Annotated in this window: 52 protein-coding genes and 1 pseudogene (2 of these 53 running past the window's edge); 34 read left to right on the plus strand and 19 right to left on the minus strand. The window is 64.0% G+C overall.

All coding sequences use genetic code 11. From position 1 onward, the window contains the following. A protein-coding gene (locus tag J6525_RS10960) for a hypothetical protein (RefSeq protein WP_092083423.1) crosses the window boundary here: on the minus strand, window positions 1-27 show its 5' portion. 255 nt of this gene lie to the left of the window's left edge; the window shows 27 of its 282 coding nt (coding positions 1-27); its start codon is at window positions 25-27; its stop codon lies beyond the left edge, outside the window. Between the two features lie 366 nt (window positions 28-393). On the opposite strand from J6525_RS10960, the gene J6525_RS10965 reads away from it, so the two are divergent. Next, complete coding sequence (locus tag J6525_RS10965) at window positions 394-2,211, plus strand: carbamoyltransferase family protein (RefSeq protein WP_225644321.1); 1,818 nt, start codon at window positions 394-396, stop codon at window positions 2,209-2,211. A gap of 185 nt (window positions 2,212-2,396) precedes the next feature. On the opposite strand, the gene J6525_RS10970 is transcribed toward J6525_RS10965, so the two are convergent. Continuing rightward, on the minus strand, window positions 2,397-3,560 hold the full coding sequence (locus J6525_RS10970) for an OpgC domain-containing protein (protein ID WP_050384313.1): 1,164 nt from the start codon (window positions 3,558-3,560) through the stop codon (window positions 2,397-2,399). A 243-nt stretch (window positions 3,561-3,803) separates the two neighbouring features. Between J6525_RS10970 and J6525_RS10975 the strand changes: the two genes are divergently transcribed. Next, on the plus strand, window positions 3,804-4,109 hold the full coding sequence (locus J6525_RS10975; RefSeq protein ID WP_016846428.1) for an ETC complex I subunit: 306 nt from the start codon (window positions 3,804-3,806) through the stop codon (window positions 4,107-4,109). Between the two features lie 45 nt (window positions 4,110-4,154). On the opposite strand, the gene J6525_RS10980 is transcribed toward J6525_RS10975, so the two are convergent. Both J6525_RS10980 and J6525_RS10985 read right to left on the minus strand, forming a co-directional pair. Next, window positions 4,155-4,649: an Lrp/AsnC family transcriptional regulator gene (locus J6525_RS10980; RefSeq protein ID WP_028332152.1), complete on the minus strand. Its 495-nt coding sequence runs from the start codon at window positions 4,647-4,649 to the stop codon at window positions 4,155-4,157. A gap of 2 nt (window positions 4,650-4,651) precedes the next feature. Then, window positions 4,652-5,305 (minus strand): TetR/AcrR family transcriptional regulator, encoded by a 654-nt coding sequence (locus tag J6525_RS10985; protein WP_092083420.1) that lies wholly within the window; start codon window positions 5,303-5,305, stop codon window positions 4,652-4,654. A gap of 204 nt (window positions 5,306-5,509) precedes the next feature. On the opposite strand from J6525_RS10985, the gene J6525_RS10990 reads away from it, so the two are divergent. The 4 genes from J6525_RS10990 (at window position 5,510) to J6525_RS11005 (ending at window position 11,363) form a co-directional block, all read left to right on the plus strand. Next, on the plus strand, window positions 5,510-6,682 hold the full coding sequence (locus J6525_RS10990; protein ID WP_092083419.1) for an isovaleryl-CoA dehydrogenase: 1,173 nt from the start codon (window positions 5,510-5,512) through the stop codon (window positions 6,680-6,682). A 141-nt stretch (window positions 6,683-6,823) separates the two neighbouring features. Then, window positions 6,824-8,428, plus strand: a complete 1,605-nt coding sequence (locus J6525_RS10995; protein WP_225644323.1) for a carboxyl transferase domain-containing protein — start codon at window positions 6,824-6,826, stop codon at window positions 8,426-8,428. A gap of 14 nt (window positions 8,429-8,442) precedes the next feature. Further along, a complete protein-coding gene (locus J6525_RS11000) occupies window positions 8,443-10,452 on the plus strand; it encodes an acetyl/propionyl/methylcrotonyl-CoA carboxylase subunit alpha (RefSeq protein ID WP_225644325.1) in 2,010 nt (669 codons plus the stop codon). Next, window positions 10,449-11,363 (plus strand): hydroxymethylglutaryl-CoA lyase, encoded by a 915-nt coding sequence (locus J6525_RS11005; protein ID WP_225644327.1) that lies wholly within the window; start codon window positions 10,449-10,451, stop codon window positions 11,361-11,363. Before J6525_RS11000 ends, J6525_RS11005 begins: the two co-directional genes overlap by 4 nt. Before the next feature lie 322 nt (window positions 11,364-11,685). Here the strand turns inward: J6525_RS11005 and J6525_RS11010 are convergent, their stop codons facing one another. Next, window positions 11,686-11,868 carry a hypothetical protein gene (locus J6525_RS11010; RefSeq protein ID WP_092083416.1) on the minus strand — a complete coding sequence of 61 codons (183 nt, stop codon included), beginning with the start codon at window positions 11,866-11,868 and terminating at the stop codon, window positions 11,686-11,688. A gap of 489 nt (window positions 11,869-12,357) precedes the next feature. On the opposite strand from J6525_RS11010, the gene J6525_RS11015 reads away from it, so the two are divergent. Further along, window positions 12,358-13,974: a sensor domain-containing diguanylate cyclase gene (locus J6525_RS11015; RefSeq protein ID WP_225644329.1), complete on the plus strand. Its 1,617-nt coding sequence runs from the start codon at window positions 12,358-12,360 to the stop codon at window positions 13,972-13,974. A gap of 243 nt (window positions 13,975-14,217) precedes the next feature. On the opposite strand, the gene J6525_RS11020 is transcribed toward J6525_RS11015, so the two are convergent. After that, window positions 14,218-16,197 carry an adenylate/guanylate cyclase domain-containing protein gene (locus J6525_RS11020; protein ID WP_225644331.1) on the minus strand — a complete coding sequence of 660 codons (1,980 nt, stop codon included), beginning with the start codon at window positions 16,195-16,197 and terminating at the stop codon, window positions 14,218-14,220. Between the two features lie 1,270 nt (window positions 16,198-17,467). Between J6525_RS11020 and ilvD the strand changes: the two genes are divergently transcribed. Both ilvD and J6525_RS11030 read left to right on the plus strand, forming a co-directional pair. Continuing rightward, window positions 17,468-19,192, plus strand: a complete 1,725-nt coding sequence (ilvD, locus tag J6525_RS11025; protein ID WP_018271516.1) for a dihydroxy-acid dehydratase — start codon at window positions 17,468-17,470, stop codon at window positions 19,190-19,192. Beyond that, window positions 19,179-20,015 (plus strand): tetratricopeptide repeat protein, encoded by an 837-nt coding sequence (locus J6525_RS11030; protein ID WP_026192730.1) that lies wholly within the window; start codon window positions 19,179-19,181, stop codon window positions 20,013-20,015. Before ilvD ends, J6525_RS11030 begins: the two co-directional genes overlap by 14 nt. Before the next feature lie 20 nt (window positions 20,016-20,035). Here the strand turns inward: J6525_RS11030 and xth are convergent, their stop codons facing one another. Then, window positions 20,036-20,833 (minus strand): exodeoxyribonuclease III, encoded by a 798-nt coding sequence (gene xth / locus J6525_RS11035; protein WP_225644333.1) that lies wholly within the window; start codon window positions 20,831-20,833, stop codon window positions 20,036-20,038. Window positions 20,834-20,878: 45 nt separating this feature from the next. Beyond that, window positions 20,879-21,304, minus strand: a complete 426-nt coding sequence (locus tag J6525_RS11040) for a GNAT family N-acetyltransferase (protein WP_057018546.1) — start codon at window positions 21,302-21,304, stop codon at window positions 20,879-20,881. Window positions 21,305-21,540: 236 nt separating this feature from the next. Here J6525_RS11040 and J6525_RS11045 point away from each other — a divergent pair, with 236 nt between their 5' ends. Further along, entirely contained in the window at window positions 21,541-22,674 is a 1,134-nt protein-coding gene (locus tag J6525_RS11045) for an efflux RND transporter periplasmic adaptor subunit (protein ID WP_172648029.1), read from the plus strand. Between the two features lie 3 nt (window positions 22,675-22,677). Further along, a complete protein-coding gene (locus J6525_RS11050; protein ID WP_225644335.1) occupies window positions 22,678-25,806 on the plus strand; it encodes an efflux RND transporter permease subunit in 3,129 nt (1,042 codons plus the stop codon). 63 nt (window positions 25,807-25,869) lie between these two features. On the opposite strand, the gene erpA is transcribed toward J6525_RS11050, so the two are convergent. Then, window positions 25,870-26,199 carry an iron-sulfur cluster insertion protein ErpA gene (gene erpA / locus J6525_RS11055; RefSeq protein WP_016846874.1) on the minus strand — a complete coding sequence of 110 codons (330 nt, stop codon included), beginning with the start codon at window positions 26,197-26,199 and terminating at the stop codon, window positions 25,870-25,872. A 138-nt stretch (window positions 26,200-26,337) separates the two neighbouring features. On the opposite strand from erpA, the gene J6525_RS11060 reads away from it, so the two are divergent. The 12 genes and pseudogenes from J6525_RS11060 to surE all read left to right on the plus strand — a co-directional run bounded on the left by J6525_RS11060 (window position 26,338) and on the right by surE (window position 38,977). Then, the gene (locus tag J6525_RS11060; RefSeq protein ID WP_225644337.1) at window positions 26,338-27,546 is read left to right on the plus strand and encodes a deoxyguanosinetriphosphate triphosphohydrolase; all 1,209 of its coding nucleotides are present in this window, start codon (window positions 26,338-26,340) and stop codon (window positions 27,544-27,546) included. A 9-nt stretch (window positions 27,547-27,555) separates the two neighbouring features. Then, the gene (gene argS / locus J6525_RS11065) at window positions 27,556-29,352 is read left to right on the plus strand and encodes an arginine--tRNA ligase (RefSeq protein WP_225644339.1); all 1,797 of its coding nucleotides are present in this window, start codon (window positions 27,556-27,558) and stop codon (window positions 29,350-29,352) included. 118 nt (window positions 29,353-29,470) lie between these two features. Further along, window positions 29,471-30,937 (plus strand): SPOR domain-containing protein, encoded by a 1,467-nt coding sequence (locus tag J6525_RS11070; RefSeq protein ID WP_225644342.1) that lies wholly within the window; start codon window positions 29,471-29,473, stop codon window positions 30,935-30,937. Between the two features lie 46 nt (window positions 30,938-30,983). After that, entirely contained in the window at window positions 30,984-32,006 is a 1,023-nt protein-coding gene (gene nagZ, locus J6525_RS11075) for a beta-N-acetylhexosaminidase (protein ID WP_225644344.1), read from the plus strand. After that, window positions 32,003-32,824 carry a segregation and condensation protein A gene (locus J6525_RS11080; protein WP_225644346.1) on the plus strand — a complete coding sequence of 274 codons (822 nt, stop codon included), beginning with the start codon at window positions 32,003-32,005 and terminating at the stop codon, window positions 32,822-32,824. The genes nagZ and J6525_RS11080 overlap by 4 nt, the downstream gene beginning before the upstream one ends. A 22-nt stretch (window positions 32,825-32,846) precedes the next feature. Continuing rightward, a pseudogene (gene scpB, locus J6525_RS11085) lies at window positions 32,847-33,701 on the plus strand (SMC-Scp complex subunit ScpB); the annotation flags it as partial. Between the two features lie 192 nt (window positions 33,702-33,893). After that, complete coding sequence (locus J6525_RS11090) at window positions 33,894-34,127, plus strand: twin-arginine translocase TatA/TatE family subunit (RefSeq protein WP_028332136.1); 234 nt, start codon at window positions 33,894-33,896, stop codon at window positions 34,125-34,127. Between the two features lie 161 nt (window positions 34,128-34,288). Continuing rightward, window positions 34,289-34,810, plus strand: coding sequence for a Sec-independent protein translocase protein TatB (tatB, locus tag J6525_RS11095; protein WP_225644350.1), 522 nt, complete (start codon window positions 34,289-34,291; stop codon window positions 34,808-34,810). Next, window positions 34,807-35,604, plus strand: a complete 798-nt coding sequence (tatC, locus tag J6525_RS11100) for a twin-arginine translocase subunit TatC (protein WP_225644352.1) — start codon at window positions 34,807-34,809, stop codon at window positions 35,602-35,604. Before tatB ends, tatC begins: the two co-directional genes overlap by 4 nt. Window positions 35,605-35,714: 110 nt before the next feature. Then, entirely contained in the window at window positions 35,715-37,151 is a 1,437-nt protein-coding gene (serS, locus tag J6525_RS11105; RefSeq protein ID WP_225644354.1) for a serine--tRNA ligase, read from the plus strand. Between the two features lie 16 nt (window positions 37,152-37,167). Next, entirely contained in the window at window positions 37,168-38,130 is a 963-nt protein-coding gene (locus tag J6525_RS11110) for a hypothetical protein (RefSeq protein WP_225644356.1), read from the plus strand. A 79-nt stretch (window positions 38,131-38,209) separates the two neighbouring features. Beyond that, window positions 38,210-38,977 carry a 5'/3'-nucleotidase SurE gene (surE, locus tag J6525_RS11115; RefSeq protein WP_028332131.1) on the plus strand — a complete coding sequence of 256 codons (768 nt, stop codon included), beginning with the start codon at window positions 38,210-38,212 and terminating at the stop codon, window positions 38,975-38,977. Between the two features lie 109 nt (window positions 38,978-39,086). Here the strand turns inward: surE and J6525_RS11120 are convergent, their stop codons facing one another. Then, window positions 39,087-39,464 carry a response regulator gene (locus J6525_RS11120; RefSeq protein ID WP_026192734.1) on the minus strand — a complete coding sequence of 126 codons (378 nt, stop codon included), beginning with the start codon at window positions 39,462-39,464 and terminating at the stop codon, window positions 39,087-39,089. A 537-nt stretch (window positions 39,465-40,001) separates the two neighbouring features. Here J6525_RS11120 and J6525_RS11125 point away from each other — a divergent pair. Together J6525_RS11125 and J6525_RS11130 are read left to right on the plus strand one after the other, a co-directional pair. Next, complete coding sequence (locus J6525_RS11125; protein WP_176936930.1) at window positions 40,002-40,658, plus strand: protein-L-isoaspartate(D-aspartate) O-methyltransferase; 657 nt, start codon at window positions 40,002-40,004, stop codon at window positions 40,656-40,658. Window positions 40,659-40,768: 110 nt separating this feature from the next. Further along, window positions 40,769-42,160, plus strand: coding sequence for a LysM peptidoglycan-binding domain-containing M23 family metallopeptidase (locus tag J6525_RS11130; protein WP_076828627.1), 1,392 nt, complete (start codon window positions 40,769-40,771; stop codon window positions 42,158-42,160). A 241-nt stretch (window positions 42,161-42,401) separates the two neighbouring features. Here J6525_RS11130 and J6525_RS11135 read toward each other — a convergent pair whose 3' ends face one another. Further along, window positions 42,402-43,385 (minus strand): ATP-binding protein, encoded by a 984-nt coding sequence (locus tag J6525_RS11135; RefSeq protein ID WP_028342068.1) that lies wholly within the window; start codon window positions 43,383-43,385, stop codon window positions 42,402-42,404. Window positions 43,386-43,575: 190 nt separating this feature from the next. On the opposite strand from J6525_RS11135, the gene yajC reads away from it, so the two are divergent. From yajC to J6525_RS11160, 5 genes are read left to right on the plus strand one after another with little or no spacing between them, the layout of a single operon-like run. After that, on the plus strand, window positions 43,576-43,932 hold the full coding sequence (yajC, locus tag J6525_RS11140; protein WP_026192737.1) for a preprotein translocase subunit YajC: 357 nt from the start codon (window positions 43,576-43,578) through the stop codon (window positions 43,930-43,932). A 39-nt stretch (window positions 43,933-43,971) separates the two neighbouring features. After that, a complete protein-coding gene (secD, locus tag J6525_RS11145) occupies window positions 43,972-45,573 on the plus strand; it encodes a protein translocase subunit SecD (RefSeq protein ID WP_016846892.1) in 1,602 nt (533 codons plus the stop codon). Window positions 45,574-45,583: 10 nt separating this feature from the next. After that, the gene (gene secF / locus J6525_RS11150; protein WP_028342066.1) at window positions 45,584-46,618 is read left to right on the plus strand and encodes a protein translocase subunit SecF; all 1,035 of its coding nucleotides are present in this window, start codon (window positions 45,584-45,586) and stop codon (window positions 46,616-46,618) included. Between the two features lie 6 nt (window positions 46,619-46,624). Continuing rightward, window positions 46,625-47,008: an Mth938-like domain-containing protein gene (locus tag J6525_RS11155; RefSeq protein WP_018271534.1), complete on the plus strand. Its 384-nt coding sequence runs from the start codon at window positions 46,625-46,627 to the stop codon at window positions 47,006-47,008. Then, on the plus strand, window positions 47,005-47,868 hold the full coding sequence (locus tag J6525_RS11160; RefSeq protein WP_225644358.1) for a phytoene/squalene synthase family protein: 864 nt from the start codon (window positions 47,005-47,007) through the stop codon (window positions 47,866-47,868). Before J6525_RS11155 ends, J6525_RS11160 begins: the two co-directional genes overlap by 4 nt. Here the strand turns inward: J6525_RS11160 and J6525_RS11165 are convergent. The 4 genes from J6525_RS11165 to J6525_RS11180 all read right to left on the minus strand — a co-directional run bounded on the left by J6525_RS11165 (window position 47,865) and on the right by J6525_RS11180 (window position 51,042). Beyond that, a complete protein-coding gene (locus J6525_RS11165; RefSeq protein WP_225644360.1) occupies window positions 47,865-48,149 on the minus strand; it encodes a DUF1488 family protein in 285 nt (94 codons plus the stop codon). The genes J6525_RS11160 and J6525_RS11165 overlap by 4 nt on opposite strands. 87 nt (window positions 48,150-48,236) lie before the next feature. Further along, window positions 48,237-49,340 (minus strand): serine/threonine protein kinase, encoded by a 1,104-nt coding sequence (locus J6525_RS11170; protein ID WP_225644362.1) that lies wholly within the window; start codon window positions 49,338-49,340, stop codon window positions 48,237-48,239. Window positions 49,341-49,345: 5 nt separating this feature from the next. Next, complete coding sequence (gene trmFO, locus J6525_RS11175) at window positions 49,346-50,779, minus strand: methylenetetrahydrofolate--tRNA-(uracil(54)-C(5))-methyltransferase (FADH(2)-oxidizing) TrmFO (RefSeq protein ID WP_225644364.1); 1,434 nt, start codon at window positions 50,777-50,779, stop codon at window positions 49,346-49,348. A gap of 110 nt (window positions 50,780-50,889) precedes the next feature. Next, window positions 50,890-51,042: a DUF1127 domain-containing protein gene (locus J6525_RS11180; RefSeq protein ID WP_016846063.1), complete on the minus strand. Its 153-nt coding sequence runs from the start codon at window positions 51,040-51,042 to the stop codon at window positions 50,890-50,892. A 722-nt stretch (window positions 51,043-51,764) separates the two neighbouring features. On the opposite strand from J6525_RS11180, the gene J6525_RS11185 reads away from it, so the two are divergent. Further along, entirely contained in the window at window positions 51,765-52,049 is a 285-nt protein-coding gene (locus tag J6525_RS11185) for a hypothetical protein (RefSeq protein WP_050384343.1), read from the plus strand. Between the two features lie 134 nt (window positions 52,050-52,183). Here J6525_RS11185 and J6525_RS11190 read toward each other — a convergent pair whose 3' ends face one another. From J6525_RS11190 to J6525_RS11200, 3 genes are all read right to left on the minus strand, one after another. Then, window positions 52,184-52,999: a lytic murein transglycosylase gene (locus J6525_RS11190; RefSeq protein ID WP_092083396.1), complete on the minus strand. Its 816-nt coding sequence runs from the start codon at window positions 52,997-52,999 to the stop codon at window positions 52,184-52,186. Between the two features lie 7 nt (window positions 53,000-53,006). Further along, window positions 53,007-53,147, minus strand: a complete 141-nt coding sequence (locus tag J6525_RS11195) for a hypothetical protein (protein WP_225644365.1) — start codon at window positions 53,145-53,147, stop codon at window positions 53,007-53,009. Window positions 53,148-53,230: 83 nt separating this feature from the next. Continuing rightward, complete coding sequence (locus J6525_RS11200; protein ID WP_076828616.1) at window positions 53,231-54,142, minus strand: DUF2189 domain-containing protein; 912 nt, start codon at window positions 54,140-54,142, stop codon at window positions 53,231-53,233. 288 nt (window positions 54,143-54,430) lie between these two features. Between J6525_RS11200 and J6525_RS11205 the strand changes: the two genes are divergently transcribed. Then, window positions 54,431-54,844, plus strand: coding sequence for a DUF3597 domain-containing protein (locus J6525_RS11205; RefSeq protein WP_212058276.1), 414 nt, complete (start codon window positions 54,431-54,433; stop codon window positions 54,842-54,844). Between the two features lie 104 nt (window positions 54,845-54,948). Further along, complete coding sequence (locus J6525_RS11210; protein WP_225644367.1) at window positions 54,949-55,740, plus strand: fumarylacetoacetate hydrolase family protein; 792 nt, start codon at window positions 54,949-54,951, stop codon at window positions 55,738-55,740. Between the two features lie 274 nt (window positions 55,741-56,014). On the opposite strand, the gene J6525_RS11215 is transcribed toward J6525_RS11210, so the two are convergent. Beyond that, entirely contained in the window at window positions 56,015-56,287 is a 273-nt protein-coding gene (locus tag J6525_RS11215) for a GNAT family N-acetyltransferase (protein ID WP_225644368.1), read from the minus strand. A 100-nt stretch (window positions 56,288-56,387) separates the two neighbouring features. Here J6525_RS11215 and J6525_RS11220 point away from each other — a divergent pair, with 100 nt between their 5' ends. Beyond that, window positions 56,388-56,811 carry the 5' end (the start) of a tetratricopeptide repeat protein gene (locus tag J6525_RS11220; protein WP_225644371.1) on the plus strand. Its footprint extends 521 nt past the window's final position, so only the first 424 of its 945 coding nucleotides appear in the window; it begins with the start codon at window positions 56,388-56,390; the stop codon falls past the right edge of the window.

Below are 56,811 nucleotides of genomic sequence, written 5' to 3' on the forward strand. Positions count from 1 at the left end.
AGTCAGGATATTGTAGCGTTTAGTCATTCTGAAGATCTCCAGTCCACTTCCAAACATCTGAACTGATGCTGGCTGTCTCGCTTAGACGCGCGAGACCGGCATTCGGTTCGAGCATGCTAAGACAATATTTTCACTAAGGTTCTTGCGAGCTTTAACGACTCTATTGAGACCAACAAGTAAGGTCAAGTTACAGTCCCGCCTGCAGAGGATGCTGTCGTTGCTGCGCTCATCTTGTCGTTCATCCGCCGTTCATTCTGTTCATCTTGCGTTGCGCCGATTTGATTTGTGCATCGCAGAAGCAGAGGTTTGAGAACCTCGGAAAATGCCGGCGAGAACTTGAAGTCGACACGATCCTGTTCTCTCAGCGTTGCTGTATCCTTCCAAAGAGTGCCCATGCCGAAACAACACACTTACGTCCTTGGTCTCAACGTCTACGACCATGACGTCAGCGCCTGCCTGCTGCGTGACGGCGCGATCGCCTACGCGATCTCCAAGGAGCGCATCACCCGCGAGAAGCACGCGTCCGGCTTCTACAGGGAAGTCGTCGACTACTGCCTGTCGGCCGAGGGCATCACCCTCGACGACGTCGATCTCGTGGTGCGCAACAGCTACATCCTGCCGGTGCCCGAGATGGAGGAGCGGATGCTCCACCAGGATATGCCGGGCTTCCTGCCGATCGCCGAACGCAACGAAGCAATCAAGCACCCGCTGTTTCGTTCCAAATCCGACAAGGTGGTGTCGATCTCGCATCACCTCGCGCATGCCTACAGCGCGTTCGCGGTGTCGCCCTTCAACGACGGCGTCGTGATGATCGTCGACGGCGTCGGCAATTATCAGGCCGACGCGATGGAGTCCTATCCGCAGGATGGGGCGTCGCCGCTGGCCCGCGAGTCCGAGAGTTACTACAGGTTCGACGACACCAGGCTCGAATGCCTGAAGAAAGTCTTCATGGAGCCGGCGCGCGGGCTCTTGTCGGACGAGTTCTACAACATGCCGGGGCTGGGGGCGCTGTACAGCCGTGTCTCGACCTATGTATTCGGCGACTGGAACAAGTGCGGCGAACTGATGGGGCTGGCGCCCTATGGCCGCCATGAGCAGGTCGGCCATCTGCTCGAGATGAAGGACGGCAAGCTGCACGTGCCGTTCTGGGGCGCCGAGAACCAGCAGCCCTTCGTGCTCGACAGCGGCAGCTGGGACAAAAGCCCGACGATGCGGCACTGGGAGGACATCGCCTGGCGGGTGCAGGACGACACCGAGAACGTGCTGCTGGCGCGGGCGCGCTGGCTGCGCGAGACCACGGGTGCGAAAAATCTCTGCATCGCCGGCGGCGTCGCGCTGAATTGCGTGGCCAACGGCCGCATCGCGCGCGAGTCGGGTTTCGAAAACATCTGGATCCAGCCCGCCGCCGGCGACGACGGGATCGCCATCGGTTGCGCCTATTACGGCTGGCTCGAGGTGCTCAAGCAGCGCCGCTCGTTCGTGATGGACCACGCCTATGTCGGGCGGCGCTACAGCGAGGCCGAGGTGGCCGCCGCGCTGCAAAGCTTCCTGGTGCGCATCCAGATCGACGCGAAGCGCAGCGACAATATCTGCCGCGACACCGCAAAGCTGCTCGCCGACCAGCGCGTGATCGGCTGGTTTCAGGACCGTTCCGAGTTCGGTCCGCGCGCGCTCGGCAACCGCAGCCTGATCGCCGATCCGCGCAAGGCCGAGATGAAGGACATCCTCAACAGCCGGGTCAAGCACCGCCAGGCATTCCGGCCGTTCGCGCCGATCGTGCTGGCCGAGCGCATGAAGGAGATCTTCGAAGGCGAGGAGGACTCGCCCTACATGCTGATCGCAAAGCCGGTGCGGCCGGAATGGCGCGACAAGATTCCGGCGATCGTGCATGTCGACGGTTCGGCGCGGGTGCAGAGCGTGCGGGAAGAGACCAACCCGATGCTCTATCGCCTGCTGAAGGAGTTCGAGGCGCTGACCGGCGTGCCGGTCCTGATCAACACCTCGTTCAACGTCAAGGGCGAGCCGATCATCGAGACGCCGCAGGACGCGGTGAACTGCTTCCTCACCACCGGGATCGACAACCTCGTGATGCATGACACGCTGGTGTCGAAGACCGCCATGCACAAGGTCGTCACGCCCGTGATGACGACGTTCGGCGACGTCGCCACCATCGTCTCCTCGACCACCCAGGACACCAGTCGCGGCGGCTAGAGCGTTTTCGAGCGAAGTGGGCACCGGTTCGCGTGAAGAAAACGCGTCAAAACAAGAATCTAGAGCTTCGGTTCTGATTCAATCAGAACCGAAAATGCTCTAGAGCATGGCCCGGAAAAGTGCGAAGCGGTTTTCCCCGCGACAAATGCGAAGCGTTTGCGCGGCCTTGCTCAAAAATAAGGGACTTACGCCGCCTTCGCCGGCGCCGTGGGTTTTGCCGCCGGCGGCTTGACCGGCTTGTCCTGCCGCTTCGACCACGAGATGTAATAGGCCACGATCGTCATGATCGCGATGCCGGAGATGCTGACGAAGATCTGCGCGAACAGCGAGCCCGAGCTCATCGAGAGCTCGAAATGTCCGACAAAGGACAGGAACACGCCGACGCAGAACACCGCCAGCGACTGCTGGCCGCAGACGATCAGGGGATCGAACACCTTCCACTCCAGCGCCGCCCAGTCCTTCGGGATGAAGCGGATCACCAGCACCGTGATCACCACGAAGTGCAGGAAGCGATACGGCGCGAGGTTGGTCTTGTCGTTCGGGTTGAAGGCCGAATAGAGCCAGTCCGGGAACATGGCGCCGAAGTCCGGGAAGCGCCCGGCCATCGTCATGATCAGCGCGAAGATCATATAGGCGATGCAAAACCACAGCGTGTAGCGTGAGTTGATGATGCGCATGTTGTTGCGGGCGCCGCCCATCGCGCACCACGAGCCGAACACGAACAGCACCTGCCAGGCGAATGGATTGAAGTACCAGCTGCCGGCCGGGTAGGCCGGCAGGTTCCAGCCCTGGTGGCGCGACACCAGCCACAGCACGAGCGAGGCCGCCATGGTCCAGTTCGGCCGCCGGAGCATGAACCACAGCACCGGGGGGAACAGGCCCATCAGCACGATATAGAGCGGCAGCACGTCGAGATTGACCGGCTTGAATTTCAGGAACAGGCCCTGGCGCAGCGTCTCGGTGGCGTTGTCGACAAGGCCGGCGACGTTGAACTCGTTGATGATCTCGGAATCGCCGAAGCGCAGCGCCAGATAGCTGATCGAGGCGATGTAGATCACGAACAGGATGATGTGGGCGACATAGAGCTGCCAGACCCGCTTGGTCAGCCGGGTGGCGCCGACGATGAAGCCGCGTTCCAGCATCATGCGGGCATAGACGAAGGAGGCGGTGTAGCCGGAGATGAAGACGAACAGGTCCGCGGCGTCGCTGAAGCCGTAATTCCGCGTCGTGATCCAGTTCACGACGTTGTCGGGGATGTGATCGAGATAGATCGCCCAGTTGGCGACCCCGCGGAACAGGTCGAGCCGGAGGTCGCGTCCTTTTTCGGGCAGGGTAGCGTGGATTTCCATGGCGCGCCGTTTCCTCGAGGTGATGCTTGTCGAGAAGATCGCGCCGCGGGCCCGGGGGACTGCTAAGGGAAGCCTCCCGAGGCCAGATTGTCACAGCGCGGTAGAATGACTATACCGGTCCGGCGAAGGCTGCCTCCGAGATCGAGGAATCACCGATCAGATCGTTGATAGGTGTCTCTATACTATCCCGGCGGTTTCCTTCAAATCGCTTCCATGTCGCACATCCCACGGGGCCGACCATCCATGACCGCACGCATTTTTAAGCCCGCCAAAAACGCGATGCAATCGGGACGTGCCAAGACCAAAGAGTGGCAACTGGACTACGAGCCGGAGCAGCCGCGCTCCGTGGAGCCCTTGATGGGCTGGACCTCGTCCACCGACATGAAGCAGCAGCTGACGCTGCAGTTCGAGACCAAGGAAGAGGCGGTCGCCTATTGCGAGCGCAAGGGCATCGCCTACCAGGTGATCGAGCCGAAGGATTCGGCGCACCGCCAGATCGCCTATGCCGACAATTTCGCGTTCCGCCGCTGGGAGCCGTGGACCCACTAAGGTTGGACGCACAAAGGTCGGCGCCTAGTCCAGACTAGCGCCCGATCAGCTCGCCGCGGGCGCGGCGAGGGCGCCCGGGATCGGCAGCGGCGCGTCCTTGGAGACGCCGAGCACCGGAAAGCTTCTGATCTTGCGCACATTGGGCAGGCCGGCGAATTGCAGCAGCTGCTGGCGCATGTCGTCGACGCTGGGTGCGACGCATCTCAGCATGAAGTCGGCATCGCCCGAGATCCGCCAGCATTGCAGGAAGCGTGGCACGGCCGCCACATCAGCCTCGAACGCCTCGATCGCGCTCAGGGTCTGGCTGTCGAGCTGGATCAGCACGAAGGTCGTCACCTCATAGCCGAGCAGCCGCTCGTCCAGCGTGGCGCGGATCGCCTGGATCACGCCGCGGCTGCGCAGGGCGCGAACCCGGCGCAGGCAGGGCGGGGCGGTGATGCCGACCCGTTCAGCAAGCTCGTTGATCCTGATCCGGCCGTCCCGCTGCAACTCGGACAGAATCCGCAGATCGATGTCATCGAGCTGTGGGCGCTCGGTCACGGTTACGAGCCCGCCACGGCGGCGCGCCGGCTGTCGCTGCCGTGGCTCGCCTGGTCGATCGCGGCCTGCGGCGCGACGCCCGACAGCACCAGCTTCTCATGCGCCGCGATGATGGCGTCGCGGGTCAGCCGGCCGCCGGGGCGGTACCAGGTGCACAGCCCGGTGAGCAGCGCAAGGATCGCGAAGGTCGCGACCTGGATGTCGACCACCTCGAACACGCCGTCCGACGCCCCGTCGGTGAGGATCTGCGCCAGCCGCTGCTCATAGGCGCCGCGCAGCGCCACCACCGCGTCGTAGTTCTTCGCATCGAGGCTGCGCAGCTCGGAATTGGCGATGAAGACCTCGCGCTTGCGGGTCATGTGGTAGGTGACGTGGAACGCGACAAAGGCGCGCAGCTTCTCAACCGGATCGGCCTTGCCCTCGAGCGCAAGATCAAGCTCGCGCAGCAAATCGTTGATATGGTCCTGGACCAGATCGAACAGCAGGTCCTGCTTGGTTGAGATATGGTTGTAGAGTGAGCCTGCCTGGATGCCGACCTCGGCGGCGAGCTGGCGCAGGCTCATGGCCTCGTAGCCGTGCTCGAAGATCAGGCGCACGCCGGCCTTGCGGATCGCCTCCAGCGTGGTGGGGCCGTGTGAGCCGATCGTGCGTGCCATCGGGGCCTCGGAGGGTGTTGGCTTGCCAGGGAGGACCAGGAAACAAGCGAACGACCGTATGTATATCGCACGAAATCCCAGTGAATTCCAAATAATTTCAATGAACTGCGGATTTCGCGCGCAAACCATAGCACGATTGCTTGCGAAGCCAAGAAAAAAACGTATGATCGTTTAATTGCAAGATGAATCTCACGGGAGGGAATCATGGCCTCGAACCAGGCGGCAATCTTCAATTTCGACCTTGGCGAGACCGCGGATGCGATCCGCGAGACGGTGCATGATTTCTCGACCAACGAGATCGCGCCGCGCGCCGCCGAGATCGACCGAACCAACCAGTTTCCGCGCGACCTCTGGCCCAGGATCGGCGCGCTCGGCCTGCACGGCATCACCGTCGAGGAGGAGTATGGCGGCTCGGGCCTCGGCTATCTCGAGCACTGCATCGCGGTCGAGGAGATCTCGCGGGCGTCGGCCGCGGTCGGCCTGTCCTACGGCGCGCATTCCAACCTCTGCGTCAACCAGATCCGCCGCAACGGCAACGAGGCGCAGAAGCGCAAATACCTGCCGAAGCTGATCTCGGGCGAGCATGTCGGCTCGCTCGCGATGTCGGAGCCCTCCGCGGGCTCGGACGTGGTCTCGATGAAGACGCGCGCCGACAAGAAGGGCGACCGCTTCGTCCTCAACGGCAACAAGATGTGGATCACCAACGGCCCGGTCGCCGATACGCTGGTGGTCTACGCCAAGACCGATCCGAACGCCGGCCCGCGTGGCATCACCGCCTTCATCATCGAAAAGGGCATGAAGGGATTTTCGACCGCGCAGAAGCTCGACAAGCTCGGGATGCGCGGCTCCGACACCTGCGAATTGGTGTTCGAGGATTGCGAGGTGCCGGAGGAGAACGTGCTCTCCGAGGTCGGCCGCGGCGTCAACGTGCTGATGAGTGGTCTCGACTACGAGCGCGCGGTGCTGGCGGCGGGGCCGATCGGCATCATGCAGGCCTGCATGGACGTGGTGCTGCCTTACGTCCACGAGCGCAAGCAGTTCGGCGAGCCGATCGGCTCGTTCCAGCTGGTGCAGGGCAAGGTCGCAGACATGTACACCACGATGAACGCCTCGCGCGCCTATGTTTACGCCGTCGCGAAGGCCTGCGACCGCGGCGAGACCACGCGCGAGGACGCCGCCGGCGCCATCCTCTATGCCGCGGAGAAGGCCACCCAATGCGCGCTGGATGCGATCCAGCTGCTCGGCGGCAACGGCTACATCAACGATTATCCCACCGGCCGCTTGCTGCGCGACGCAAAGCTCTACGAGATCGGCGCCGGCACCAGCGAGATCCGCCGCATGCTGATCGGCCGCGAGCTGTTCGCCAAGACAGCCTGATGTCTTCTCCCTCGCCCCGCTCTTCGCGGGGAGAGGGTCGGGGTGAGGGGCTGTCACCGCATCGACGGTGGCAGTTGTGCTCACCCCGGCACAATAATTGAGCTGAACCCCACCGATACTCCAACGAAACGTGCAACACCGATGCCGCTTCATTCGACGATCGATCCCACATCTTCTGAATTCGCCCGCAACGCCGAGGTGATGCGCGGCCTGGTCGCGGAGCTCCGCGGCAAGCTCAACCAGGTGGCCGGCGGCGGCGGCGAGACCTCGCGCAAGCGGCACACCTCGCGCGGCAAGATGCTGGCGCGCGATCGCGTCGATCTCCTGGTCGACCCCGGCACCGCGTTCCTGGAGCTGTCGCCGCTCGCCGCCAACGGGCTCTATGGCGGTGACGTGCATTCGGCCAGCGTCATCACCGGCGTCGGGCGCATCTCGGGGCGCGAATGCATCATCGTCGCCAACGACGCCACCATCAAAGGCGGCACCTATTACCCGATGACGGTGAAGAAGCACCTGCGCGCCCAGGACATCGCGCGGCAGAACAATCTGCCCTGCGTCTACATGGTGGATTCCGGCGGCGCCTTCCTGCCGCTGCAGGATGAGATCTTTCCCGACGAGCGGCATTTCGGCCGCATCTTCTACAACCAGGCCCAGATGTCGTCGCAGGGAATCCCGCAGATTGCGATCGTGATGGGATCCTGCACCGCTGGCGGCGCCTATGTGCCGGCGATGTCCGACGAGAGCATCATCGTGCGGAATCAAGGCACGATCTTCCTCGGCGGTCCGCCGCTGGTGAAGGCGGCGACCGGCGAGGTCGTCACCGCCGAAGAACTCGGCGGCGCCGATGTGCACTCGCGCCAGTCGGGCGTGACCGATCATTATGCGCAGAACGACGCCCACGCGATCGGGATCGCGCGCCGCATCGTGGCGACTCTGAAGCAGCCGGTGAAGGCACAGCTCAACATGCGTTCCCCGCAGGAGCCGCTGTTTCCGGCCGAGGAGATCTACGGCGTGGTCTCCGCCGACGGCAGAAAACCGTTCGACGTGCACGACATCATCGCGCGGATCGTCGATGGCTCCGAATTCGACGAGTTCAAGAAGCTCTACGGCACCACGCTGATCTGCGGCTTCGCCCATATCTTTGGCTATCCGGTCGGCATCATCGCCAACAACGGCATCCTGTTCAGCGAGAGCTCGCTGAAGGGCGCGCATTTTATCGAGCTGTGCTGCCAGCGCGGCATTCCGCTGGTGTTCCTGCAGAACATCACCGGCTTCATGGTAGGCAAGAAATACGAGGCGGGCGGCATCGCGCGCGATGGCGCCAAGCTGGTGACGGCGGTCGCCACCGCCGGCGTGCCGAAATTCACCGTCGTGATCGGCGGCTCCTACGGCGCCGGCAATTACGGCATGTGCGGCCGCGCCTACAGCCCGCGTTTCCTCTGGCTGTGGCCGAACGCGCGCATCTCGGTGATGGGCGGCGAGCAGGCCTCGATGGTGCTGAGCCAGGTGCGGCGCGACGGCATCGAGGCCAAGGGCGAGAGCTGGTCGGCGGAAGAGGAAGACAAGTTCCGCGAGCCGATCCGCGCCCAATACGAGAAGCAGGGCAATCCCTATTACGCCACGGCGCGGCTGTGGGATGACGGCGTGATCGATCCGGCCGACACGCGCCTCGTGCTCGGGCTCGGCCTGTCGGCGGCGGCCAACGCGCCGATCGAGCCGACGAAGTTCGGCCTGTTCAGGATGTGACCCAGGATCTGATCATGGACCGCTCAAAACTCACCCGGCGTTTCCGCACGCTTCTGATCGCCAACCGCGGCGAGATCGCCTGCCGCGTCATCCGCTCGGCGCGCGCCATGGGGCTGCGCACCGTCGCGGTTCATTCCGAGGCCGACCGCGACGCGATGCATGTCGCGCTCGCCGACGAGGCGGTGCTGCTCGGTCCGGCCCGGGCGCGCGACAGCTATCTCAGCATCGAGCGCGTCATCGCCGCCGCCAAGGAGACCGGCGCCGAGGCGGTGCATCCCGGCTACGGCTTCCTGTCTGAAAATGCCGAGTTCGCGCAGGCCTGCCTCGAGGCCGGTCTGGTGTTCGTCGGCCCGACCGCCGAGATGATGACGGCGATGGGCTCGAAATCCGGCTCGAAGGCGCTGATGGAGAAGGCCGGCGTGCCGCTGGTGCCGGGCTATCACGGCGAGGCGCAGGACGAGGCGACGCTGGCAGAAGCCGCCAACCGGATCGGCTTCCCGGTGCTGGTGAAGGCGTCGGCCGGCGGCGGCGGCCGCGGCATGCGCGTGGTCAATTCGGCGGCTGAGCTCACGGCCGCGATCACCAGCGCCAAGCGCGAGGCCAAGGCGGCGTTTGGCGACGACCGCATGCTGATCGAGAAATACGTGCAGAACCCGCGCCACATCGAGGTGCAGATCATCGGCGACAGCCACGGCAATCTGCTCTCGCTGTGGGAGCGCGAATGCACGCTGCAGCGCCGTCACCAGAAGGTGATCGAGGAGGCGCCCTCGCCGACGCTGAACGCCGCGCAACGCGAGACGGTTTGCGAGGCCGCCCGCAAGGCCGCCGGCGCGGTCAACTATATCGGCGCCGGCACCATCGAGTTCGTCTCCGACGGCAAGGACGTGTTCTTCATCGAGATGAACACCCGCCTGCAGGTCGAGCATCCCGTCACCGAGCTGATCACCGGCGTCGATCTCGTTGAATGGCAGCTGCGCGTCGCTTTCGGCGAGGCGCTGCCGCTGAAGCAGGACGAGATCAAACTGAACGGGCATGCCATCGAGGCGCGCGTTTACGCCGAAAATCCGCAGAAGAACTTCATGCCCTCGGTCGGCCGCATCAAGACCTGGCGGACGCCGCCGGAAGGCGACGGCCTGCGCATCGATGCCGGCTATCGCAGCGGCGATAACGTCTCGCCTTACTATGACGCGATGCTCGCCAAGGTGATCGCCTGGGCGCCGACACGCGAGGGCGCGATCGACAAGCTCAAACGCGGGCTGCAGGAAACCGATGTCCGCGGCATCGTCACCAATATCCCGTTCCTGTCGGCGCTGGTGACGCATCCGGACACGCGAGCCAATGCGATCGACACCGGCTTCATCGAGCGCGAGCTGAAGAACCTGACATCGGGTACCGGCACGGCCGGCGAGTTCGAGCTTTGCGCAGCGGTGGCCGCGATCGTCAACGACGAGCAGAAGGCGGCGCGGCGCGAGGCCAACTCGCCCTGGCAGGCCTTCGGCTGGATGCCGGTCGGCCGCCGTCAGCGGGTGTTTTCGTTCCGGCAGGGCCATGAGCCTGCCCAGACCATCACGCTGCACTATGGCAACGGACCGTCGACGCTCTCCGTCGGCGGGCGCGAACTCGTCTTCGCCATCTCGTCAGCCGGCGATGACGGCTTCGACCTGACGCTCAACGGCCTCAAGTCGCGTATAGCCTCGGTCATCGAGGGCCACGAGCTTTACTTGCGCACCCGCAACGGCCGCTTCGACCTGCACTGGGTCGATCCGTTCGGCGGCGAGAGCGAGGAGCAGGTCGGCGAGGACAAGATCGTGGCGCCCTTGCCGGGCACCGTGGTGGCGCTGCTGGCCGAGGAGGGCGCAATGCTCGAGAAGGGCGCCCCGATCCTCACCCTGGAAGTGATGAAGATGGAGCAGACCCTGCGCGCGCCCTATGCCGGGGTGCTGAAGAAGCTCAGATGCAAGGTCGGCGACATCGTCGGCGAGGGCGTCGAGCTTGCCGAAGTCGAACCTGCGGCCGCGTCATGAGCGATCAGCTCCAACTCGTCGAGATGGGGCCGCGCGACGGCCTGCAGAACGAGAAGACGCCGGTCAGCGTCGAGGCGCGCATCGCCTTCGTCGAGGCGCTGGTGGCGGCCGGGCTCAATACCGTCGAGGTCGGCGCCTTCGTGTCGCCGAAGGCGATCCCGCAGATGGCGAGTTCCGACCAGGTGCTGCGCGGTGTTAGCCACATCAAGGGCGCCGAATTCCACGTGCTGGTGCCGAACGAGAAGGGCTATGACGCCGCGCGCGCAGCCGGCGCCGAGGTGGTCTCGGTGTTCGCGGCGGCCTCCGAAGGCTTCTCGCGCGCCAATATCAATTGCTCGGTCGCGGAATCGATCGAGCGTTTCAAGCCGGTGCTGGCGCGCGCCAAGGCCGACGGCGTCAAGGTGCGTGGCTATATCTCCTGCGTGCTCGGCTGTCCGTTCGACGGCGAGATCAAGCCGAAGGCGGTCGCCGACCTCGCGGTGACACTGTGGGATCTCGGCTGCTACGAGATATCGCTTGGCGACACCATCGGCGTCGGCACGCCGCTGAAGGCCAAACAGTTGCTGCGTGCGGTCGGTTCTGAGTTGCCGGTCGGCAACCTCGCGATGCACTTCCACGACACCTACGGCCAGGCGCTGGCCAATCTCTATGCCGGCATGGAAGAGGGCGTCCGCGTCATCGATGCCGCCGCCGGCGGTCTCGGCGGCTGCCCCTACGCCCCCGGCGCCACCGGCAACGTCGCGACCGAGGACGTCGCCTACATGCTCGAGGGCATGGGCGTGAAGACCGGGATCGATATGGACAGACTGCTGGCCGCGACCAACGAGATGGCCGGCTTGCTCGGCCGTCCGCCGGTCAGCCGTGTTGCGTCCGCGCTCAACGCGAAGCGCAAGCGGCTCGCCAAATCGTAAATTGTGGGATGCTTGGAGCGATTTGTCTGCCGTTGCTCGAGGGGCGAAGGCGGAAGCGATACCGATCGCGGCCCGAGCGGCATTGATGGGTATCGGGATTGCAGCCGCCTCAATCTTCGGCGGTCGCGCACGGAGTTATGCGCTGCGAAGCGCAGATTCAAGGCACATAGTCGCGCCCCTGGCTTGCGCAGTCTGGGCTCCCGAAGCTGGACTCTCAACCCATATGCATATCGTGCGACAGCGCCTCGCGCTATCGCCGCCCTCCTTGAGGGCGTTTCCTCCCTAGACTTGGGTCGCTTGTTGTTTCGAGCGGCCCTTTTTCTTACGCCGCCGGAGCATTGACCGTCGCGATCACGGCCCTCATATCGGTCGCCAGCTCGCGATAGTGCCCGCCCAGCCGCTGATATAGCTCGCGGTTGCTCCCATCCAGCGTCCTGCTAGCGATCAGCTCGCATTCGTCGGCGAGGATCTCAAATCGTTCCAGCTTTGCTTGGAGAGCAGACATGGCGGGCGTTTCCCTGACACCGTTACTGAGGGAGTTGCGACGCTACTACTCGGACTGCGTCTAACACAGCATAATTATAGGGTAGAACTAAATTCTTCCCGGCAGGGACTTTGACCGATTGATGGGAGCGACTTGTCCGCCGTAGCTCGAACGGCGAAGGCGCGAGCGCATGAGCGTTTCGAGGCATTCCGGAGGCAAATCGAAGCGCTCGGAGATGAGGTGAGCAACTGACGATGCGGCGGAGCCGTAATCGGATCGGTTAGCGCGCGGCGAAGCCCTTCAATTCAGTATCCGCGACGCGAATGATGCGTATCGCTTCGCTCCACCTGACGCGCGAGTCCTCCCGCCGGATGGAACCCGTTTTGCGGCGCACACAGCCGCCGTCATCGGCTCGGCTCCCGATCAAACCCTCCCGAAAGCGTTCATGGCTTGGTGACTCAAACGTGCTGAGGTGAAGAGGCTCGCAATTGCTCCAGGTGGATTCTCGCCATGTCCGGACAGGTGTCAGCTTCCCGCGGCCGAACGTTTTTGGCCGGAAAGATCGTCTTCAACTTCGGCCGGTCGGCCTTCGACTGCACGGTCCGCCAGCTCACGGAGACGGGCGCCACCGTGGAACTTGAAAGTGTCGTTGGCATTCCCGATCACATTCAACTGTTGCTCGTCGGCAGCAATCAGGTGAAGCCATGCAAACGGCTGTGGCAATCGGACCGCCAGCTCGGCCTGGTCTTTGAAGAGCAGCAGGCCAACGCTGCGGCGCCCACGCCTGCCGCTCCTGCGCCGGCCGCCATTCCGGAGCGGCGCAGCGGCGACATTCTGCGCGGGCACATGCTGGCGCTGCGCGCGGCGCTCGATCAGATCCCCGTCGGCATCCTGCTGCTGGACGCGGAGCTGAAGGCCCTGTTCATCAACCGCGCGTTTCGGAACATGTGGCGGCTTCCGGACGAGGTGGCCGACCGCAACCCCACCTTCACCGACCTGATGCATCACGGCTGCAAGACCATGGCCTACGAGCTGCCGGCCGCGCAGCTCGAAGCCTATGTTGCCGAGCGCGTCCGCCTCGTGGGCGTCGGGGACCCCAACCCGATCGATCTCAGGCGCAGCAACGGTGATGTGGTTCGATGTCAGTGCACGCCGCTGCCCGACGGCGGCCGGATGGTGAGCTACACGCCCGTGACCGACATCGTGCGCGCATCCGACAAGCTCAAGGTGCTGACCGGCGCGCTCGAGAACGTAGAGGACGGCATCGTCCTGCTTGACCGCGATCTCAATGCGATCTTCCTCAATCGGCGAATGCGGGAATTCTGGGAGGTGAGCGAGGAGGAGGTCGCGCGGCATCCGGCATACATCACGCTGCTCACGCGCAATCGCCGCGCCGTTCCGGCGGGCGCGACCCCGGAGCAAATCAGGGCCTTTCCTGCGAAGCGGATTGCGGAGATCAAGGCAGGCGATCACAAGCGCGACGTGCAGACGCCGGACGGCCGCCATATCAGGATCCATTGCTCGACGATGGCAAACGGCGGTCGCATGCTGACCTTCGTCGACGTGACCGATCTCGTACGCAACGCACGGCAGCTGGAGGTGCTCGCGACCACCGATCCGCTCACCGGATTGTTCAACCGCAGGCACTTCCTGACGACGCTGGATGCGGAGTGGAGCCGGTTCCAGCGCTACTATCGTTCGGTATCCGTGCTGATGGTTGATATCGATCACTTCAAGAGCATCAATGACCGCTTCGGACATGCGGTCGGTGACGAGGCCATCAAGGCTGTTGCCGGGATATGCATTCGGGGCAAGCGAAAGTCCGACGTCGTCGGCCGCGTCGGAGGCGAGGAGTTCGCCGTCCTGCTGCCGGAGACCACATTGTCGCGCGCCCGAACCGTCGCCGAACGCATCCGCAAGAGGGCGGAAGCGTTGACGGTGGGGGCGGATGATCGGCCGGTATCACTCACGGTGAGCATCGGCGTTGCCGAGGCGCTCACAAGCATGCCGGGGATCGATGCCCTAATGAAGGCTGCCGATGCGGCGCTCTACCAGGCCAAGGAGCACGGCAGGAATCGCACGGAGTGCTGGTCACCTCCGTCGCCACCGAAGCTGGCCGCGGAGTAGAGGTTGCGAACGCCGTCTCCCCGTCGTCATTCCGGGTTCTCGCTTCGCGAGCCCCGGGAATGACGCGTGGATGGGGGGCGGCCTCTGCCACTGGTGCGGACATGGACGACTCTTGCCCGCGACCAACGGGTCGCCAATTTGCTCGACCGTCCGCCTGCGAGCCGTATTGCCTCGGCGCTGAACGCGAAATGGAAGCGTGTGACCGTGTGAACCGGCGCGCGTACTCCGGCCATCCGGTTCGCCTCATTGCTCGCGAACGCCAGCTTTTCTGAGTCCCTCGACGATGTCGTCGTACTCACGACGAAACTGCGGATTACTCGAACGTGCGTGGCCAATTCGCTGGAACCACTGGACCGTGAAGTCCGATCGGATTGCATTCAATTCGACCAACATTTGCTGGGCCATTTCCAACTGGCCAGTTGCTCCATAAGCTGAAATCAGATCCGCATAGGGAAACCAGTCCAATTTGTTCAAATTGATTGAGCGCCTACATTCTTCAATGCCTTCATTATACTGGCGAAGATGAACGTGAGCATGACAGAGGAAGAAGCGCCAGGTGCCAGCGGCCGGATCCTTGGGACTTAGGCGCAAAGCGATCTGAACCGGGGAAAACGCTTCGCGTGCGCGTCCCGCCGTAATAAGTACGATCCCTTTGTTAGCATACGCGACGGGCGAATTGGGATCGATTTCCAAAGCTGCTTCGTATTCAGGCAAGGCTTCCTCAGGGTTTCCGTAGTTCAAAATGTTTCCCTTGCCTATGTGCGCGTTTGCGGTCGCCGGACGTTTTGCGAGAACTTGATCAATTAGTTTGATCGCCGTCTTTTTGTCCTCCACGACGGATATTGACCATCCGTAGATCACGTCATGTGCTATGCACCACGCTTTCCCGAGCGTTGCGTCAATGTTATCCGGGTCGAGACGCAACGCGCTATCGAACAAGTCCTTTGCTTGCGCGTTCGTTGACCTGATCCGAGGTTCATAGAGTTTAGCCCAGCCGCGCATGCTGAAATCCACAGCGTCTGGATTCGTTGGCCTATCCATTTGGCTGCGCCGGCTTTCGGCCTGCACGAGTTGGACGTTGAGAGAGCGGGCGAGCCGCGCCGTGACCTGCTCCTGCAAGGCCGCAAGATTCGTCCGATCACCGTCGAAACGGTCCGACCAGACATCGCGGCCGGTCGACAAGTCGACAAGTGACACATTCAAGCGAACCTGATCTCCCGCTCGCTGCACCGCGCCCTGTACGGCCCAGCGAATGCCAAGGTCATTGCCAAGCTTCTTAAGATCGACCTGCTTGTTCTTATAGGTGAAGGCTGTGCCGCGCCCGATCACAAACGCGCCCGGCATCTGCGCAATATCAGTCGTCAGGTCGGTCGCAACACCGTCGGCGAAATAATCCTGTTCCGGATCATTGTTGAGATTCGCAAACGGCAGCACGACAAGCGACAGGCGAGGAATGATGCCTGGCCGAGCCGTAGCCTCTCTCTGTGTCTTTTGTCTTTCCTCAAACACGTTGGTGCCGACCGCCTTCCAGACGACGAGGCCGCCGGCCACCGCAGCGATGACCGCGATAGAGGCAAGCGCGGCGCCCACAGGCATAAGGCGGGCTCGGATCTGGCCCATGGAATGACGAGCCGGTGAGGGTGGGCCGTGTCTTGGGCGTTCCGTTTGGATGGCCAGGTCAGATCCATTCCTGATCACGGCATAGGCCCGCACCGGGCGGTCGATATTCTTGAGGTTCTGCTCGCCCAGATCGGCGAACTCAACCCCGACCTTGCCCCGGACTTGATCGTAGGCGGAAGCCGAGATGCAGATGGCGCCTGGTTCTGCGATACTTTCAAGCCGCGCCGCAATGTTGACGCCGTCTCCAAAGATGTCGTCGGGTTCGACGATCACGTCGCCGATATTGATGCCTACTCGGAAAACAATGCGTCGATCCTCAGCATCTGCGATTGTCAGTTCGTCAACGCGGATTTGGAACTGTACTGCGGCTCGGACAGCCTCGACGGCGCTAGGAAACTCCGCTAGGAGCCCGTCGCCGGTGTTCTTCACGACGCGGCCGCCGTGGTCGGCAATCGCCGGCTTCACACCGTCCGCCAGGAGGGTCGTCAGTTTGGCGTGGGTCGCCTCTTCGTCGTTGTGCATCAACCGCGAGTAGCCGGCTACATCGGCGGCCAATATCGCCGACAATCTCCGCTCGACCCGTGCTGGCCGCTCCTGCGCCATGTCTGCGATTCGACCTCGACGCGATTTGTACAACGGGCCGCATGGAATGCCTATACGGGCCAGTGTCGCGATCGGCCCTCCTGCGGCAGATGGGAGTCATGCCGCGAATGTGGTCGGCGGCCCTCCGGGCTCGCGCCAAGAGGCGCGCTCCCCGGTACGCAACTGCGCGGCGGGGTAGGTGCGACAAAACAACCCGACGGGCAACTCAGCAAAACCTGTCAATCACCTCGCTCAAAAATATTTCGCTTTATCCGAAGGGAAGCTCAGTGTATGAATCACCCGTCTCACCCGATCGAGGGGCGCTTCGCGATCGTCACGAACGTGGGTCGAGATGCGGTGGACGTTGATGGCTCAACTGACGAGTGAGCCCGAAGCGGACGGTGAAGTCGTGTGGTCCTGACGCCCTAGCGGCAGGTGCCCTCTCGCAAGACGCGAATGCGTTTTGCGAAGGCGGTGACAAGCAAGCCCAGTCTCGCCGGGGAGAGCACGAAGTAAGCCGTAGCCCATCGCGCAGGGAAAGCCGGATTGCTCCGGTTACACCTGTGGTCCTACCCCCGAGCTTTCTACCCATTGCTCGGGGCCCATGGGGGCGATCGGCACCCGGCTTTCCCTGCGCCCTCTTCAACGGAGAGGGCGGAACGAAGAGCAAAGCTCGGACGCCTCGCGTCGCGAGCATGCGAATATATGACCCACAGACCGCGCAACCCACTCGATGTCGTCCCGGCGAAAGCCGGGACCCATAACCGCCGATGGTCATTGTTGCGCGTCGGTGGAGCGACGAGTCGCATTCACAACACCCGCTGCGGAGTATGGGTCCCGGCTTTCGCCGGGACGACAACGGAGGACGCGCCCCCTTGGCTCGAGCACAGACGTCTCTGGAATACTGGATCACCCGCATGCGCACGCGCGGGTGATGACATCGAATACGCTGTTTGACAGTTGAAGCAGTGACCAAGGGCTGTCCTTCAATCCCGCTGCTCCAGCAGGCACCATCACATGGCGGCAATCTATCGGCTATGTGGTCGGGCCCGCGTCAGATGTCTATAAGGACTGATAATACATGGTTGCCCGGCGGCCACGATTGTTGCGATTCTGCAACGGTGCTTGAACATTTAACCTTAAAAGCACCCGGTCCGTAGTCGCGCCGCTTTTTAGCCACACCCCGACATGAAAGGATATTCAAGTAGCTGAATAGCCAGCGCTCCGACGGCGGGACATTTTTTCGGGTTCCGGCGTTGATGGAGGAAAGAGCGCCGGGAACAGGGTCGCGATGGACGCCAAGACCAACATCAAGGGCAGGCTGCCCAGCCGTCACGTGACGGAGGGTCCCGAGCGCGCACCGCACCGGTCCTATCTTTATGCGATGGGGCTGACGACAGCCCAGATTCATCAACCCTTTGTCGGCGTTGCTTCATGTTGGAATGAAGCCGCTCCCTGCAACATCTCGCTGATGCGCCAGGCGCAGGCGGTGAAGAAGGGCGTGGCCTCGGCCGGCGGCACGCCGCGCGAGTTCTGCACCATCACCGTCACCGACGGCATCGCGATGGGCCATGACGGCATGCGCTCGTCGCTGCCGTCGCGCGAATGCATTGCCGATTCGGTCGAGCTGACGGTCCGCGGCCACTCCTATGACGCGCTGGTCGGGCTCGCCGGCTGCGACAAGTCGCTGCCGGGCATGATGATGGCGATGGTCCGCCTCAACGTGCCGTCGATCTTCATCTATGGCGGCTCGATCCTGCCGGGCAACTTCCGCGGCCAGCCGGTCACCGTCCAGGACATGTTCGAGGCGGTCGGCAAGCACTCGGTCGGCGCCATGTCCGACGAGGACCTCGACGAGATAGAGCGGGTGGCGTGCCCGTCGGCCGGCGCCTGCGGCGCCCAATTCACCGCCAACACCATGGCGACCGTCTCCGAGGCGATTGGCCTCGCGCTCCCGTATTCTGCCGGGGCCCCGGCGCCTTACGAGATCCGCGACTCCTTCTGCGCCGCCGCAGGCGAGAAGGTGATGGAGCTGATCGAGAAAAACATCCGGCCCCGCGACATCGTCACCCGCGAAGCCCTTGAAAATGCTGCGGCCGTGGTTGCAGCCTCAGGTGGTTCGACCAATGCTGCGCTGCACCTGCCGGCGATCGCCCATGAGTGCGGCATTAAATTCAATTTGTTCGACGTTGCCGAAATCTTCAAAAAGACTCCTTACGTCGCGGATTTGAAGCCGGGCGGCCGTTATGTTGCCAAAGACATGTTTGAAGTAGGTGGCATTCCGCTGCTGATGAAGACGCTGCTCGACAATGGCCACCTGCACGGGAATTGCCTGACCGTCACTGGCCGAACGATCGCCGAAAACCTCAAAAGCGTGAAATGGAATCCGCATCAGGATGTGGTGCGGCCCGCCGACAATCCGATCACCGTGACGGGTGGGGTTGTCGGGCTGAAGGGTAATCTCGCTCCGGAGGGTGCGATCGTGAAGGTCGCGGGAATGTCCAACCTGAGGTTTACCGGTCCGGCCCGGTGCTTCGACCGCGAGGAAGACGCCTTCGAGGCGGTGCAGAAGCGCACCTACAGGGAAGGCGAGGTTATCGTGATCCGCTACGAGGGGCCGAAGGGCGGTCCCGGCATGCGGGAGATGCTGGCGACCACGGCGGCACTGACCGGGCAGGGGATGGGCGGCAAGATTGCCCTGATCACCGATGGCCGGTTCTCCGGCGCCACCCGTGGCTTCTGCATCGGACATATTGGACCTGAAGCGGCCGTCGGCGGGCCGATCGGGTTGTTGCAAGACGGCGACATCATCGAGATCGATGCGGTCGCCGGCACCCTTAACGTAAATTTGAGCGACGCCGAACTCGCAAATCGTAAGACCAAATGGGCCCCTCGCGCGACGAACCATACATCTGGTGCGCTGTGGAAGTACGCCGAGCAAGTGGGGCCGGCGGTGGATGGCGCAGTCACCCATCCGGGTGGCGCGTACGAGAAACAGTGTTATGCGGACGTTTAGGCGTACGATATTGGCGTTTGCGTTAGGGGCCATCCCGGTGGCGGGCCCCGGATTCGGATTCGACGGCGCACCGGTCAACCCACAAGATACGGTTCTTCCTGTGGTTTCCCCGCAGCCGGGGACAGCCGGCGCGCTGAAACGGGCCGCGACCCCGGTGGCGCCTGCGGCGACCTCGCCGACCTCGTCGTTCAGCACGCTGCAGTATCAGGCCGAGGGCGGTCACCCCGTCGCGCAGTGGAAGCTTGGCAAGATGTACGCCGAGGGCGATGGCGTTATCCAGGACGACATGCGCGCCTTCGAGTATTTCAGCCGGATCGCCAATGCGCATGCCGAGGATTCCCCGTCGGCGCCGCAGGCCTCGATCGTGGCCAACGCCTTCGTCGCGCTCGGCCGCTACTATCTGAGCGGCATTCCCAATTCCAAGGTGAAGGCGGACACCGAGCGGGCGCGGGAGATGTTCTCCTATGCCGCGTCCTATTTCGGTAATGCCGACGCCCAGTACGACCTTGCCCGGCTCTACCTGAAGACGCCGGACGCCTCGCGGGACGACTTCCGCTACGGCGCGCGCTGGCTCGGCCTTGCCGCCCAGAAGGGCCAGCATCAGGCGCAGGCGCTGCTCGGCCAGATGCTGTTCAACGGCGACCGCCTGCCGCCGCAGCGGGCACGCGGCCTGATGTGGCTGACGCTGGCGCGCGACAGCGCGACGCCGGATGAGGCCTGGATCAAGGAAAGCTACAACCGGGCGATCGCCAAGGCCTCCGAGGACGATCGCGCGATGGCGCTGCAGATGCTCGAGCACTGGGTGCAGGGCCGCCGGGATTGAACTTCCGGCCGGCCGGCGGGTCAGGCGATCTCGAAATCGAGATCGGCCCAGACCGGGACGTGGTCGGACGGCTTCTCCCAGGCCCGGACATAGCTGTCGATGCCGACGTCGATCAGCCGGTCGCTCGCTTGTGCCGACATCAACAGGTGGTCGATGCGCAGGCCCCAGTTCTTCTGCCAGGCGCCGGCCTGGTAGTCCCAGAAGGTGTACTGGCCCGGCTCGTCATTGACCGCCCGCAGCGCGTCGGTCAGGCCGAGGCCGAGCAGCGACTGGAAGGCCTCGCGGGTGGCGGGGCGGAACAGGGCGTCATCGGCCCAGGCGGCGGGATTGTAGACGTCGCGCGCGGCCGGGATGACGTTGAAGTCGCCGGCCAGGATCAACGGCTCCTCGGCCCTAAGCCGCTCCTTCGAATACTCAAGAAGCCGCGACATCCACTTGAGCTTGTACGGATATTTGTCGGTATTGGCGGGGTTGCCATTGGGCAGGTAAAGGCACGCGACGCGGATCACGCCCTGCTTCAGCGTGACGACGCCTTCGAGGAAGCGGGCATGGGCGTCCTCGTCGTCGCCGGCGAGGCCCGATTTGGTCTCGTCGAACGGCAGCTTCGACAGCAGCGCGACGCCGTTGAAGGTCTTCTGGCCGTGCGTGACGACATTGTACCCGAGCGCCTCGACCTCGAGGCGGGGAAACGCATCATCGACGCATTTGATCTCCTGCAGACAGACGATGTCGGGGGAGCACTCCTTCAGCCAGCTGACCAGAAGCTCGATCCGTTGCCGGACCGAGTTGACGTTCCACGTAGCGATGCGAACTGCCATCGGACTTCCTTCATTGTGGGGGAACTTGACCGAGCGCCGCCCCGCTTAGACCAAGCGCTTCCGCATCTCGATGTGCGGGATGCCGGCCTCCTCGAATTCCGCGCCGATCCGCTCGAAGCCGACGCGTGCGTAGAACGGCTCCGCGTGCGTCTGCGCGTTGAGGATCAGTTCCGGATAGCCGAGTTCGGCCGCCTTGGCCATCAGCGCGTCCAGCACGCGGGCGCCTACGCCTGTGCCGCGCGCCGCTTTGAGCACGGCCATGCGGCCGATATGACCGTCCGGCAACAGCCGGCCCGTGGCCAAGGGCGCACCGTCGTCGGCGAACGCCAGCGCATGCCAGCTCGATGCGTCCATGTCGTCCCATTCCAGTTCTACCGGCACCCGCTGTTCCTCGACGAAGACGCTGTAGCGGATGGCGCGGGAGCGTTCGCGGGCTTCTTCCCAGGGGCAGACAAGGACGGAGGTGGACATAAGGTCGCGATTCGGAAGCTCAATGAAGCAGAACGGATGCGGCCCGGTTACTCAAAACGTCCGGCGATGCGCATGCAAATGACCGGATTGAAGCCGCACTATTTCACTTAGGTGGCATACCATGGGCGGTCCGCCTGTGCTAACCCTCTCAGGAAACAAGGCGCAACAATTGCCGACGGGGGAGTGACGACGCGCACCGGCCTTCAAGGGAAGCTGGCGGCGCACGTGCAAAACTTATGAAAAAACGCAATTTGGTTCTGACTGTCGCTGTTCTCGGCATTGCGGCCGGGGCGGCTTACATGACCCGCACTTCATGGATGGGTGGCGGCGCCGCCACCGCGCAAGGGACCCCGCGGCCGCGCGTGGTGTCCGTGGATCTCGCCAAGGCGGAACGCAAATCGGTTCCGGTCGATGTCGATGCCATTGGACAGGTCACGCCGATCTCCAGCGTGGCGCTGAAGTCGCGGCTGGAGACTACCATTGTCTCGGTGCATTTCGAGGACGGCGCCAAGGTCAATGAAGGCGACCTGCTGTTCACGCTCGACGCGCGGCAGATCGACGCGCAGATCGAGCAGGCCGAGGGCGTCCTGGCCCGCGACCAGGCCCAGCTCGAGGGCGCGCAGCGCGACCTCCGCCGCTACACCGAACTGGTCGGCAAGGGTGCGACCACCCAGGTCAACCTCGACAACGCCAAGACCCAGTCCGACGTCCTGATCGGCACCATCAAGGCCGACCGGTTCGCGCTGGAGAATCTCCGCGTCCAGAAGAGCTACACCGTCATCCGCGCACCATTCGCGGGACGGATCAGCGCCGCCAATGTCAAGGTCGGCAACTTCGTCCGCCCCGCCGACACCCAGCCGCTCGCGGTCATCAACCAGATGGCACCGGTCTACGTCACCTTCGCGATTCCGCAGCGGGCGCTGGTCGATCTGCGCGACGCCATGGGGAAGGGCGACTCAAAGGTGATCGCGACCATTCCCGGCCACCAGCGCTCCGAGCGCGGCAAGGTCGCGATGGTCGAGAACGCCGTCGACGCGACCACCGGCATGGTGACCGTGCGCGGCATCATGAACAACGAGAGCGAGACGCTCTGGCCCGGCACCATCGTGCAGACCAAGCTGATCATCCGCAGCGAAGACGCGGTCGTGGTGCCGACGGTCGCGGTGCAACGCAGCCAGAACGGCAATTTCGTCTTCGTCGTCAAGGACGGCGTCGCCAAGGTCCGGCCGGTCAAGGTCGATCGCACCTTCCAGGGCAGCTCGGTGATCTCAGACGGACTGGCTGGCGATGAAAGCGTCGTCGTCGACGGCCAGCTGCTGCTCTCGGAGGGATCGCGGGTTGAACTGCGGGCGCGCAAGGCCGGAGCCTGACCGATGACGCTCTCCGAGCTTTGCATCCGCCGCCCGGTCATGACGACGCTGATCACGGCGTCGATCATCGCATTCGGCGTGTTCGGCTTCCGCCTGCTGCCGGTCTCGGCGCTGCCCAAGGTGGACTTCCCGACCATCGCGGTGACCGCGACCCTGCCCGGCGCCAGCGCCGACACCATGGCGGCCTCGGTCGCCGGCATCATCGAGCGCCAGCTCTCGACCATTGCCGGCATCTCCTCGATGTCCTCGAACTCGTCGCAGGGTACGAGCGTCATCACCATCCAGTTCGACCTCAACCGCAACATCGATGCCGCCGCGCTCGACGTGCAGACCGCGTTGACGATCGCGCAGCGCCGGCTGCCGATCGAGATGACGATCCCGCCGAGCTTCCGGAAGGTGAACCCGGCGGACTTCCCGGTGCTGTTCGTCTCGCTCGGCTCGGCGACGCAGCCGTTGTCGAGCGTCAACGAATATGGCGACATCACGATCGGGCAGGCGTTGTCGCAGCTGCCGGGCGTCGCCCAGGTGCTGATCTACGGCGCGCAGAAATTCGCCATCCGCGTCCAGGCCGATCCGGAGGCCGCCGCCGCCCGCGGCGTCTCGATGGAGGATATCCGCGCCGCGGTGTCGCGCGCCAATTCCTCGACGCCGGTCGGCACCTTGAACGGCCCCAAGCAGGACGTCGCGCTGCAGGCCTCCGGCCAGATGGACAAGGCGGCCGACTACCGCCAGATCTACGTCGCCTGGCGCAACGGCTCGCCGGTCCGGCTCGACGAGATCGCCAAGGTCTATGACAGCGTCGAGAACGACAAGATCGCGACCTGGATGAACGACGAGCGGGCGATCGTGCTCGCGATCCAGAAGCAGCCCGACGCCAACACCGTGGCGGTGGTCGACGCCGTGCTGGCCAAGCTGCCGGCGCTGCGCGCCGCGATCCCGCCTTCGGTGACCATGCAGGTCATGATGGACCGTTCGGTCTCGATCCGCCAGGCGGTCAGCGACGTCGAGGAGACCCTGCTAATCGCGATCGGGCTCGTGATCCTCGTGATCTTCCTGTTCCTGCGCTCGGCGTCGGCGACCTTCATCCCGGCGCTCGCGGTGCCGATCTCGCTGTTCGGCACGTGCGCGGCGATGTACGCGCTGGACTACTCCATCAACAACATGACGCTGCTGGCGCTGACGCTCTCGGTCGGCTTCGTGGTCGACGACGCCATCGTCATGCTGGAGAACATCGTCCGCCACATCGAGCACGGCATGAAGCCGTTCGAGGCGGCGCTGAAGGGCGCCCGCGAGATCGGCTTCACGATCATCTCGATCACCTTCTCGCTGATCGCAGTGTTCATCCCGGTGCTGCTGATGGGCGGCATCGTCGGCCGCGTGTTCCGCGAATTCGCGGTGACGATCTCGGTCGCCATCATCGTGTCCGGCTTCGTGTCGTTGACCCTGACGCCGATGCTGTGCGCCCGCGTGCTGCGCACGCATGACGCGACCAAGCGGCCGAACGTCGTGCTGCGGGCGTTCGAGGCGATGTTCGAGGCCTGGCTGCGGGCCTATGAATGGGCGCTGGATTGGGTGCTGGCCAAGAAGGCCCTGATGCTGGTGGTGACGCTGGCTACGCTGGGCGGCACCATCTATCTCTACATGATCGTGCCGAAGGGCTTCTTCCCGCAGGAGGACACCGGCTTTCTGATCGGCGTGACGGAGGCTGCGACCGACACCTCGTTCGAGGCGATGAAGGTGCGCCAGCAGGCGCTGGTCGAGGTGCTCCGGACCGATCCGGCGATAGAGTACATCAACTCTACGGTCGGCTCCGGCGGTCCCAATCCGACGGCGAATTACGGCCGTCTGTTCATCGCGCTGAAGCCGCAGAAGATGCGCGACAACGCCACCGTGGTGATCGGCCGTCTACGGCAGAAGGCGCGCGAGATCCCGGGCATGCAGGCGTTCTTCCAGAGCATCCAGAACCTCAGCATCGGCGGCCGCATCTCCAAGAGCCAGTATCAGTATGTGATGCAGAGCGGCGATACCGAGGCGCTGTACCGGCTGGCGCCCGAGATGCGCGACAAGATCGAGAAGATCCCGGGCTTGCTCGACGTTACCACCGACCTCTACATCAAGAACCCGCAGATGACGGTCGACATCGACCGCGAGAAGGCGGCGGTCTACGGCGTCACCGTCGATCAGGTCCGCAACCAGCTCTACAACGCCTATGGCGCGCGGCAGGTCGGCACCATCTACATGCCATCGAACGACTACCAGATCATCCTCGAGGTGCAGCCGCAGTTCCGCGTCGATCCGTCCGACCTCTCGAAGCTCTACATGAAGACCGCGAACAACCAGACCATTCCGCTGGATGCGGTGGCGAGGCTGGTGCCGACGGTCGGGCCGTTGCAGATCAACCACCAGGGCCAGCAACCGGCGGTGACGATCTCGTTCAACCTCGCGCCGGGCACCTCACTCGGCTACGCGGTCGACAAGATCACCGAACTCGAGCAGACCGCGAATTTGCCGCCGACGATTGTGACCGGCTTCTCCGGCACCGCGCAGGTGTTCCAGGATTCGCTGCGCGGGCAGGGTGTGCTGATCCTCGCCGCGGTGTTCGCGGCCTTCGTGATCCTCGGCATTCTCTATGAGAGCTTCATCCACCCGATCACAATCATTTCCGGCCTGCCTTCGGCCGGCATCGGCGCGATCCTGACGCTAATGATGTTCGGGATGGAGCTGTCTGTGATTGCGATGATCGGCATCGTGATGCTGGTCGGCATCGTCAAGAAGAACGCGATCATGATGGTCGACTTTGCGCTCGAGCGCCGCCGGGTCGGCCTCAGCGCCGAGCACGCGATCCGCGAGGCGGCACTGCTGCGCTTCCGTCCAATCATGATGACGACGTTCGCGGCGATCTTCGGCACGCTGCCGATCGCGCTCGGCGCGGGCGCCGGCGCCGAACTGCGTCAGCCGCTCGGCGTCGCCGTGGTCGGCGGCCTCTGCGTGTCGCAGCTGCTGACGCTGTTCATCACGCCGGTGATCTACATCTATCTCGACCGCATCGACCGCAGGCTGCGCCGCAAGCTCGACCCGCAAGCCGAGGCGGGCGGCGACGTCGAGCGGCCGCAGGTGGTCGCGGCGGAATAGCCGAGCATTCGGCGCGAGCCGGAAACCGGCGCGCCGGGAGAAATCGCCCGGGATAGTGAATCGTTAGATCGAGAAGCTGGTGCCGCAGCCGCAGGAGGCGGTGGCGTTCGGATTGACGACGCGGAACGAGGCGCCGATCAGGTCGTCGACGAAGTCGACCTCCGAGCCCGCGAGGAACGGGACCGAGGCGGGATCGATCAGCACCACCGCGCTGTCGCGTTCGATCACGAGGTCGTCATCGGCCTGGGTGCGCTCGACGTCGAACTTGTACTGGAAACCGGAGCAGCCGCCGCCCTCGACCGAAATGCGCAGCTTGGCGCCTTCGCCTTCCTTGCTGAGGATCTGCCCGATCCGGCGGGCGGCCCGTTCGCTGACGGTGATGGCAGCAGTCATGTCGGTCTCCGAAACCCTATTTGAGCATGATCCGATCCGGATCAGGCCCGGCGTCATCCCCAATTCATTTGGTCGGCCGCCTCAGTCATAGTTAAGTGCGTCGGACCATGGAATCAAATGGATAAGGACTAAAATACAGTGTCGGTCGGAATGGCTGCCCCCCGCGCGCCTTATGCCTGCGACCCCGATCGCAGCCGCGGCCGGCTGGTCGCGGAGCCGCCGAGCCGGACCCGCAGCCCGTTCCGGCGCGACTGCGACCGGGTGATTCATTCCACCGCGTTCCGCCGCCTCAAGCACAAGACGCAGGTCTTCGTCTTCCACGAAGGCGATCACTACCGCACGCGGCTGACCCATTCGCTGGAGGTCGCGCAGATCGCCCGGGCGCTGGCCCGCCAGCTCGGGGTCGACGAGGACTTGACCGAGACGCTGGCGCTGGCGCATGACCTCGGCCATCCGCCGTTCGGCCATGCCGGCGAGCGGGCGCTCGACGAATGCCTCAGGGATGACGGCGGCTTCGACCACAATGCGCAGGCGCTGCGGGTCGTCACCTCGCTGGAGCATCGCTACCCCGAATTCGGCGGGCTGAACCTGACCTGGGAATCGCTCGAGGGGATCGTCAAGCACAACGGGCCGCTGACCGAGCGCAACGGCGCACCCGCCGGCCGCTACCTGGAGAGTGGAATCCCAATCGGAATTGCCGACTACAACAAGGGCCACGACCTCGAGCTCTGGAGTTATGCCTCGCTCGAGGCGCAGATCGCGGCCTTCGCCGACGACATCGCCTATGATGCGCACGACATCGATGATGGCCTGCGTGCCGGTCTTTTCGCGGTCGACGACCTCAAGGAGATGCCGCTGACCGCCGACATCATCGCCGAGATCGACCGCCACTATCCCGGGCTCGACGAGGTCCGGCGCGGCGCCGAACTGGTGCGTGAGCTGATCTCACACTTCATCAGCGCGGTCTTCAACGAAGCGAGCCGGCGCCTCGCGGCCGCGCAGCCGCAATCGGCGCACGACGTGCGCCACCACAATACCCCGCTGATTGCGTTTCCGTCCGAGGTGGCGGAGCAGGAGGCGGCGATCAAGGCGTTCCTGTTCCGGCGGATGTATCGCCACAAGCGGGTGATGCTGGTGATGGAGGAGGCGGAGGAGGTGGTCCGCAACCTGTTCGAGCGCTACCTGCAATCGCCTGAAGACCTGCCGGCGGAATGGATCGAGGGCAGCGTGCAGGAGACCGGGAGCGCTCGGAACAGGCGGATCGGCAATTTCATTGCCGGGATGACCGACCGTTTCGCCCTGATCGAGCACCAAAGGCTTTTTGACTCGACCCCGGATTTGCGTTAGCGCCCTGCCATGGCCGACACCACTGCTTCACCACACCTTTTTGCCGCTATGCTGACGCGCGTGCATGCGATCTGTGCCGCTGTCGCAGCCGAGGACAATTGGCCCGCCGGCATCGATCTGTCCCGCGTTGTGGTGGAGCCGCCGCGCGACGCCAGCCATGGCGACATGGCGACCAATGCCGCGATGGTGCTCGCCAAGGATGCCAAGGCCAAGCCGCGCGAGCTCGCCGACAAGATCGCCGAGCGGCTGCGCGCCGATGCGCTGGTGGCCTCGGTCGATGTCGCCGGGCCCGGCTTCATCAACCTGACCTTGAAGCCGCAGGTCTGGGCGGACGCGCTGCGCGCCGTGCTGGCCGCCGGCTCGGCTTACGGGCGCAGCGACATCGGCAAGGCCGAGAAGGTCAATGTCGAATATGTCTCGGCCAACCCGACCGGGCCGATGCATGTCGGCCATTGCCGTGGCGCCGTGTTCGGCGACGCGCTGTGCAGCCTGTTGCAATTCGCGGGGTTCGACGTCTGCCGCGAATACTACATCAACGACGCCGGCGCCCAGGTCGAGGTGCTCGCGCGCTCGGCGTTCCTGCGCTACCGCGAGGCGCTGGGCCAGGACATCGGCGCGATTCCGGAAGGGCTCTATCCCGGCGATTACCTCGTGCCGGTCGGCGAGGCGCTCGCCAGGGAATATGACGAGAAGCTGCTCGACATGAAGGAAGCCGAGTGGCTGCCGATCGTGCGCGACAAGGCGATCGCCATGATGATGGAGATGATCAAGGGCGATCTCGCCGCGCTCAACATCCATCACGACGTGTTCTTCTCCGAGCGCTCGCTGATCACATCAGGCAACAACAAGGTCGCCGAGACGATCGATTTCCTGCGCGCCAAGGGCGACATCTACGAGGGCCGCCTGCCGCCGCCGAAGGGCAAGCCGGTCGAGGACTACGAGGACCGCGAGCAGTCGCTGTTCCGCGCCACCGCCTATGGCGACGACGTCGATCGTCCGCTGATCAAGTCGGACGGCTCCTACACCTACTTCGCATCCGACATCGCCAATCACCGCTACAAGTTCGAGCGTGGCTTCACCAATCTGATCGACGTGTTCGGTGCCGATCACGGCGGCTACATCAAGCGGATGCAGGCGGCGGTGAAGGCGGTGACCGCCGGCAAGGCTGTGCTCGACGTCAAGATCGTCCAGCTCGTGAAGCTGCTGCGCGACGGCGAGCCGGTGAAGATGTCGAAGCGCTCCGGCGAATTCGTCACGCTGCGCGAGGTGGTCGACGAGGTCGGCTCGGACGCTGTCCGATTCATGATGCTGTTCCGCAAGAACGACGCGGTGCTCGATTTCGACCTCGCCAAGGTGATCGAGCAGTCAAAGGACAACGCGGTCTTCTACGTCCAGTACGGCCACGCCCGCGGCCATTCGATCTTCCGCAACGCGCGAGAGGAAGCGGTTCCCGATCTGCCAGAGACCGATGAGGCCCGGCTGGCCTATCTCCGTAATGCTACGGTCGAGCGGCTGACCGACCCGGCCGAACTCGAGCTGCTCAAGCGGCTTGCGCTTTATCCGCGGATGATCGAGGCTGCGGCGGTGGCACATGAGCCGCACCGAATCGCTTTTTATCTCTATGATTTGGCCAGTGAATTTCATGCGCTTTGGACCAAGGGGCGCGATTTGCCCTATTTACGCTTCATTATCAATAATGATGCAGAGATCACGAGGGCGCGACTGGCAATGGTTCAGGGCGTCGTCTCGGTTCTGGCATCGGGCTTAGCTGTTCTAGGCGTCCACGCTCCGACCGAGATGCGGTAGGCAGGGGCATTAGGCCCTCACGAGTGGGGATTTGTGAGGGCATCTGGCAGAGGCCAACTCGTACGGACCGGCTGTGCCGGCGATCTTGGCGCTGTCCCGAAGGGGATGCATCATCACAATGGCTGATCGATATCAGGACCGACATTTTCCCGCCGACACGGCTTCCAAGGCCGACAGCGATCCGCTTGCCGAACTGGCACGGCTGATCGGCCAGACGGATCCCTTCGGCTCCGCCAACAAGCCGCCGCCGCGACCGCTGCAGTCGCGCGCCAACGCGCGGCCGCAACAATACGAGCCGCAGGCCGCGGACGAGGATGCGCCGCCCGCGGGCCCGCCGCCCTGGATGCAGCGCGCGCGGCAGGAGGCTGTCGCTCCGGCTCCCGTGCAGAACATCGAAGACGAAGAGCCCGAGCAGGACTACCAGCCTAAGCCGGTGCATCCGTTGCACCGCTATGCGGCTCAGCAGGCGCAGCCCGCACCCGTGCCGGTGGCGCACTATCGGCCGGTCGAGGCCCCTCGGCAGCCGGAGGCTTTTGACGAGGAGCCGCACTATCAGGGTGGCGGTCAGAGTCAGGATCCGTCGCGCTATGACGACGCGCTCTACGGCCAGCTGGAAGCCGGCGAGCAGGACCTGCAGCGCGATCCCGCCTATCCGGACGATCCCTATGCCTATGAGGAGGCCTACGAGGAAGAACCCGAGCCCCGTCGGCGGCGCAGCGGCTTGATTACGGTCGCCGCGGTGCTGGCGCTTGGCGTGTTCGGTGTCGGTGGCGCGTACGCCTACCGGACCTATGTCGGTTCGCCCCGCAGCGGTGAGCCGCCGATCATCAAGGCTGACAACACGCCGACCAAGGTGATCCCGGCCCAGGCCGACGCGCCGGCCAAGACGCCGGACCGCATGGCGACGGGCGACGGTACCGAGAAGATCGTGTCGCGCGAAGAGACGCCGGTCGACGTCAATTCGAAGACCGCCGGACCGCGCGTGGTGTTTCCGCCGCTGAACGCCAATGCGAATCCACCGCCGCCCGCGAGCGTGCAGACGGCACAGCCGGCGCCGGCGCCGATCAGCGCGAACGGCACGTTGCCGAACAACGAGCCGCGCAAGGTCCGCACGCTTTCGGTCAAGGGCGATACGCCCGATGGCACGCAGGCCACCGCGGCCGTGCCAGCGAAACCACCGGCGGCGGCGAAGCCTCCGGTGTCGCGCGGCAACCCGGCTGCGGCCAATGCCAGCGTCAACTCGCCAATGTCGCTTGTTCCCGGCCAGGCCGAGGCGGCTCCGGCCGCGCCTCCGACCCGGGTCGCGTCAACCTCGGCCGCTCCGGTTGGTGGCGGCGGATATCTGGTCCAGGTGTCCTCGCAGAAGAACGAGGCGGACGCCCAGGCGTCGTACCGGACGCTGCAGGGCAAGTATCGCAACGTGCTCGGTTCGCAGCCCTTGGTGGTGAAGCGCGTCGATCTCGGAGAGAAAGGCGTCTACTACCGCGCCTTTGCCGGCCCGTTCGCGTCCTCGGAAGAGGCGAGCCAAGTGTGCAAGAGCCTGATGTCGGCGGGTGGACCGCAGTGCCTCATCCAAAGAAATTAAAGGCCGTTTCCTTGACCCGTGAGCTGCATACGGCCTAATCGGCCGAATGACGAACCGCGCATTCATCACGGGCATATCCGGGCTGATCCTCAACGACGCCGAACGCGAATTCATTCGCGCCGAGCGGCCATGGGGCTTCATCCTGTTCAAGCGCAACATCGAGAGTCCTGCCCAAGTGGCGGCTCTTGTTGGGGAACTCCGGTCCGCAGTCAGCGTTTCCGATGCTCCGGTCCTGATCGACCAGGAAGGCGGGCGGGTGCAGCGGCTCGGCCCGCCGCATTGGCCGGCCTATCCGCCTGGCGCGAGCTTTGGGGCGCTCTACGACATCGATCCGAAGCTCGGGCTTGCGGCAGCCCGGCTCAGTTCACGGCTGATTGCGGCCGATCTGACCGATCTCGGAATCACCGTCGATTGCCTGCCCTTGGCCGACGTTCCCGTGGCCGGGGCGGATGCGGTGATCGGCAACCGGGCCTATGGAACCGACCCGGACAAGGTCGTGGCGATCGCCCGCGCGGTCACGGACGGGCTGGAACAGGGCGGGGTGCTGCCGGTTCTCAAGCATATTCCCGGCCATGGCCGGGCCACGGCGGACAGCCATTTCCGGCTTCCGACCGTTGATACCGCTAGGGCCGAGCTGGAACGGACCGATTTTGCCGCGTTCCAGCCGCTTGCGGACCTCCCGATGGCCATGACTGCACATGTTGTGTTTAGCGCGCTCGACCCCGTCCATCCGGCGACGACTTCTGCGACAATCATCGAACAGGTGATTCGCGGCCTGATCGGGTTCCAAGGTTTGTTGATGAGTGATGACGTGTCGATGAATGCGCTGGCCGGATCGATTGCCGAGCGGACCCGCGCCATCGTCACCGCCGGTTGCGACATGGTTCTGCACTGCAACGGCAATATCGACGAGATGCGCGAGGTCGCACGCGAAACGCCGGAACTGACCGGCAAGGCGCTTGAGCGCGCCAATGCGACGCTCGCCGCGCGCAAGCCGCCTGAGCCGCTCGACCGGCAGGCGGCACGGGCTGAACTGGATGCGTTGTTGGATCGGGTAGGGACGGCATGACCGCTGAAATTCTTTCGTTTGATACCGGGCGGCCGGCCGACCTCGCCGAGGGCGAACCGGCGCTGGTGGTCGACGTCGAGGGCTATGAGGGCCCGCTCGACCTGCTGTTGACGCTGGCGCGGCAGCAGAAGGTCGACCTGTCGAAGATCTCGATCCTTGCGCTTGCCGACCAGTATCTTTCGTTCATCGAGGCTGCCCGCAAGATTCGCCTCGAGCTTGCGGCCGACTATCTGGTGATGGCGGCTTGGCTTGCGTTCCTGAAGTCGCGGCTCCTGCTGCCCGAGCCGCCGAGCGCGGAGGGGCCGAGCGCCGAGGAAATGGCGACCGCGCTCGCCAACCGGCTGCGCCGGCTGGAGGCGATCCGCGAGGCGGCGAACCGGCTGATGAACCGGCCGCAGTTCCAGCGCGATATCTTTCCGCGCGGCAATCCGGAATCGATCGCCGAGATCAAGCATCCGAAGTTCACCGCGACCTTGTACGACCTGCTGTCGGCCTATGCCACGCAGCGCGCGTCGCGCGTGCTGACCTCGGTGCATCTGGCCAAGCGGACGGTGTGGTCACTCGCCGAAGCGCGCGCGTCGCTGGAGCGGCTGGTCGGCCTCGCCGAGGACTGGAGCTGCCTCGACGAGTACCTGATGAAGTACGTCGCAGATCCCAAGCAGAAGGCGACGGTGTTCGCATCGAGCTTCGCTGCCGCCCTCGAGCTGGTTCGCGAGGGTGAGATGGAGATCAACCAGAAGCAGGCGTTCGCGCCGATCTATTTCCGAAAACGTCAAGCGCAGGCCGCAATGGCGGCGCCGGACCTGTCGGTTGAGTAAGTGGAAGAAGGAGAGCAAGCCCATGGCAAGCTTGGCGGAAGTGCGCAGAGAAGAGCCCGAGGAGGAGGTTTCTCCTATGGATCCGGTGGCGCGTCCTGAGGAATTGCGGCTCCTGGAAGCCCTGTTGTTTGCATCGGCCGAGCCGATCGATCAGGCAACGCTGGCAAAGCGGATGCCCGACGGCGTCGACGTCAAGGCGGCGCTCGCGCAGCTGCAGGCGGAATACGCGCCGCGCGGCGTCAACCTGGTGCGTGTCGCCAACAAGTGGACGTTCCGCACCGCCGGCGATCTGTCGTGGCTGATGACGCGCGAAAGCACCGAAACCCGGAAGCTGTCGCGTGCAGCGATCGAGGTGCTGGCGATCGTTGCCTATCACCAGCCGGTGACTCGCGCCGAGATCGAAGAGATTCGCGGCGTGGTCACGTCAAAGGGTACGATCGACGTGCTGCTCGAGACCGGCTGGATCCGGCCGCGTGGCCGCCGCAAGACGCCGGGCCGTCCGCTCACCTTCGGAACCACCGACGCGTTCCTGTCGCAGTTCAGCCTGGAAGCACTCGGCGACCTGCCAGGGCTCGAGGAGCTGAAGGGCACGGGTCTGCTCGACTCGCGTCTGCCGACCGGATTTTCCGTTCCGTCGCCGTCGGATGACGCGACGCTGCGGGAAGACGAGGAGCCGCTCGAGCCGGGTGATACGCTGGAACTGTTGCTGGCGCCGGCGGTCGAGCCGGAAGCCGAGGAACCGAAGGCCGACGCAGAAACGGCTGATGAGGTTGGGACTGCTGAGGCCGAAACGACCGCCCAAGCGGAGGTCGAGGCGGACGTTCCCTCTGACGCGGATGCGGCCGAACCTGACACCGGCGAGCCGGAAGACCGCGCCGACCACGCGGGTGATGACGCCGACACCGAGGATAAGGGCGAATAAGCCTGAATATTCCCGGTTAAGCCTAGCAATATTACGTAGCCGCGACAGCGATTTGCCGCGGCCGAGGTCCTTGTTTTTGACACCCCGCGGGCCTACCTTCCGGCAAAGTTCAGGCCGGTCCGCCGGCCATTTCTGGAGGGTTGCAGGATGGGTTCGTTGAGCATTTGGCACTGGATCGTCGTGATCGCAGTGGTCCTGCTGCTGTTCGGACGCGGCAAGATTTCCGATCTGATGGGTGACGTCGCCCAGGGCATCAAGGCCTTCAAGAAGGGCATGCAGGACGACGACAAGGTCGCCGAGAAGACCGAGCCCACCAAGTCGATCGATCACAATGCGGCGCCGTCGGCCGCGCGCCAGGACGTCGGCAGCAAAGCCGTCTAACGCGCTTGTACTGACGCATATTTCGACGTTTTTTCTTGCGCGAAACGGTGACGCCGTCGCACAGACGCGCTATGGACGCCGATTGAGAAAAGGCGCCGGCAGCCCCAGATCCTGTTGGGAGCGATGGGGCTCGATGGCGGCGCGCTTAGGCGGAAGAATTCATGTTCGATATCGGGTGGAGTGAACTGGTCGTCATCGCGGTCGTCGCGCTGATCGCCATCGGCCCGAAAGAACTGCCGGGCGTGCTGCGCATGGTTGGGCAATGGATGGGCAAGGCCCGCAAGATGGCCTCCGAATTCCAGGGCCAATTCCAGGAAGCCATGCGCGAGGCCGAGATGGCCGACCTCAAAAAGAGCTTCGACGAGGTCAAGGAGGCCGCAACCGGCATCACCAGCGGCAACATCATGACCTCGCTGCAGAAGGACGTCAGCGACGCGCTGCAGATCGACAAGCCGGTCGATGCGCAGGTCGCGTCCGCAATCGACGCACCGGTGGCGTCAAGTGACACACCGGTGACGCCCACGACTCCCGCCGAGCCGACGCCGGAAACCTTCGTCGAGGCCGAGGCACATGCGGCCGCCAGCGAGCCGCTCGCGATCACCAATGAGGTGAAGAGCGAGCCGGCGCCGCAGGACGTGACGCCGGTACAGCGCGACGCGCTCAAGGACGCGAGGGCGTCATGAGCGCCGAAGACATCGAGGCCAGCAAGGCCCCCTTGATGGATCACCTGATCGAGCTGCGCTCGCGGCTGATCAAGGCGCTGCTTGGCTTCGGCGTAGCCTTCATCATCTGCTTCTTCTTCGCCAAGCAGATCTACAACGTGCTGGTCTGGCCGTTCGTCTGGATCGCGGGGCCGGAGAATTCGAAGTTCATCTACACCGCGCTGCTGGAATATTTCATCACCCAGCTGAAGCTCGCATTGTTCGGCGCCGGCTTCATCTCGTTTCCGATCGTCGCCACCCAGATCTACAAATTCGTCGCGCCCGGCCTCTACCGGCATGAGCGCAACGCGTTCCTGCCGTATCTGATCGCCACCCCGGTGTTCTTCGTGATGGGCGCGGCGCTGGTCTATTTCGTCGTGCTGCCGATGCTGGTGCGGTTCTCGCTCGGCATGCAGCAGGCCGGTGGCGCGGAGACCGCGCAGATCCAGCTGCTGCCCAAGGTCGGCGAATATCTTTCGCTGATGATGTCGCTGATCTTCGCCTTCGGCATCGCGTTCCAGCTGCCGGTGATCCTGACGCTGCTCGGCCGCATCGGCATCGTCACCTCGAAGATGCTGAAGGAGAAGCGGCGCTACTTCATCGTGATCGCCTTCATCATCGCCGCCGTGCTGACGCCGCCCGACGTGCTGAGCCAGGCCTCGCTCGCGATCCCGCTGCTCGCGCTCTACGAGGGCGCCATCATCGCGGTCCGGATCGTGGAAAAGAAGGCCGCGACCTCGAATGCCTCGTCCGGGGCGACCAATGCGGCTGAGTAGGGCCGTCTTCGCTGTTCCAAAATCGCCCCATTCGGGGTACTGCAGACGCACACAACCATCGGCACAATTGCTGGTAGTTAGCGACACCGCGGCCAGGGCCAAAAATACTCATGCACGACATCAAATGGATCCGAGAAAACCAATCAGAGTTTGACTGGCGGCTAGCAAGGCGCAACCTCGACGAGGAGGCTCGTCGCCGATTTTCGGCAGACAACATACTCTCGATTGATAATCGTCGGCGAGCGATTGTTCGTGTGCATGAGGAAGCTTTGACTCGGCGGAAAGCCGCTTCGAAGGAAAATGAGATCGCGAGGAAGAACAACGACCAAGTCGCTGTCAAGCGGCTGACTGACGAAGTGTTGGAGTTAAAGACCACGATCGCCACCACTGAAAAAGAAGAAAGGGATGCGGCCAAAGAACTGCGCGATCTGCTCGCGGAAATTCCAAATCTTCCACTTGAAGAAGTACCCGATGGAACTGATGAGCACGGGAACGAGCGGCATCACATCTTTGGCCAAGGGCGTGAATACGCGTTTGCACCAAAGCCGCACGATGATCTAGGAAACGCACTCGGCAATATGGATTTCGAGAGCGCAGCGAAGCTATCGGGCTCCCGGTTCGTGGTGCTCAAGAAAGGATTGGCGCGGCTGGAGCGAGCGATTGGTCAATTCATGCTCAACCTCCACACCAACGAACACGGTTACACGGAAATAAGTCCGCCGCTCCTCGTGCGTGATGACGTGATGTTTGGTACGGGGCAACTGCCAAAATTTGAAGAGGATCAGTTTCAGACGGCTCGGGGTATGGCCAGGGGGCTAAACCTGATGAAAGCTGAGATCGATCACTTAGGGAAAATAATAAAGGGAGAGGCGCGGGATGCAGACCGGCAATCGTCGGTCGAAAATTTCTACGGCACCGAGCGCACCCAAAACCTCTGGCTTATCCCCACGGCGGAGGTGCCACTCACCAACCTCGCGCGCGAATCCATCCTCGACGAGAAGGAACTGCCGATGCGGCTCACCGCGCTGACGCCGTGCTTCCGTGCCGAAGCCGGCGCGGCGGGACGCGATACGCGCGGCATGATCCGCCAGCACCAGTTCACAAAGGTGGAGCTGGTGTCGATCACGACGCCGGAAGCCAGCAAGGATGAGCTGGAGCGCATGCTGTCCTGCGCCGAGCAGGTTCTGCAGAAGCTCGACCTGCATTATCGTGTGATGACGCTGTGCGCCGGCGACATGGGCTTCTCCGCGCAGAAGACCTACGACATCGAGGTGTGGATGCCGGGGCAGGGCGACGGCGGCGCCTATCGCGAGATTTCGAGCTGCTCGGTATGCGGCGATTTCCAGGCCCGCCGCATGGACGCGCGCTATCGCGCCCCCGACGGCAAGCCGCGCTTCGTGCATACGCTGAACGGCTCCGGCACGGCGGTCGGGCGCGCTCTGATCGCCGTCATGGAGACCTATCAGCAGCAAGATGGTTCGATCGCGGTGCCCGATGTGCTGCAGCCCTATATGGGCGGGCTCAAGGTCATCGAGCACGGCATGTGAGGCGAGGGCCAGTGTGATGCCGCTGCACCGTGACATCCACTGGCTAGGTCGACAATGGGCCGTCACGGGCCACGGTCTGCAGCTGATCAATCAGAAGCAGATGGGCTATTACGACATCGAAGCCGCGCGCCTGTGGGACGCGCGCGTGACCGAGGTGCAATCGAAGGCCTGGATCGACAGGCCGGACTTCGACAAGGCGCTGGAGATCGCGCGCGGCAAGTTCGCCCAATTGGCGCCGGCAGATCTGCCGCCACCACCTGCACCGATTGCGTCGCCGCCACCGCCGGTCCGGGCGACGCCGCCGGCCGCGCCGCGCGCGCCGCTTGACGCGACATCGGTGCCCTCGATCGAGGAGCTGCTGGCCAGGCTGAAATCGAAATCGGCTGCGACGGCGCCGGTCGCAAAACCTGGCGAAGCGGTGGCTCCGGTGCCGCCCAAACTCGAACCGCTCAGGGATGAGCCTCGCGCGTTTGAAGCTCCGAAAACCGAGTCGCTCGCGACCGCACCCGCCAAGGCCGATTCCATCACGGCCGATCCCGTCAATTCCGAGCTCTCCCCATCGGAGCTTCCGAAGCCTCCCAAGCCTGAGCCTCGCCAAACCGCACCAATTGCTCTTGAGCCGCCCAAGGTTGAAGCTCCCAAGGTTGAAGCTCTCAAATCTGAAGCTCCCAAGGTTGAAGCAAAGCCTGAACCTGCCAAGCCTGAACCTGCCAAGCCTGAACCCGCCAAGCCCGAGCCTCCAAGGTCAGAAGCTGTCGCGTCCCGAGGTCTCGGGGCCGAACTGCGTCAGACCCCACGGGTCAAAGTGCCAGAGGCGCCGCGGCCAACGCCCGTGATCGCGGTTGCTCGGCGGCCGGCCAGGGCGGCCTGGCCAGTGTTCGAGCGCAAGATCGCCGGCAGCGCGCGATTTGTCCGTCCATGGCGCGTGACGTCGGCACGATGGCGCGGGCCATCGCCAGGTTTGCCTCCGCGGCCCTAGCCGGTTAAGACGGCAGTCAACTCAAGAAGCCGCAGCGTAAGATACCCGCGCCGCATCGGAACAAGAGGCACTTTGACGGATGCGAATTCTCTGCACCAATGATGACGGCATCCATGCTCCAGGCCTGCAGGTCGTCGAGCAGATCGCACGCGCGTTGTCCGACGACGTCTGGATCGTTGCCCCCGAGCTCGATCAGTCCGGCGTCTCGCATTCGCTGTCGCTCAACGATCCGCTGCGTCTGCGCGAGGTCAGCCCGCGTCACTTCGCGGTGCGCGGCACGCCGACCGATTGCGTCATCATGGGCGCGCGCCACATTCTCGGAGACAAGCTGCCCGATCTCGTGCTGAGCGGCGTCAACAAGGGCCGCAACGTCGCCGAGGACGTGGTCTATTCCGGCACCATCGCCGGCGCGCTCGAAGGCACCATTCTGGGCTTTCCGTCATTCGCGCTGTCGCAGGAATTCTCGATTGAGACGCGCAACGCGCCGCTGTGGGACACCGCGCTGAAATTCGGACCCGACATCATTCGCAAGGTGATCGGCGCCGGCGTCCCCAGAAACACCGTCATCAACGTCAACTTCCCGTCCTGCATGCCCGATGACGTGAAGGGTATCCGGATCACGCGGCAGGGCAAGCGCAATCAGGGGTTCCTAAAGATCGATCGCCGTCACGATGGACGCGGCAATCCATATTTCTGGATCGGCTTCGAGCGCGCGGCGATGATGGATGCGCCGGCCGAAGGCACCGATCTCGCCGCGCTTGCGGCGCGCTACGTCTCGGTCACACCGCTGCGGCTCGATCGCACCGATGAAGCATTTTCGGAAACGCTGATTGATACGCTGAAGTAATCCTCGGGGAATCTGTAGCCGGGATGGAGCGAAAGCGAAATCCGGCACCCGTGTTGTGAAGTCCCCGGATTACGCTTCGCTCCATCCGGGCTACGCGCGCAACTTGCCGTTAAACCGGCGCGCCCTTCATCGCGCTGGAGATCACCTGGGCCAGCGTTTCCAGCTGGAAGGGCTTTTGCAGCGCCGGACGGTCGCGATACTCCGGAGGCAGGCCGGACGAGCCATAGCCGGTCGCGAAGATGAAGGGGCGGTTGCGGGCGTTGATCAGTTCGGCGACCGGGGTGATCACCTTGCCATTGACGTTGACGTCGAGGATCGCGAGGTCGAATTCGGTCGATTGCGCAAGCTTGACCGCTTCGCCGATCTCGCCGGCCTCGGCCGCAACGCTATGGCCGAGTTCCTCCAGCATATCGGCGACCATCATCCGGATCATGACCTCGTCCTCTACGAGGAAAACTGAACAGCCCGCCGGCCGTATCGCTGTCATGATGGAATCCTTGCCCTTCCCTGAATCAGGCTCGCAAATAACATTACAGCGCGCAATGCAAACGTTCGGGAATTGGTCCTTTTCCGGCGCGCCACAGCGTTTTCCGCATCGCGCTGGCGGGCTTTGCTGCGCAAGATTTGCCCAACAGCCAACGAGGTGTGTTGACCCTACGAGCGCCCTGATCTGCGCCACCCAGACGTTAACTGCGCATCGCCGCCGATTATATGTGAGGGAGCCGGGCCGGCGCCAATGCCAAATCTGGCGATGGGTTCCTGGCCGGGAACAAAACGCGACGGGAAATTTTTCCTTAACGCGGTATTTCGGATTTCAATGGCATCTAGTGTCCCGAATCCGAAGTTCGCATCATTTGCCGCACGTTCGGAGCGAACTTCGGATTCGATAAGGACACTAGCAAACTTATGATTCTAGTGTGCTTTATGAATGCGAAGTTCGTGAAAGTGGCTGCCGCGAAATCGCACGAACTTCGCATTCAGCACACTAGAGGGCAAGATTCCGCGCTGCCGCCCAGAGACGCTGATGAACATGGCCGTGAACCCCGATCCGACCGAGAAGATGATGTTTCAGCTGACCCTGCGGCGGCGTGGGGTGAGCGATCAGGCGGTGCTGCGTACGATGGAGGAGGTGCCGCGCGAGGTCTTCGTCGATCCGCGCGATCGCAACGAGGCCTATCGCGACAGCGCGCTTGCGATCGCCTGTGGGCAGACTATCAGCCAGCCTTTCGTCGTGGCCTACATGACCGAGCAGTTGAAACTGCAGAAGGACCATCGCGTGCTCGAGATCGGCACCGGCTCGGGCTATCAGGCGGCCGTGCTGTCCCGGTTGTGCAAGCAGGTGCTGACCATCGAGCGCTACCGGACGCTGGCCGACGGCGCCCGCAAGCGCCTCGAAAAGCTGGGTTATTACAATATCGAGGTGCTGCTCGGGGACGGCTTCGACGTTCCGGCCGGGGCAGGCGACTTCGATCGCATCATCGTCACCGCCGCGATGGAGCAGATCCCGGAGAAGCTCTTGGAGCGGCTCGAACCCGGCGGCATCCTGATCGCCCCGGTCGGGCCGCATCAGGGTATCCAGACCCTCGTCCGCGTGGTGCGGACCGAGAACGGCTTCGACCGCAAGGAATTGGTCGACGTCCGCTTTGTGCCGGCGTTGCCGGGAATCGCGCGCGAATTGTAAATTTGGCGATTTGCTGCTTGGCACCAACGCCTTATTCGCAGGGTTAAGCGGTTATTTACTCGGTACGTGTTTACTCAAAACAGTCTTTTGTTGCGTACGAGTGAGTAACCATGTCTGGGGTTGTTGAGTTGCTTCGCTCGCGTCGCGTACCGCAGGTTGCGGTGCTGACGCTGATGTCCATGGCTTTTGCCGGTTGCAGCGCCGATATGTCGTCGCGCTTCTCGCAAAACTCCTACTCGCAAAATCCGTTTGCGTTTGATCCGCAGCCGACCGGCACCGTGCAGCAGGCGCCGCCGCCGCGCGAGTTGCCGCAATACGCGCGGCCGCGAACGCAACCGCAGTATTCGCAATACCAGTCACAGCCGTTGCCGCCGCCGGTCGCAGCGGCGCCGCAGTCCTATCCGGTCGCCAATGGCAATGCCGGCGTCTCCGGAGGAGGGCGCGGGGTCTCGTCCTACACGCCGCCGCCCGCGCGTCCGCAGATCGAATCCACCGGCACCGTTCCGCATTCGGTCGCCGCAGCCCCTGCCGGGCACAACGGCACCACCATCATCGTCGGCACCAGCGATACGCTGGAAGTGCTGGCACGCCGCTACAACGTCTCGACCGCCGAGATCCTGCGCGCCAACGGCTACAAGGGACCGCGCGCGCTGTCGCCCGGCCAGCAGCTGGTCATTCCGCGCCCGACGGCGTCGGCCGCGGCGCCCGCAATGGCCGCACCGGCCGCGCGCCCTGTCGCCGTGGCAGCCGCGCCCGCCGGCGTCCACTATGTCAATCGCGGCGACACGCTGCACAGCATCGCGCGCCAGCACCACATTCCGGTGGCCGAACTCGCCCGCGCCAACAATCTCGACCAGTCGGCCCGGCTGAGCCTCGGCATGAAGCTCGTGGTGCCCGGCGCCAAGACGGCGATGGCGGCACCCGCGCCCGTTGCGCAACCTGTTGCCGCCGCGCCGGTTGCTGCCGTGGCTCCGGCGCCGGCGGTCGCGGCCCCGAAGGTTGTTGCAACCGCGTTGCCGCAGCAGAGCGCGCGGCTGGTCCAGCCGACCGCGACGGTCGAGCAGCCGGCGGCCGCCGCTGAAGCGCCCGTCGTCACCAAGTCGAGCGAGGCCACCGGCGCGTTGCCGACCTTCCGCTGGCCGGTGCGAGGCAAGGTCATCACCGCCTACGGCTCGAAGACCAACGGCAAGGTCAATGACGGCATCAACGTCGCGGTGCCCGAGGGCACGCCGGTGAAAGCGGCCGAAGACGGCGTCGTCGCCTATTCGGGCAATGAGCTGAAGGGCTACGGCAATCTCGTGCTGGTCCGTCATTCCAATGGCTACGTCACCGCCTACGCCCATGCGAGCGAAATCCTGGTGAAGCGCGGCGATACCATCAAGCGCGGTCAGGTGATTGCCAAGTCGGGCCAGTCCGGCGAGGCGGGCTCGCCGCAGCTCCACTTCGAGATCCGCAAGGGATCGTCGCCGGTGGATCCGCTCCAGTTCCTCAACGGCGCGTAAGCTACGCGTCGGGACTTCAAGGGACTTCCAAGTCTCACAACAAAGACAGCGGGGGAGGCGCAAGCCTCCCCCGCTTTGTTTTGACGATTGGAGCGACGATTACTTGCCGCTCGGCCGCGTAGTCCGGATGGAGCGAAGCGAAATCCGGGAGCTCACTCGCGGCGTGCGCCGATCCCGGATTGCGCTGCGCTCCATCCGGGCTACACAGGCGATGACGGGAGGGCTATGCCTCCCATTCCTGTTAATTGCCACTAAGCCGCACGCCGAGCCGGCCTGCGAGCTCCTGCGTGTACTGCCAGGCGACGCGGCCCGAGCGCGAGCCGCGGGTGGTCGACCATTCGAGCGCCTCGCGCTCGAGTTCGTCCTCGGCGATCTTGATGCCGTAATGGTCGCAATAGCCCTTCACCATCGCGAGGTATTCGTCCTGGCTGCAGCGATGGAAGCCGAGCCAGAGGCCGAAGCGGTCCGACAGCGACACCTTTTCCTCGACCGCTTCGCCGGGATTGATCGCGGTCGAGCGTTCGTTCTCGATCATCTCGCGCGCCAGCAGATGCCGCCGGTTCGAGGTCGCATAGAGGATGACGTTGTCGGGGCGCCCCTCGATGCCGCCTTCCAGCACGGCCTTCAGCGACTTGTATGAGGCATCGTTGCCGTCGAACGAGAGGTCGTCGCAGAACACGATGAAGCGGAAGGAGGAGCTGCGCAGCAGCTCCATCAGGCCGGGCAGGCTCTCGATGTCCTCGCGGTGGATCTCGATCAGCTTCAGCCGGTCGGCCGGCTTGCGGTCGAGATTGATGCTGGCATGGGTGGCCTTGACCAGCGACGACTTGCCCATGCCGCGGGCGCCCCAGAGCAGCGCATTGTTGGCGGGCAGGCCGTCGGCGAAGCGCTCGGTGTTCTCCATCAGGATATCGCGCATCCGGTCGACGCCCTTGAGCAGGCCGATCTCGACGCGGCTGACGCGCGGCACCGGGGCGAGGCGCCCGTCCGGATGCCAGACGAAGGCGTCCGCGGCGCCGAAGGTCTCGGCCGGATCGAGGGCCGGGGAGGCGTCCGCGAGGCGGCTGGCGATGACCTCCAGGGCGTTCGCGATCCGCTCGGCCGCTGCGCCGTCGAGCGCCGTTACCGGGCGTTTTGTCGCGGCGTTTTCAGCGCGCTTGGCGGCAGCCTTGGGGGTGGTTTTGCGGGTTGTTTTACTGGTCGTTTTCTTGGCTTTTTTCGGCATTTGTCCAGTTCCTGACGGCGCAGCCTTATCGGGCTGGCGGCGGTCCCGCAAGCGCCCTAAATGAAGGTCCGTTAACGTTGCAATTGGGACCGCGGCCGCTATAGTCCGCGCGAATTTGTCCGGACCGCCATACCGCCCCGAATCCGAGGGCGCTGCCGGTTCTTTCCCGTCTTATCCGAGGATCGTCCGAATGCTGATTACTCCTGCGTTTGCCCAGGCTGGAGCGACTGGTGACACCAACAGCATGTTGATGTCGCTGCTGCCATTCGCGCTGATCTTCGTCATCATGTACTTCCTGATTCTGCGCCCGCAGCAGAAGAAGGTGCGCGACCATGCGGACCTCGTGAAGAACATCCGCCGCGGCGACACCGTGGTGACCTCGGGCGGCCTGGTCGGCAAGGTGACCAAGGTGGTCGACGACGACCAGATCGAGTTCGAGATTTCGGACGGCGTTCGCGTGCGCCAGATGCGCCAGATGATCTCGGGTGTGCGTACCAAGGGTGAGCCGGCGAAGGGCGACGCCAAGGACGAGGCGTCCGCGAGCTGATCGCCGCGGCGCCTTTTTGGAATCTGACGGGTCAACTCGATGTTGTATTTCACGCGGTGGCGAGCGCTGGGGATTATCCTGACAGCGCTGGTGGTCTGCCTGTGCGCCGTGCCCAATTTCTTCCCCGAAGCGCAGGTGAAGACCTGGCCTGCCTGGGCGCAGCGGCGCCTGGTCCTCGGCCTCGATTTGCAGGGCGGCTCCTATCTGCTGCTCGAAGTCGACTCCAACTACGTGAAGAAGGAGAAGCTCGACCAGATCCGCGACGATGTCCGGAAGGTGCTTCGTGAAGCCAAGATCGGCTACACCGGCCTCAACACGCGTAACGACGCGGTGGAAGTCCGCATCTCCAAGGAAGGCGACCAGGCGACGGCGCTGTCGAAGCTCCGCGAGCTGTCGCAGCCGCTCGGCGGCCTGCTCGGCTCCAGCGGCCAGCGCAGCCTCGAGGTTGCCGACGCCGGCGGCGGCCTGATCCGCCTGACGGTCCCGCAGGCCGCGATCACCGAGCGCATCCGGCAGACCATCGAGCAATCGATCCAGATCGTCGAACGGCGCGTCAACGAGCTCGGCACGGTCGAGCCGGTGATCCAGCGTCAGGGCACCGACCGCATCCTGGTCCAGGTGCCGGGCCTGCAGGACCCGACCCGCCTGAAAGAGCTGCTCGGCAAGACCGCGAAGATGGAATTCCGCATGGTCGACAGCTCGGTGTCGCCGGACCAGGCCCAGCAGGGCCGCCTGCCGCCGGACTCCGAACTCTTGATGAGCGCGTCACCGCCGCCGGTTCCGTATGTCGTCAAGAAGCAGGTCCTGGTTTCCGGAGGCGAGCTCTCCGATGCGCAGCCAGGCTTTGACCAGCGCACCGGCGAGGCGATCGTCAGCTTCAAGTTCAATACGTCGGGAGCGCGCAAATTTGCCCAGGCGACGGCCGAAAACGTCGGCCAGCCGTTTGCGATCGTGCTCGACAACAAGGTGATCTCGGCACCCGTGATCCGTGAACCGATCACCGGCGGACAGGGCCAGATCTCCGGCAGCTTCACCGTGCAGTCGGCCAACGATCTGGCGATCCTGATGCGTGCCGGCGCGCTGCCGGCGCCGCTGACCGTGATCGAAGAGCGTACCGTCGGTCCCGGCCTCGGGCAGGACTCGATCGAGAAGGGCGAGCTCGCGGCCTATGTCGGCTCGATCCTGGTCATCGTGTTCATGCTGATCACCTATCGGCTGTTCGGCGTGTTCGCCAACATCGCGGTGGCGATCAACGTCGCCATGATTTTCGGACTGCTGTCGCTGCTCAACGCCACGCTGACGTTGCCGGGCATCGCCGGCATCGTGCTGACCGTCGGCATCGCGGTCGACTCCAACGTGCTGATCTACGAGCGCATCCGCGAGGAACTGCGCGGCGGCCGCAACGCGATCTCGGCGATCGACGCCGGCTTCAAGCGGGCGCTGGCGACCATCCTCGACTCCAACATCACCACCTTCATCGCCGCCGCCGTACTGTTCTACATCGGCACCGGACCGGTGCGCGGCTTTGCCGTGACGCTCGGCATCGGCATCATCACCACGGTGTTCACCGCCTTTACCCTGACGCGCCTGATCGTCGCCGGCTGGGTGCGGTGGAAGCGGCCGCAAACCGTGCCGATCTGAGAGGCCTGTTGTGACTCATACCGTTCTCATTGGCCTTGGTATCCTGATTACCGTGCTGACCGTGGTCGCGGCGCTCGGCCTGCTGCCGGCGCTGCGCATCGTGCCTGACGACACGCATTTCGACTTCACTCGCTTTCGCCGCATCAGCTTCCCGATCTCGGCGCTGCTCTCGATCCTTGCCATCACGCTGTTCTTCACCCACGGCCTGAATTTCGGCATCGACTTCAAGGGCGGTACGCTGCTGGAAGTGCAAGCCAAGTCCGGCACCGCCGATATCGCCGCGATGCGCACGACCTTGAACGGCCTTGGGCTCGGCGAGGTGCAGCTGCAGCAGTTCGGCGGTCCGGCGGAAGTCCTGATCCGCGTCGCCGAGCAGCCCGGCGGCGACAAGGCGCAGCAGGATGCGGTGACGAAAGTGCGCGGCGCGCTCGGCGAATCCGTCGATTACCGTCGCGTCGAGGTGGTGGGACCGCGCGTCTCCGGCGAACTGCTGGCCTACGGCATGATCGGCCTGATGTTCGCGATCATGGGCATCCTGATCTACCTATGGTTCCGGTTCGAATGGCAGTTCGCGCTCGGCGCCATGATCGCCAATGTCCACGACATCGTGCTCACGATCGGCTTTATGTCGATCACCCAGGTCGATTTCGACCTCACCAGCATCGCGGCGCTGCTGACGATTCTCGGTTATTCGCTCAACGATACCGTCGTGATCTACGACCGTATCCGCGAGATGCTGCGGCGCTACAAGAAGATGCCGATGCCGCAGCTGCTGAACGAATCGATCAATTCGACGCTGTCGCGCTCGATCATCACCCACGTCACCGTGACGCTGGCTTTGCTCGCGCTGCTGCTGTTCGGCGGCCAGGCGATCCACAGCTTCACCGCGGTCATGATGTTCGGCGTGGTGCTGGTCGGCACCTACACCTCGATTTTCATCGCGGCGCCGATCCTGATCTATCTCGGTGTTCACACCACGCGGGGTGGAGAGGCGGCGCAGGACGCGCCGGCCAAGAAGCCGGACACGGCGGCAGCCAAGAAGTAGCCGGTCATGAGCAACTCCTCGGACGCTCCCCATCTTCCGAGGTCGGCGCCGATCGAGGCCTACGGCAAGGGCGGCTTCGCGTTTGCCGATATGTCGCACCGCGGCTCGCTCTTGTGCCTGCCTGACTCGATCTGGGCCTGGCCGGTCACCAGGCCGCAAGAGATCGACGAATACTCGCTGCAAAAGGTGTTCGCGGCCGCCAATGCGATCGACACGCTGATCGTCGGCACCGGCACCGACGTCTGGGTCCCGCCAAAGGGCCTGCGCGAGGCTCTGCGGGCCGTGCGGGTGGTGCTCGATCCGATGCAGACGGGACCTGCGATCCGCACCTACAACATCATGCTGGGCGAGCGGCGTCGCGTCGCGGCGGCGCTGATCGCGGTGCCATGAGCGCGACAGAGGCACCGAAGGACGGCGCGGCCTTCTGCGCCGATCTGGTGCGGAGCCATGACTTCGTGCGCTACGCGTCGACCTTGTTCCTGCCGGGTCCGGAACGGCGCGCGATGCTTGCGATCTACGCCTTCAACATCGAGGTCTCGCGCGTGCACGAGCAGGTCAGCCAGCCGCTGCCCGGCGAGATGCGGCTGCAATGGTGGACCGACATGCTGGCCGGTGCGGGCCATGGCGGCGTCGAGGGCAATCCGGTCGCGGCAGAACTGCTGCACACGATCCGCAATCACCGTCTGCCGGTCTCGCCATTCTCGCGGCTGGTCGAGGAGCACCAGTTCGATCTCTACAACGACCCAATGCCGTCGCTGGCCGCGCTCGAGGGCTATCTCGACGCCACGACCTCAGTGTTGTTCTCGCAGGCGACGCGCGTGGTGGCGCGGCCGTCGGAGGCGATCGATCATCTGGCCCGTCATGCGGGTCTTGCCCAGGGCATGGCTCAAGTCATCGCTTCGCTCGGCCGCGACGCCTCACGGCATCAGCTGTTTCTGCCGTTACAGCTGCTGCAGCAGCACGGCGGCAGCAAGGAGGAGGTGTTTGCCGGCAAGGTGACGCCGAACATCCGTGCCGCGATCGATCAGCTTGCGGACGAGGCCCAGGGCCATCTCAAGACCTCGTTCGGGCTGCTTGCGGATGTTCCGTCCGGCGTGAGGCCGATCTTCCTGCCGCTCGCCCATGTCAGGCGCGAGCTGAACCGGGCGAGGAGGGAGGACTACGACCCGTTCCTGCCGAAGCCGGTTTCGCGCCTGCGCACGCTCTGGACGTTGTGGCGAGCCGCGCGCACGGAGGAGTTCGGTCGCTAGCTCTGCGCTTTCGGGATGTGCTTGGTGAAGATCCGGATCGTTATGCCCTTGACCATCGGGCCACTGTCATAGATGTCGGATGCGATCTGTTCGACCGCGTCGCGCAGCGCAACGAACTGGGCTTGCCGCGCCATGCTCGCCGTTCCGCGCGTGCCGGCCAACTCGTCCAGTGCGGCGTCGCTGATCTGGCATTCGATTTCCTGGTCGCCGTTCATCATGGTGAATCCGAACGCCAGTCGTTCGGAATCGTATCCCCCGATCCGGCCACGGGTGAGTGGCATTAAACTTGTCCCTTGAGCGCGCTACCCCTCGCAAAGAGTGAAGCTTCGCGCCGCGTTTGTCGAGGGCCACGCGCCGACAAGCGCGCGCTAACCTGCCGGCCGGTCCATCTCGGCGACTTCAAAATTGAAGCGGTCGCGCAGATTCTTGCGTTGCTCGAGGATGTCCTTGAGGAACTCTCGATCGGCGTCGCTGCGCATCATCGGTTCGATCAGGTCGATCTGGTTCATGGCGACGAGCTGCAGGATTTCGGTGCGCGGCTTGCCGGCGGCATCGCGCGGCAGCGCGTGCACGACCTGGATGTGTTCGGGCGGCTTGACGCCCCTGGCGGCGGTAAGCTCGTTGCGCAGCGTCTTTTCCAGCGCGGACTGGTCCGCCTCGACGAAGGCGTAGAGTCCGACGCCGACGCGCCGGTCGGCGAAGGCGACGATCGCGGTGTCGCGCACCTGCGGATTCCTGCGGATCAGATCGATCAATACCGGGGCGTCGTTGACCAGCCTCCGGCCGCCGCCTTCGCGGTCGGTGAAATTGAAGATGCCGCGCGTGATCGCCTGATAGACCTTCTTGCCGGTCTTGAGCCAGATGCTGGCGACCGCGGACTTCTTTGCGAGCACCTTGCGCTCTTTCGGCGTCAACGCCTCCGGCGCGTAGCTGCGCTTGTGCTTCAACAGATGCCGCAGATCCTCATAGGCGGCGATGCGGAACAGCCGGCTGCGGGTCTTGAAGCAGGCGGCAAGCTGGAAGTCGGTGAGGTAGGCGCGGCCATCGCGGCCGACCAGCCAGTTCTGCTCCTTGGCGAGATCGTTGTGGCAGATGCCGGCGCGGTGCAGCTTGCGCAACGCGGCCTTGGCGGAACGGAAATAGGCGACATCGCCATGCGGCTTCGCCAGATGCAGCGCCGCGCCGTCGATGAAGCCGCGCACCAGCGCGCGACGGCCGGCCCACAACAGCTTCGGCCCGACGTCGAGATCGCGCGCCAAGGTCAGCGCGCGGCGCTCGCGGGAGAACAGATGCAGCGCCAGGCCGAACGACCAGAACGGCACCTGATCGAGCCGGCGCAACACGCCGTCGACCTCGCCGTCATCGGCGCGGAAGCGGCCGCGCTCGACGGTCGAGAACACGTCGCGCTTGAGCAGCACGCCCTGGCTCCACCGCACCGACAGGGTGGCGTCATCGTCTTTCGGCAAGCTCATGACTGTCAGGCCGCTGCAGCAACGCGCAGATGCTCTGCGATCCAGTGGTCGAGATCGGCGAGCGCGCGTGCGCTGATTGCCTGCTTTTTGGCGACGGTCTTCTCGTTGCCGCGCAGCCGCGAGCCGTCCGGCTTCTTGCTCGGCGCACTGGCCAGCGGCGGGAACAGACCGAAATTGATGTTCATTGGCTGGAACGAGCGCGAACCGGCCTCGATCGTTTCGATGTGGCCACCGGTGATGTGGCCGAGCAGCGCGCCGAGCGCGGTCGTCGCCGGCGGCGGCGTCAGCGCGGCACCATTCATGTCGGCGGCGGCGCAGAGGCCGGCGATCAGGCCGACGCTGGCCGACTCGACGTAACCCTCGCAGCCCGTCATCTGCCCGGCGAAGCGCAGCCGCGGCTGCGCGCGCAGACGCAGCTGACCGTCGAGCAGCTTTGGCGAGTTCAGGAAGGTGTTGCGATGCAGGCCGCCGAGGCGGGCGAACTCCGCGTTCTCAAGGCCAGGGATGGTGCGGAACACGCGCTGCTGCGCGCCGTGCTTCAGCTTGGTCTGGAAGCCGACGATGTTGTAGAGCGTGCCGAGCTTGTTGTCCTGCCGCAGCTGGACGATCGCATACGGCTTGACGGTCGGATTGTGCGGATTAGTCAATCCCACCGGCTTCATCGGCCCGTGGCGCAGCGTCTCGTGACCGCGCTCGGCCATCACCTCGACCGGCAGGCAGCCGTCGAAATAGGGCGTGTTGGTCTCCCAGTCCTTGAAGTCGACCTTCTCGCCGTCGAGCAGCGCCGCGACGAAGGCGTCATACTGCTCCTTCGTCATCGGGCAGTTGATGTAGTCCGCGCCGGTGCCGCCGGGGCCGACCTTGTCGTAGCGCGACTGAAACCAGGCCACCGACATGTCGATGGAGTCCTTGTGCACGATCGGCGCGATCGCGTCGAAGAATGCCAGCGCGCTCTCGTCTGTGAGCTGCCTGATGGCGTCGGCAAGCGGTGCCGAGGTGAGGGGGCCGGTCGCGACGATGACGTTGCTCCAGTCGGTCGGCGGCAGCCCTGCGACTTCCTCTCGGCTGATCTCGATCAGCGGATGTTCGTTGAGCGCCTTGGTGACGGCGGTCGAAAAGCCGTCGCGGTCGACCGCCAGCGCGCCGCCGGCGGGCACCTGGTTGGCGTCGGCCGAGCGCATGATCAGGGAGCCCAGCCGCCGCATCTCCGCGTGCAGCAGCCCGACCGCGTTGTTGGCGGCATCGTCGGAGCGGAAGGAGTTCGAGCAGACCAGTTCGGCGCAGCCTTCGGTCCGATGCGCCTCGGTCATCCGGTGCGGGCGCATTTCGTGCAGCACGGCGCGTACGCCGGCATTGGCGACTTGCCAGGCGGCTTCCGAGCCGGCGAGCCCCGCGCCCACGATGTGCACGGGTTGGGAAGAGGATTGATGCGGTGTCATCGCGCAGCGTTAGCGCGTTTTGATCTCACATGCATCTGAAACCGCACCACAAACGACAACGCCCGCTGTGGAAGCGGGCGTTATCCGTTTAGCAGATGGCTTGCGGCCGATTAGCCGTTGTAGGTGCCGGCGGCAACGCGCGGAATGTCCGAGCGGTCGAGGCCGATATCGGCGAGTTCGCGATCGCTGAGCTGGGACAGTTCGCTGACATTGCGCTGATAATCCCGGAAAGCCTGGATCATGCGGATGAGCGAGAGCAACATGGTAGTCTCCTAGTAATTCAGATTCAGCTTTTCAAAAGCCTCATCGTTGAAGTGAATATAGATGATATAGTGCAGTGCGGTAGTTCCGATGTTGCGATGCAGCTAAGCTCAAAACGCATAGCGGCGGTAAGTTCCGGTTAACCGTTTGGCGCATCGAGCCAGGTCCGGTGGACCAAAGTTCCGCAGAGCCGGGCGACGGCGTCAAAATCTTCTTGAGATCAGTGAGTTAGCAGAATGGTGGTGGCTTGAACTACGCCGTTCATATGGTAATTACGGACCGTTCGGTCAAGGGATGACGCGCGTCTGACGCCAGATCACGGCGGCGTGTTCCATGCGTGATTCGCATGCAGAATATTTGCTGTATGAATGATTTAATATTCATAATATGATGGGGGGGCACCTAGACGGACGCAGCGTCAATCAGTCGCATTGACCACGGAGGTAATTCGGTCCTTCTCGCCACCCAGATTTTCGACTAGCGCGCGAACGGGCTACTGATTATCGGAAGTGCGACTCGATTGAAGTGAACGCGCCCAGCAATGCTATCGCGGCGGCGCTTCCTTACCGACATGTAATCAAAACACTATGCAACGCATGCGCGATACGCGCGCAGCGCTCATCACATTTGTATCGCGCGAAGTTCATTCTGAACGGTGCCGGGAACAGCGAATAATCGTTCGGCAGATTCCGCAATCACGCTGGGATCTGTCCAAGAACAATAGATGGATCATCCCATGATTAAGACATTGATCGCAGCAGCCACCGTGGCTGCCGTTGCCTACGCTGTCGCTCCCGCTCAGGCCGCGCATCGTCATCACGCGGGCCTCGGCTGCAGCGGTGCCAATCTCGGCAAGACCGAAGCTGCAGTCGAAGCTATGGCTGACAATGAGGTCAAATTCGCGGCGGAGAAGGAAGTCTCGCTCGCCCAGGACGCGATGCTGAACAACAAGTGGGGCGCTTGCGGCGCGCATCTCAGCAAGGCTGCCGAAGCCAGCACGGCGAAGTAGGTTTTGATCATAGCGATAAGGGCCGATTGCCTGGGGCAGTCGGCCCTTTTTGATTCATCCGTAGCTGGACCAGCTTTGATCTAGTCAGAGCAGAAGGTTGGCCTCGCTGCGCCGCTCAAGCTGGTGTGAAAGCGCTACGGAGCTTTGGCGAGCTGGGTGGCGAAGTAGCCGATCGTCTTGGCGTAAACCTCGCTCTTGTTCCACTGCTGGATCACCGCAAAATTCTCGCTGCCGGGCTCCCAGCCCTTGCCCTTCTTCCAGCCATAGCTCTTCAAATAGTTCGCCGTCGACGCCAGCACGTCGGGCACGTTGTGCAGGAGGTCGCGCTTGCCGTTGCCGTCAAAGTCGACCGCGAACTTGATGTAGGACGACGGCATGAATTGAGTCTGGCCGATCTCGCCGGCCCAGGCGCCGCGCATCTCCTGCGGCGGCAGATCGCCGCGCTCGACGATGCGCAAGGCATCCATCAACTCGGCCTTGAACATGTCGGAGCGGCGGCAATCATAGGCGAGCGTCGCCAGCGAGCGTATGGTCGGAAACTTTCCGGTGTTGACGCCGAAATCGGTCTCCAGTCCCCAGATCGCGACCAGGATTTCGCCCGGTACGCCGTAGGTCTCCTCGATTCGCGACAGCACCGAGCCGTAGCGCTTCATCATGTCGGAGCCGCGGTTGAGCCGCGGAGGCACCATGCGGCCCGAGAATTGCTCGAAGGTCTGGCTGAACACCTGCTGCGAATGGTCGCGGGCGAGGATCGCCTTGTCCTGCGTGACGCCAGCCAGCCCGGCCTGGATCGCGTTCTGCGAAATGCCCTTCGTCGCAGCCTCTTTCTTGAAATCGTCGAGCCAGGATTCGAACGTGCCCGTGCCGCATTGAGCGGCCAGCGCCGATGCCGTCGAGGTCAGGAGCCACGCGCCGATGGCGAGCGTGCGAAAGCAAGAGCGAGAGGTCATAGGCAATTCACTCCGGAGTCTGCGATGTCATCGATTGGTCGCGAAAGGCGGCGGGTATGTTCGCGGCAACAGCGGCCAAAACAAGGCTCGTGACCGAGCCGTTTTTTCTCAGGCCGCGCTGCAAATGCCACGCCAGTTTCACACCCATTTGACGATCCTGAACGACAAACCGCCGGCCGAACATATCGGCCGGCGGTTGCTTTGACGTTTACGAATCCGGGTTAGCGGCGCTTAGCCGCGATCGCTGCGCCGCCACGGAAACAGATTGGCCGGAAAGTCCGCGGCGGGCTTGCGCTCGCGCGGTTCGGGGATCACCGGCCGCGCATTCGGATCCTTGACGATGACCTCGCGATAGAGATGCCAGGTGGCGTGACCGAGCAGCGGGATCACCACGGCAAGCCCGAGGAAGAACGGGATCGTGCCCAGCACCAGCAGCACCGCGACGATCAGGCCCCAGGCCGCCATCGGCACCGGGTTCTGTGCGACGGCGCGCATCGACGTCACCATGGCTTCGCCGGCGGTCGCCTGGCGGTCGAGCATCATGGGGAAGGCGATCACGCTGATGCAAAGCGCGACGAGCGCGAACAGGAAGCCGACGCCGCAGCCGACCACGATGAGCCACCAGCCTTGCTGGGTGGTCAGCACGCGCGCGGCAAAATCGGGAATGTTGGCCGCGGTCTCATAGCCGAACACCGCCGTGTAGATCGCCTGGGCGGTGGCGATCCAGGTCACGAACAGCGCGAACAGCAGCGTTCCGACCCCAAGCATCGCGCCGAATGACGGTGAGCGGAATACCTCCATGGCATCCCAGGCAGATGCTTCCCCGCCGTCCTCGCGGCGGCGGCTCATCTCGTAGAGGCCGATGGCGGCAAACGGGCCGAGCAAGGCAAAGCCCGCGGCCAGCGGAAACAGCAGGGGCAGCACGGAATAGCCGTGCACGGTGCGCGCAAGCACGAGGCCGAGCACCGGATAGATCAGGCAGAGGACGATGGCGTGACTTGGCACCGCCTTGAAGTCTTCCCAGCCGAGACGCAGCGCATGATGCAAATCGGACAGGCCGATGGTGCGGATGACCGGCGCAGACGCGGCGCCTTGTCCGCTCTGCGTCATCGAACTGACATTGCCTTGGTATGACGTGGCCATGGTCGTTGTCTCCCTCTGGGCGGTCGCATCTGGCGCCCGGCACGCGGGCACAAACCTGCCGCCTCTCGAAGCGATCACGATCAAGCCAGACGCGAAAGACAGAGCAGGGAACTGGCCGTGTCGCGAACTGTAAAACGAGGGTACTCCCAAACTGTGCCAAAAGCACTCACGCTTAAGTGAATGTCGCATTGGCAAGCTATGGAGGGGGCGATAGACTTGAACTGCGACCTCGGTCAGCTGGCTCGTTGCCGTGCGACCTTCACATCTCAACTCTCTTGGGAGCGAACGATGAGCATTTTCGGAAAAATCATGGGCGCGATCTTCGGCAGTAGCGCCACCGCTGCGCCCGCCGGCGGAACGGCCACAAGCGCAGCTCCCGCCGGTGGATCCGGCAGCGCATCGTCGTCTCCTGCCGCAGTGCCCGCCGGCGCGGCGCCGGCGCAGTCCGTCGACGTCGCCCCGATCCTCGACAAGGCGGTTGCCGCCAAGGGCGAGAAGCTCGAGTGGCGGACCTCGATCGTCGACCTGATGAAGGCGCTCGACATCGACTCCAGCCTGTCGGCCCGCAAGGAGCTCGCCAAGGAGCTCGGCTACACCGGCGACACCAACGATTCCGCCAGCATGAACATCTGGCTGCACAAGCAGGTGATGACCAAGCTCGCGGCCAATGGCGGCAAGCTGCCCCCCGACATCAAGCACTGACGGATCATCCGTCCGCGCATAGAAAGGGCCCGCGCCAACGCGGGCCCTTTTTTATCGATCGGCGAACATCTATAGATCGGCCAACAACAACAAGGAGAACGCCCATGACTGATCTCGATCGCCGGACGATGCTTGCGACCGGCGCCCTCGCACTGGCCGGCGCCGCCGCGCAATCCGCGCCTGCCCATGCCGAGGCCGCGCCGAAGGCGATGTTTCCGGTCGCGGCCGTGACGATCCCGATCGTCGGCGCCAGCGAGGTGTTCCAGGTTCGCCGCATCTACTGCATCGGCCGTAACTACGCCGCGCACGCTATCGAGCGCGGTTCGGATCCGACGCGCGAGCCGCCGTTCTTCTTCCAGAAGCCGACGGATGCGATCCAGAATGTCGCGATCGGCACCGTGGCCGATCATCCCTATCCGTCGCTGACCAAGAACTATCACCACGAGGTCGAGCTGGTCGCCGCGCTGAAATCCGGCGGCACCAATATTCCGGCCGACAAGGCGCTCGATCACGTCTATGGCTACGCGCTCGGCCTCGATATGACGCGGCGCGATTTGCAGAACGGCATGGCCGCGGAGAAGAAGCCGTGGGAGATCGGCAAGAGCTTTGACCATGCCGCGGTGCTCGGGCCGATCCATCCGGCTGATAAGACCGGCCACTTCACGCATGGCGCGATCTCGCTCGCGATCAACGGCACGGTGCGACAAAGCTCGGATCTGAAGAACATGATCTGGAGCGTCGCCGAGCAGATCGCAAAGCTGTCCGAGGCATTCGAGCTGAAGGCCGGCGACATCATCTATTCCGGTACGCCGGAGAACGTCGGCCCGGTGGTCAAGGGCGACGTGCTGCTGTGCAAGCTCGAGGGCCTGCCCGACATGTCGATCAAGATCGTCTGACGAACGCGGCGCAAAAGCGTTTTCGAGCGAAGTGGATACCGGTTCGCGTAAAGAAAACGCGTCATAAGGAGCAGCTAGAGCCCCGTTCCGCTTCCATCGGAACGGAAGGGGCTCTAGTGTCCCGAATCCGAAGTTCGCATCGTTTGCCGCACCTTCGGAGCGAACTTCGGATTCGATAAGGACACTAGCAAACTTATGATTCTAGTGTGCTTTATGAATGCGAAGTTCGTGAAAGTGGCTGCCGCGAAATCGCACGAACTTCGCATTCAGCACACTAGCCGGCAAGGTCCGCGTATTCCGGATGCTTGTTGAGGTAATCAACCACGAAGCCGCAGCCGGCGATCACCTTGCGGCCGTCGGCGCGGATCAGATCCAGCGCACCCTTGACCAGCTCCGATGCGATGCCGCGGCCGCGCAGGGCGCGCGGTGTCTCGGTATGGGTGATGATGACGGCCGCGGGCGTCCGCCGGTAGTTCGCGAAGGCGAGGCCGCCCTCGGTGTCGAGCTCGAAGCGGTTTTGGTTCCTGTTGTCGCGGACGCCGGCCATCGCAAAATCCCGGGTTGATTCACAGCCCTGATGTAAGCGTGTGAACCCGCCTGTGCAAAGCCGCGACCAACCCGCAAATTGGCATTTGTGGATTGACGATATGCGCATTTTGACCTGCCTGACCGCCGTATTGCTCGGCGCCGCCCTGACGCTTCCAGACCCGCCGCAAGCCGCCGCCGGCGACGATCCGAGCTGGCAGACCTGCGTCGACCTGACGACGGCACCCGGCGACCGCGTGGCCGCCTGCACCACGGTGATCGACGGCAAGACCGAGACCGGCAAGCGGCTGGCCGGGGCGTATTGCAATCGCGGCCATGGGCTGACCGAGAAGCGCGAGCTCGATGCAGCGCTCGCCGATCTCAACGAGGCCATCAAGCTCGATCCCGCCTATGCCTGCGCCTACACCAATCGCGGCCGCGTCTACGCCTTCAAGCGCGATCTCGATCATGCGATTGCCGATTACGACGAGGCGATCCGCATCGATCCGGCGTTCGCGCTGGCCTACAACAATCGCGGCGATGCCT

The organism is Bradyrhizobium australafricanum (assembly GCF_020329495.1).
Taxonomy (GTDB): domain Bacteria; phylum Pseudomonadota; class Alphaproteobacteria; order Rhizobiales; family Xanthobacteraceae; genus Bradyrhizobium; species Bradyrhizobium australafricanum.

Bases quoted from the DNA above. Each gene is read 5' to 3' on its own strand.
- J6525_RS10965 (WP_225644321.1), top strand. From the start codon at position 394: ATGCCGAAACAACACACTTACGTCCTTGGTCTCAACGTCTACGACCAT.
- J6525_RS10970 (WP_050384313.1), bottom strand. From the start codon at position 3,560: ATGGAAATCCACGCTACCCTGCCCGAAAAAGGACGCGACCTCCGGCTC.
- J6525_RS10975 (WP_016846428.1), top strand. From the start codon at position 3,804: ATGACCGCACGCATTTTTAAGCCCGCCAAAAACGCGATGCAATCGGGA.
- J6525_RS10985 (WP_092083420.1), bottom strand. From the start codon at position 5,305: ATGGCACGCACGATCGGCTCACACGGCCCCACCACGCTGGAGGCGATC.
- J6525_RS10990 (WP_092083419.1), top strand. From the start codon at position 5,510: ATGGCCTCGAACCAGGCGGCAATCTTCAATTTCGACCTTGGCGAGACC.
- J6525_RS10995 (WP_225644323.1), top strand. From the start codon at position 6,824: ATGCCGCTTCATTCGACGATCGATCCCACATCTTCTGAATTCGCCCGC.
- J6525_RS11000 (WP_225644325.1), top strand. From the start codon at position 8,443: ATGGACCGCTCAAAACTCACCCGGCGTTTCCGCACGCTTCTGATCGCC.
- J6525_RS11005 (WP_225644327.1), top strand. From the start codon at position 10,449: ATGAGCGATCAGCTCCAACTCGTCGAGATGGGGCCGCGCGACGGCCTG.
- J6525_RS11010 (WP_092083416.1), bottom strand. From the start codon at position 11,868: ATGTCTGCTCTCCAAGCAAAGCTGGAACGATTTGAGATCCTCGCCGAC.
- J6525_RS11015 (WP_225644329.1), top strand. From the start codon at position 12,358: ATGTCCGGACAGGTGTCAGCTTCCCGCGGCCGAACGTTTTTGGCCGGA.
- J6525_RS11020 (WP_225644331.1), bottom strand. From the start codon at position 16,197: ATGGCGCAGGAGCGGCCAGCACGGGTCGAGCGGAGATTGTCGGCGATA.
- ilvD (WP_018271516.1), top strand. From the start codon at position 17,468: ATGGACGCCAAGACCAACATCAAGGGCAGGCTGCCCAGCCGTCACGTG.
- J6525_RS11030 (WP_026192730.1), top strand. From the start codon at position 19,179: ATGCGGACGTTTAGGCGTACGATATTGGCGTTTGCGTTAGGGGCCATC.
- xth (WP_225644333.1), bottom strand. From the start codon at position 20,833: ATGGCAGTTCGCATCGCTACGTGGAACGTCAACTCGGTCCGGCAACGG.
- J6525_RS11040 (WP_057018546.1), bottom strand. From the start codon at position 21,304: ATGTCCACCTCCGTCCTTGTCTGCCCCTGGGAAGAAGCCCGCGAACGC.
- J6525_RS11045 (WP_172648029.1), top strand. From the start codon at position 21,541: ATGAAAAAACGCAATTTGGTTCTGACTGTCGCTGTTCTCGGCATTGCG.
- J6525_RS11050 (WP_225644335.1), top strand. From the start codon at position 22,678: ATGACGCTCTCCGAGCTTTGCATCCGCCGCCCGGTCATGACGACGCTG.
- erpA (WP_016846874.1), bottom strand. From the start codon at position 26,199: ATGACTGCTGCCATCACCGTCAGCGAACGGGCCGCCCGCCGGATCGGG.
- argS (WP_225644339.1), top strand. From the start codon at position 27,556: ATGGCCGACACCACTGCTTCACCACACCTTTTTGCCGCTATGCTGACG.
- J6525_RS11070 (WP_225644342.1), top strand. From the start codon at position 29,471: ATGGCTGATCGATATCAGGACCGACATTTTCCCGCCGACACGGCTTCC.
- nagZ (WP_225644344.1), top strand. From the start codon at position 30,984: ATGACGAACCGCGCATTCATCACGGGCATATCCGGGCTGATCCTCAAC.
- J6525_RS11080 (WP_225644346.1), top strand. From the start codon at position 32,003: ATGACCGCTGAAATTCTTTCGTTTGATACCGGGCGGCCGGCCGACCTC.
- J6525_RS11090 (WP_028332136.1), top strand. From the start codon at position 33,894: ATGGGTTCGTTGAGCATTTGGCACTGGATCGTCGTGATCGCAGTGGTC.
- tatB (WP_225644350.1), top strand. From the start codon at position 34,289: ATGTTCGATATCGGGTGGAGTGAACTGGTCGTCATCGCGGTCGTCGCG.
- tatC (WP_225644352.1), top strand. From the start codon at position 34,807: ATGAGCGCCGAAGACATCGAGGCCAGCAAGGCCCCCTTGATGGATCAC.
- serS (WP_225644354.1), top strand. From the start codon at position 35,715: ATGCACGACATCAAATGGATCCGAGAAAACCAATCAGAGTTTGACTGG.
- J6525_RS11110 (WP_225644356.1), top strand. From the start codon at position 37,168: ATGCCGCTGCACCGTGACATCCACTGGCTAGGTCGACAATGGGCCGTC.
- surE (WP_028332131.1), top strand. From the start codon at position 38,210: ATGCGAATTCTCTGCACCAATGATGACGGCATCCATGCTCCAGGCCTG.
- J6525_RS11120 (WP_026192734.1), bottom strand. From the start codon at position 39,464: ATGACAGCGATACGGCCGGCGGGCTGTTCAGTTTTCCTCGTAGAGGAC.
- J6525_RS11125 (WP_176936930.1), top strand. From the start codon at position 40,002: ATGAACATGGCCGTGAACCCCGATCCGACCGAGAAGATGATGTTTCAG.
- J6525_RS11130 (WP_076828627.1), top strand. From the start codon at position 40,769: ATGTCTGGGGTTGTTGAGTTGCTTCGCTCGCGTCGCGTACCGCAGGTT.
- J6525_RS11135 (WP_028342068.1), bottom strand. From the start codon at position 43,385: ATGCCGAAAAAAGCCAAGAAAACGACCAGTAAAACAACCCGCAAAACC.
- yajC (WP_026192737.1), top strand. From the start codon at position 43,576: ATGCTGATTACTCCTGCGTTTGCCCAGGCTGGAGCGACTGGTGACACC.
- secD (WP_016846892.1), top strand. From the start codon at position 43,972: ATGTTGTATTTCACGCGGTGGCGAGCGCTGGGGATTATCCTGACAGCG.
- J6525_RS11155 (WP_018271534.1), top strand. From the start codon at position 46,625: ATGAGCAACTCCTCGGACGCTCCCCATCTTCCGAGGTCGGCGCCGATC.
- J6525_RS11160 (WP_225644358.1), top strand. From the start codon at position 47,005: ATGAGCGCGACAGAGGCACCGAAGGACGGCGCGGCCTTCTGCGCCGAT.
- J6525_RS11165 (WP_225644360.1), bottom strand. From the start codon at position 48,149: ATGCCACTCACCCGTGGCCGGATCGGGGGATACGATTCCGAACGACTG.
- J6525_RS11170 (WP_225644362.1), bottom strand. From the start codon at position 49,340: ATGAGCTTGCCGAAAGACGATGACGCCACCCTGTCGGTGCGGTGGAGC.
- trmFO (WP_225644364.1), bottom strand. From the start codon at position 50,779: ATGACACCGCATCAATCCTCTTCCCAACCCGTGCACATCGTGGGCGCG.
- J6525_RS11180 (WP_016846063.1), bottom strand. From the start codon at position 51,042: ATGTTGCTCTCGCTCATCCGCATGATCCAGGCTTTCCGGGATTATCAG.
- J6525_RS11185 (WP_050384343.1), top strand. From the start codon at position 51,765: ATGGATCATCCCATGATTAAGACATTGATCGCAGCAGCCACCGTGGCT.
- J6525_RS11190 (WP_092083396.1), bottom strand. From the start codon at position 52,999: ATGACCTCTCGCTCTTGCTTTCGCACGCTCGCCATCGGCGCGTGGCTC.
- J6525_RS11195 (WP_225644365.1), bottom strand. From the start codon at position 53,147: ATGGGTGTGAAACTGGCGTGGCATTTGCAGCGCGGCCTGAGAAAAAAC.
- J6525_RS11200 (WP_076828616.1), bottom strand. From the start codon at position 54,142: ATGGCCACGTCATACCAAGGCAATGTCAGTTCGATGACGCAGAGCGGA.
- J6525_RS11205 (WP_212058276.1), top strand. From the start codon at position 54,431: ATGAGCATTTTCGGAAAAATCATGGGCGCGATCTTCGGCAGTAGCGCC.
- J6525_RS11210 (WP_225644367.1), top strand. From the start codon at position 54,949: ATGACTGATCTCGATCGCCGGACGATGCTTGCGACCGGCGCCCTCGCA.
- J6525_RS11215 (WP_225644368.1), bottom strand. From the start codon at position 56,287: ATGGCCGGCGTCCGCGACAACAGGAACCAAAACCGCTTCGAGCTCGAC.